The 51,453-nt window shown below is 41.1% G+C and carries 48 protein-coding genes, 2 tRNA genes, 1 other RNA gene and 2 pseudogenes (1 of these 53 running past the window's edge); 26 read left to right on the top strand and 27 right to left on the bottom strand.

The genetic code is table 11. From position 1 onward, the window contains the following. Positions 1-315: 315 nt before the first annotated feature. The 4 genes from BK820_RS02490 to BK820_RS02475 form a co-directional block, all read right to left on the bottom strand. Entirely contained in the window at positions 316-558 is a 243-nt protein-coding gene (locus tag BK820_RS02490; protein ID WP_004810720.1) for a DUF378 domain-containing protein, read from the bottom strand. A 578-nt stretch (positions 559-1,136) separates the two neighbouring features. Continuing rightward, positions 1,137-2,093, bottom strand: coding sequence for a sensor domain-containing diguanylate cyclase (locus BK820_RS02485; protein ID WP_004810724.1), 957 nt, complete (start codon positions 2,091-2,093; stop codon positions 1,137-1,139). Between the two features lie 211 nt (positions 2,094-2,304). Further along, positions 2,305-3,639: a Xaa-Pro aminopeptidase gene (gene pepP, locus BK820_RS02480; protein WP_004810726.1), complete on the bottom strand. Its 1,335-nt coding sequence runs from the start codon at positions 3,637-3,639 to the stop codon at positions 2,305-2,307. A 109-nt stretch (positions 3,640-3,748) separates the two neighbouring features. Further along, positions 3,749-4,384, bottom strand: coding sequence for a UPF0149 family protein (locus BK820_RS02475; RefSeq protein ID WP_004810727.1), 636 nt, complete (start codon positions 4,382-4,384; stop codon positions 3,749-3,751). Between the two features lie 64 nt (positions 4,385-4,448). Between BK820_RS02475 and BK820_RS02470 the strand changes: the two genes are divergently transcribed. The 3 genes from BK820_RS02470 (at position 4,449) to ssrS (ending at position 5,572) form a co-directional block, all read left to right on the top strand. Next, a complete protein-coding gene (locus tag BK820_RS02470) occupies positions 4,449-5,006 on the top strand; it encodes a hypothetical protein (protein WP_004810729.1) in 558 nt (185 codons plus the stop codon). Continuing rightward, entirely contained in the window at positions 5,003-5,290 is a 288-nt protein-coding gene (locus tag BK820_RS02465; RefSeq protein ID WP_004810731.1) for a cell division protein ZapA, read from the top strand. The genes BK820_RS02470 and BK820_RS02465 overlap by 4 nt, the downstream gene beginning before the upstream one ends. Before the next feature lie 97 nt (positions 5,291-5,387). Beyond that, positions 5,388-5,572, top strand: a non-coding RNA gene (gene ssrS / locus BK820_RS02460) — 6S RNA. An 89-nt stretch (positions 5,573-5,661) separates the two neighbouring features. On the opposite strand, the gene BK820_RS02455 is transcribed toward ssrS, so the two are convergent. Further along, positions 5,662-6,114: a hypothetical protein gene (locus BK820_RS02455; protein ID WP_004810734.1), complete on the bottom strand. Its 453-nt coding sequence runs from the start codon at positions 6,112-6,114 to the stop codon at positions 5,662-5,664. 69 nt (positions 6,115-6,183) lie between these two features. Continuing rightward, positions 6,184-7,373 (bottom strand): annotated as a pseudogene (locus BK820_RS02450) (YncE family protein). A gap of 357 nt (positions 7,374-7,730) precedes the next feature. Between BK820_RS02450 and BK820_RS02445 the strand changes: the two are divergent. Both BK820_RS02445 and lon read left to right on the top strand, forming a co-directional pair. Then, entirely contained in the window at positions 7,731-8,321 is a 591-nt protein-coding gene (locus tag BK820_RS02445; protein WP_004810740.1) for a 5-formyltetrahydrofolate cyclo-ligase, read from the top strand. 142 nt (positions 8,322-8,463) lie between these two features. Continuing rightward, positions 8,464-10,890: an endopeptidase La gene (lon, locus tag BK820_RS02440; protein WP_004810742.1), complete on the top strand. Its 2,427-nt coding sequence runs from the start codon at positions 8,464-8,466 to the stop codon at positions 10,888-10,890. Between the two features lie 60 nt (positions 10,891-10,950). Here lon and BK820_RS02435 read toward each other — a convergent pair whose 3' ends face one another. After that, on the bottom strand, positions 10,951-11,898 hold the full coding sequence (locus BK820_RS02435; protein ID WP_004810744.1) for a M28 family peptidase: 948 nt from the start codon (positions 11,896-11,898) through the stop codon (positions 10,951-10,953). A gap of 154 nt (positions 11,899-12,052) precedes the next feature. On the opposite strand from BK820_RS02435, the gene rlmH reads away from it, so the two are divergent. From rlmH to BK820_RS02420, 3 genes are all read left to right on the top strand, one after another. Next, positions 12,053-12,535, top strand: a complete 483-nt coding sequence (rlmH, locus tag BK820_RS02430) for a 23S rRNA (pseudouridine(1915)-N(3))-methyltransferase RlmH (protein ID WP_034424134.1) — start codon at positions 12,053-12,055, stop codon at positions 12,533-12,535. Positions 12,536-12,648: 113 nt separating this feature from the next. After that, positions 12,649-13,425 (top strand): dioxygenase family protein, encoded by a 777-nt coding sequence (locus BK820_RS02425; protein ID WP_004810748.1) that lies wholly within the window; start codon positions 12,649-12,651, stop codon positions 13,423-13,425. 184 nt (positions 13,426-13,609) lie between these two features. After that, positions 13,610-14,380 carry an META and DUF4377 domain-containing protein gene (locus BK820_RS02420; RefSeq protein ID WP_034424213.1) on the top strand — a complete coding sequence of 257 codons (771 nt, stop codon included), beginning with the start codon at positions 13,610-13,612 and terminating at the stop codon, positions 14,378-14,380. A gap of 72 nt (positions 14,381-14,452) precedes the next feature. Here BK820_RS02420 and gdhA read toward each other — a convergent pair whose 3' ends face one another. Next, complete coding sequence (gene gdhA / locus BK820_RS02415; RefSeq protein ID WP_004810752.1) at positions 14,453-15,796, bottom strand: NADP-specific glutamate dehydrogenase; 1,344 nt, start codon at positions 15,794-15,796, stop codon at positions 14,453-14,455. A gap of 347 nt (positions 15,797-16,143) precedes the next feature. Between gdhA and BK820_RS02410 the strand changes: the two genes are divergently transcribed. Further along, the gene (locus tag BK820_RS02410; protein WP_071319989.1) at positions 16,144-16,935 is read left to right on the top strand and encodes an RnfABCDGE type electron transport complex subunit B; all 792 of its coding nucleotides are present in this window, start codon (positions 16,144-16,146) and stop codon (positions 16,933-16,935) included. A gap of 4 nt (positions 16,936-16,939) precedes the next feature. Further along, positions 16,940-17,644, top strand: a complete 705-nt coding sequence (nth, locus tag BK820_RS02405; RefSeq protein ID WP_071319999.1) for an endonuclease III — start codon at positions 16,940-16,942, stop codon at positions 17,642-17,644. A 65-nt stretch (positions 17,645-17,709) separates the two neighbouring features. Here nth and BK820_RS02400 read toward each other — a convergent pair whose 3' ends face one another. The 4 genes from BK820_RS02400 to BK820_RS02385 all read right to left on the bottom strand — a co-directional run bounded on the left by BK820_RS02400 (position 17,710) and on the right by BK820_RS02385 (position 20,654). Next, positions 17,710-17,922: a hypothetical protein gene (locus tag BK820_RS02400; protein ID WP_071319988.1), complete on the bottom strand. Its 213-nt coding sequence runs from the start codon at positions 17,920-17,922 to the stop codon at positions 17,710-17,712. Positions 17,923-18,008: 86 nt separating this feature from the next. Continuing rightward, complete coding sequence (gene adk / locus BK820_RS02395; RefSeq protein WP_004810758.1) at positions 18,009-18,668, bottom strand: adenylate kinase; 660 nt, start codon at positions 18,666-18,668, stop codon at positions 18,009-18,011. A gap of 84 nt (positions 18,669-18,752) precedes the next feature. Next, positions 18,753-20,069, bottom strand: coding sequence for a DUF445 domain-containing protein (locus BK820_RS02390; protein ID WP_004893578.1), 1,317 nt, complete (start codon positions 20,067-20,069; stop codon positions 18,753-18,755). Between the two features lie 66 nt (positions 20,070-20,135). Then, positions 20,136-20,654, bottom strand: a complete 519-nt coding sequence (locus BK820_RS02385; protein WP_071319987.1) for a hypothetical protein — start codon at positions 20,652-20,654, stop codon at positions 20,136-20,138. Between the two features lie 240 nt (positions 20,655-20,894). On the opposite strand from BK820_RS02385, the gene mrdA reads away from it, so the two are divergent. Together mrdA and rsmD are read left to right on the top strand one after the other, a co-directional pair. Continuing rightward, positions 20,895-22,943, top strand: coding sequence for a penicillin-binding protein 2 (mrdA, locus tag BK820_RS02380; RefSeq protein ID WP_071319986.1), 2,049 nt, complete (start codon positions 20,895-20,897; stop codon positions 22,941-22,943). 3 nt (positions 22,944-22,946) lie between these two features. Next, on the top strand, positions 22,947-23,498 hold the full coding sequence (rsmD, locus tag BK820_RS02375; RefSeq protein ID WP_005221299.1) for a 16S rRNA (guanine(966)-N(2))-methyltransferase RsmD: 552 nt from the start codon (positions 22,947-22,949) through the stop codon (positions 23,496-23,498). An 85-nt stretch (positions 23,499-23,583) separates the two neighbouring features. Here the strand turns inward: rsmD and BK820_RS02370 are convergent, their stop codons facing one another. After that, a complete protein-coding gene (locus tag BK820_RS02370) occupies positions 23,584-23,787 on the bottom strand; it encodes a hypothetical protein (RefSeq protein WP_004810769.1) in 204 nt (67 codons plus the stop codon). Positions 23,788-24,032: 245 nt separating this feature from the next. On the opposite strand from BK820_RS02370, the gene BK820_RS02365 reads away from it, so the two are divergent. From BK820_RS02365 to BK820_RS02355, 3 genes are all read left to right on the top strand, one after another. Next, the gene (locus BK820_RS02365; protein WP_071319985.1) at positions 24,033-24,770 is read left to right on the top strand and encodes a sulfite exporter TauE/SafE family protein; all 738 of its coding nucleotides are present in this window, start codon (positions 24,033-24,035) and stop codon (positions 24,768-24,770) included. Between the two features lie 92 nt (positions 24,771-24,862). After that, on the top strand, positions 24,863-25,549 hold the full coding sequence (locus BK820_RS02360; protein ID WP_071319984.1) for an SDR family oxidoreductase: 687 nt from the start codon (positions 24,863-24,865) through the stop codon (positions 25,547-25,549). A 151-nt stretch (positions 25,550-25,700) separates the two neighbouring features. Next, positions 25,701-26,021 (top strand): hypothetical protein, encoded by a 321-nt coding sequence (locus tag BK820_RS02355; RefSeq protein ID WP_071319983.1) that lies wholly within the window; start codon positions 25,701-25,703, stop codon positions 26,019-26,021. Positions 26,022-26,088: 67 nt separating this feature from the next. On the opposite strand, the gene BK820_RS02350 is transcribed toward BK820_RS02355, so the two are convergent. Then, positions 26,089-26,676 (bottom strand): 1-acyl-sn-glycerol-3-phosphate acyltransferase, encoded by a 588-nt coding sequence (locus BK820_RS02350; RefSeq protein ID WP_071319982.1) that lies wholly within the window; start codon positions 26,674-26,676, stop codon positions 26,089-26,091. Between the two features lie 191 nt (positions 26,677-26,867). On the opposite strand from BK820_RS02350, the gene BK820_RS02345 reads away from it, so the two are divergent. Next, on the top strand, positions 26,868-28,223 hold the full coding sequence (locus BK820_RS02345; RefSeq protein ID WP_071319981.1) for a hypothetical protein: 1,356 nt from the start codon (positions 26,868-26,870) through the stop codon (positions 28,221-28,223). Positions 28,224-28,269: 46 nt separating this feature from the next. Here BK820_RS02345 and BK820_RS02340 read toward each other — a convergent pair whose 3' ends face one another. After that, positions 28,270-29,424, bottom strand: coding sequence for a helix-turn-helix transcriptional regulator (locus BK820_RS02340; protein ID WP_071319980.1), 1,155 nt, complete (start codon positions 29,422-29,424; stop codon positions 28,270-28,272). A 483-nt stretch (positions 29,425-29,907) separates the two neighbouring features. On the opposite strand from BK820_RS02340, the gene BK820_RS02335 reads away from it, so the two are divergent. Then, positions 29,908-31,110 (top strand): hypothetical protein, encoded by a 1,203-nt coding sequence (locus tag BK820_RS02335; RefSeq protein WP_071319979.1) that lies wholly within the window; start codon positions 29,908-29,910, stop codon positions 31,108-31,110. 41 nt (positions 31,111-31,151) lie between these two features. Here the strand turns inward: BK820_RS02335 and BK820_RS02330 are convergent, their stop codons facing one another. After that, on the bottom strand, positions 31,152-32,309 hold the full coding sequence (locus BK820_RS02330) for a LuxR C-terminal-related transcriptional regulator (protein WP_071319978.1): 1,158 nt from the start codon (positions 32,307-32,309) through the stop codon (positions 31,152-31,154). Between the two features lie 273 nt (positions 32,310-32,582). On the opposite strand from BK820_RS02330, the gene BK820_RS02325 reads away from it, so the two are divergent. Beyond that, a complete protein-coding gene (locus BK820_RS02325) occupies positions 32,583-33,065 on the top strand; it encodes a copper resistance protein NlpE (RefSeq protein WP_004810783.1) in 483 nt (160 codons plus the stop codon). A 75-nt stretch (positions 33,066-33,140) separates the two neighbouring features. On the opposite strand, the gene groL is transcribed toward BK820_RS02325, so the two are convergent. Together groL and BK820_RS02315 are read right to left on the bottom strand one after the other, a co-directional pair. Continuing rightward, complete coding sequence (gene groL, locus BK820_RS02320; RefSeq protein ID WP_004810785.1) at positions 33,141-34,775, bottom strand: chaperonin GroEL; 1,635 nt, start codon at positions 34,773-34,775, stop codon at positions 33,141-33,143. 71 nt (positions 34,776-34,846) lie between these two features. Next, positions 34,847-35,137 (bottom strand): co-chaperone GroES, encoded by a 291-nt coding sequence (locus BK820_RS02315; protein ID WP_004810787.1) that lies wholly within the window; start codon positions 35,135-35,137, stop codon positions 34,847-34,849. A 1,222-nt stretch (positions 35,138-36,359) separates the two neighbouring features. Here BK820_RS02315 and BK820_RS02310 point away from each other — a divergent pair. The 3 genes and pseudogenes from BK820_RS02310 to BK820_RS02305 all read left to right on the top strand — a co-directional run bounded on the left by BK820_RS02310 (position 36,360) and on the right by BK820_RS02305 (position 39,313). Then, the gene (locus BK820_RS02310; RefSeq protein WP_048882308.1) at positions 36,360-38,189 is read left to right on the top strand and encodes a phosphoenolpyruvate carboxykinase (GTP); all 1,830 of its coding nucleotides are present in this window, start codon (positions 36,360-36,362) and stop codon (positions 38,187-38,189) included. A 325-nt stretch (positions 38,190-38,514) separates the two neighbouring features. Continuing rightward, a pseudogene (locus tag BK820_RS15635) lies at positions 38,515-38,693 on the top strand (alpha-ketoglutarate permease); the annotation flags it as partial. A 197-nt stretch (positions 38,694-38,890) separates the two neighbouring features. After that, the gene (locus tag BK820_RS02305) at positions 38,891-39,313 is read left to right on the top strand and encodes a hypothetical protein (RefSeq protein WP_034424215.1); all 423 of its coding nucleotides are present in this window, start codon (positions 38,891-38,893) and stop codon (positions 39,311-39,313) included. Between the two features lie 48 nt (positions 39,314-39,361). Here BK820_RS02305 and BK820_RS02300 read toward each other — a convergent pair whose 3' ends face one another. Further along, positions 39,362-40,030, bottom strand: a complete 669-nt coding sequence (locus BK820_RS02300) for a class I SAM-dependent methyltransferase (protein WP_071319977.1) — start codon at positions 40,028-40,030, stop codon at positions 39,362-39,364. Positions 40,031-40,291: 261 nt separating this feature from the next. Next, complete coding sequence (gene folD, locus BK820_RS02295; protein ID WP_008301933.1) at positions 40,292-41,140, bottom strand: bifunctional methylenetetrahydrofolate dehydrogenase/methenyltetrahydrofolate cyclohydrolase FolD; 849 nt, start codon at positions 41,138-41,140, stop codon at positions 40,292-40,294. A 153-nt stretch (positions 41,141-41,293) separates the two neighbouring features. Here folD and BK820_RS02290 point away from each other — a divergent pair. Next, positions 41,294-41,367, top strand: a tRNA-Cys gene (locus tag BK820_RS02290). Positions 41,368-41,377: 10 nt separating this feature from the next. After that, positions 41,378-41,463: transfer RNA gene (locus BK820_RS02285), tRNA-Leu, on the top strand. 142 nt (positions 41,464-41,605) lie between these two features. Here BK820_RS02285 and BK820_RS02280 read toward each other — a convergent pair. Together BK820_RS02280 and BK820_RS02275 are read right to left on the bottom strand one after the other, a co-directional pair. After that, entirely contained in the window at positions 41,606-41,785 is a 180-nt protein-coding gene (locus tag BK820_RS02280; RefSeq protein ID WP_004810797.1) for a hypothetical protein, read from the bottom strand. A gap of 356 nt (positions 41,786-42,141) precedes the next feature. Continuing rightward, positions 42,142-43,134, bottom strand: coding sequence for an NAD(P)H-quinone oxidoreductase (locus tag BK820_RS02275; RefSeq protein WP_071319976.1), 993 nt, complete (start codon positions 43,132-43,134; stop codon positions 42,142-42,144). 259 nt (positions 43,135-43,393) lie between these two features. Here BK820_RS02275 and BK820_RS02270 point away from each other — a divergent pair, with 259 nt between their 5' ends. After that, positions 43,394-45,790 carry a glycerophosphodiester phosphodiesterase gene (locus BK820_RS02270; RefSeq protein ID WP_071319975.1) on the top strand — a complete coding sequence of 799 codons (2,397 nt, stop codon included), beginning with the start codon at positions 43,394-43,396 and terminating at the stop codon, positions 45,788-45,790. 46 nt (positions 45,791-45,836) lie between these two features. Here the strand turns inward: BK820_RS02270 and BK820_RS02265 are convergent, their stop codons facing one another. The 5 genes from BK820_RS02265 to cysD all read right to left on the bottom strand — a co-directional run bounded on the left by BK820_RS02265 (position 45,837) and on the right by cysD (position 49,969). Beyond that, a complete protein-coding gene (locus BK820_RS02265) occupies positions 45,837-46,094 on the bottom strand; it encodes a DUF2798 domain-containing protein (protein ID WP_004893532.1) in 258 nt (85 codons plus the stop codon). A gap of 32 nt (positions 46,095-46,126) precedes the next feature. Further along, positions 46,127-46,645 (bottom strand): PadR family transcriptional regulator, encoded by a 519-nt coding sequence (locus BK820_RS02260; protein ID WP_071319974.1) that lies wholly within the window; start codon positions 46,643-46,645, stop codon positions 46,127-46,129. A 241-nt stretch (positions 46,646-46,886) separates the two neighbouring features. After that, on the bottom strand, positions 46,887-47,153 hold the full coding sequence (locus BK820_RS02255) for a hypothetical protein (RefSeq protein WP_004893528.1): 267 nt from the start codon (positions 47,151-47,153) through the stop codon (positions 46,887-46,889). Between the two features lie 143 nt (positions 47,154-47,296). Next, positions 47,297-48,910, bottom strand: coding sequence for a sulfate adenylyltransferase subunit CysN (gene cysN, locus BK820_RS02250; RefSeq protein WP_071319973.1), 1,614 nt, complete (start codon positions 48,908-48,910; stop codon positions 47,297-47,299). Between the two features lie 144 nt (positions 48,911-49,054). After that, on the bottom strand, positions 49,055-49,969 hold the full coding sequence (gene cysD, locus BK820_RS02245) for a sulfate adenylyltransferase subunit CysD (RefSeq protein WP_004810809.1): 915 nt from the start codon (positions 49,967-49,969) through the stop codon (positions 49,055-49,057). A 321-nt stretch (positions 49,970-50,290) separates the two neighbouring features. On the opposite strand from cysD, the gene BK820_RS02240 reads away from it, so the two are divergent. Then, positions 50,291-50,833, top strand: a complete 543-nt coding sequence (locus BK820_RS02240; RefSeq protein WP_071319972.1) for a hypothetical protein — start codon at positions 50,291-50,293, stop codon at positions 50,831-50,833. Between the two features lie 582 nt (positions 50,834-51,415). Beyond that, positions 51,416-51,453, top strand: partial view of a YqiJ family protein gene (locus tag BK820_RS02235; protein WP_071319971.1) — the 5' end (the start) only. The gene runs 598 nt beyond the window's last position; 38 of the gene's 636 nt are visible here — the first part of the coding sequence; the start codon lies at positions 51,416-51,418; its stop codon lies beyond the right edge, outside the window.

Below are 51,453 nucleotides of genomic sequence, written 5' to 3'. Positions count from 1 at the left end.
TATGAAAGAGATCTAATATTTCATTAGTTTTATGAGCTATATATAAAACAGATATTAAATTAGGTAAAAAATTATTGACTAAAATATTTTTAATTTAATATCTTAAAACAAAAATTGAAAATTTCTATATAAAGACAAAAATCCACAATATAAATATTATAAAATTAAATAATTGATTATCATAAATAAATATATATCTGGTTATTATTTTTAAAATAAAAACGGAACATAAGCTCCGTTTTTATTTAGCAGTCAACTCACTCTAACTACTTATTTTCTTTAACCTAATAATAATTGAGTTTATATACTGAATTATTAATGCATTGTTCGTGTATGAGCTTCATGATGGACATCATGACGGCCTAACTTAGTTGCGGTATAGATCAGGTAAATCGCTGATAGACCAACCAAGACATAAATAATTCGAGAAAGAGCGCTCTGCTCACCAAAGATTGCTGCGACCAAGTTAAAGTCGAATGCACCAACTAAGCCCCAATTCAGGCCACCAATAATGGCTAATGCATAAGCGATCCAGTCTAAAGTTCCAAGTCTTCTCATGATTTTTCTCCAAGCTAATGTTTGACTAATTCTCATCCAAAATTATGCAAGCCATAGCAAAACGAATATGTAGTCTTGATGCTAAAAGTCCCTATTCTGTGTTGATCTATGTTGAATAAATGTCATGTTATAAGCATTAAATTTTAATTGGGTTGGTTTTCTTTGAATTGTTCATATTTTACGTAAACCAAATCAGAATTAAGCTTTGAATATTTTATTAATGATATTTAATTTATTGATTTTAATATTTTTTATTTGATTTAAAAACAACTAAAGACTATGAATTATTTCTTCTACATTCTGATTTAATATTCTATCACGAATGGAAAAATTGCTTGTTTAAAAGTATGAGTAATAAATTTCATTAGTTTAGATTTTAATTTTCCGCTCAAAATATTTTCCTATGCAGTAATCAGATATTGAATATCTAAATCCAGTAATTGATAAAAATAGATGAAAGGCAATTATTGTGCTTTTTATCTGAGCAAAGGGATACTTTGATACTGTCTCTCAACAAATATACATTAGGGAAGTTTCTTGCAGATCATCAAGCCTGGATGGTTTCGTTTCAACGAGTTTTAGCTTATAAAATCATCTGCTTCCAGTTTCGCTTTTTTCTTATGTTCATACATATTCTTATCTGCCTCTATTAAGACCTCATGCAGATCTTTAGTCAGCTGACGGACTGCATAGCCAATTGCCACATGAATATTGGCAGCTGCAAATAATTCACTTAAACGGCGATATAAAATCGCTGCGTCTTCAGCTTTGGTCTCAGGACATAAAATCGTAAATTCATCCCCACCCATACGTGCAATCACATCATTAACACGCATATGTTCTACCAGTACATCTGAAGTACGCTGAATTAACTGGTCTCCTGCTTCGTGTCCAAACTGGTCATTCACCTGCTTTAAATCATTCAGGTCGATGCTAAATATTGCAGCTGGTAAGCCATAACGTTGACAGCGTCCTTCCTCAGCTTCTAACAGCTGATCCCAGGCGCGGCGATTATACAGTCCGGTTAAACTATCGGTGAGCGCTTCTACCTCATAACGTTCACGTAAACGTCTCTGTTTATTTTCCCGCAATTCACTTTGTAAAATTGAGCTCAATAAACTGCCTAAAAGCGAAATGAGTGCCGCATCTTTTAAAATATCTTCAGAATGAGGCTTATCATCGATAGCGCAAATTGTTCCAAAAATTGATCCATCTTCATTAAATAGTGGCTCACCAATATAAGATTTGATCGACAGTTTGTTATTTATCGGTGCTTTTGAATATAGTTCGATTTCGTTGGAACATGGCGCTATTTTAGGAGTTTTTCCCTGTACCATGTGATAGCAAAATGAATCCGCCCAACCGAATACTTCGCCTGGCTTAATATCATATTTTTGATTTTCCGCCTGGAGAATAATCCAATCATCATTTTCTACACGAGTGATCATCCATAAGCCAAAACCCAAATGCTGATGAAGATATTGAAGTACTTGCTTGCTCGCTTCTTCAAAATTATGAAATTTTATACTGTGCATGGAGAACACTCAGAATGATGAGTATTTGTAAATACTGCTTAGGGAGATTAAAAAAAGAATTATATAAGAATTGAATCAAAAAATATCCAGATTATTTCTAATAAAATCATTCAGTGAAAGATTAATTCCTTATTTATTTGATTAGATTCATATTATTGTAAAAAATAAAAAAGCTGGTCAAATGACCAGCTTTTTTCAAGCTATCGTATTTTTAAGCAGCATAAGCTTTTGCCATTAAGGCTTCAATTTCTTCTACAGTTTTGACCACTTTGGCAGTTAATACCAATGGGCCATTTTGAGTCACAACTACATCGTCCTCAATACGAATTCCAATGCCACGCCATTTTGGATCAACCGTTTCATCATCAGGTGCAATATACAAGCCCGGTTCTACAGTCACGACCATACCTTCTTCATAAGAACGCCATTCACCATTTGTCTTATAAGCACCGACATCATGTACGTCCATGCCCAACCAGTGTCCAGTACCATGCATATAGAACTGGCGGAAACTTTCGGTTTCGATAATTTCCTCAATCTTGCCCTGCATAATCCCCAAGTCCAGCAAACCTTGAACCAGAATTCGCACTGCCACATTGTGTGGTTCTTTATAGGAGTTGCCGATCTGAACTGCATTGATCGCAGCAATCTGTGCATCAAGCACGATGTTATAAAGTGCTTTTTGTTCAGGACTGAATTTACCATTTACCGGGAAAGTACGGGTAATGTCGGATGCATAGAACTGATATTCACAGGCTGCATCAATCAGCACCAGATCACCGTCTTTCAGTTCTTTGTCATTTTCCACATAGTGCAGGATGCAGGCATTTTCACCGCCACCGACAATACTGTTATAAGAAGGTACACAGCCATTTTTGCCAAATACATAGTTCAGCTCTGCCTCCAGTGCATATTCCATCATACCCGGACGTACAGTCTGCATCGCTCTGGTATGTGCTTCCGCAGAAATATCTGATGCGATCTGCATCAGTTCAATTTCATTGGCATCTTTATGCAGACGCATTTCATCAACAATACGGTCTAACTGAACGATTTGAGCAGGTGCAGATTTTCCTCGACGGCTTTCACCACTGGCTTGTGCAATCCATTTCGCGACACGCGCATCAAACTCTGCACTATGGCCGACCCGGTAGAATAATTTGTCCTTGTTTTGCAATTTTTCCAGAATTTCTTCATCAAGTAAATCAATCGCATAAGCTTCATCTGCCTCATAGTCATCGACAGCACCATCCACCCCGGCACGATAACCATTCCAGATTTCCATCTCGCGGTCACGTTCACGACAGAATAGACTGTAGGTATAACCTTCTTCTTCGCTGTCAAAGGTTTCGATCACAGCCACAGCTTCTGGTTCAGCAAAGCCCGTCAAATAAAAGAAACTGCTATCGGCACGATATTTATAGTCAGCATCACGGTTACGCAGGGCCACTGGGCTGGTGGGGATAATGGCAATACTGCGTAGTCCCATTTCCCCGGCGAGGATATCACGACGTTCCTGAAATTCTGCTTGTGTCAGTTTCTTCATTGGTCCTTACTTCTTATATCAATGCTGTTCTTGAATATGATTTGATACCGGAATAAGCCAGAGAATGACTGGACTTATTCCGGTTTTTCTAAAGCTAAATAGCTATAGTTCAGCTTGGGCGATGCGGTGAGAAAATTTCAACTACAGATTGTGCCTGAGCTGGATCCATAGACTCAGTTTTTACTTTAGCTGTAAAACGTTTCAAAAGTGGCGTTTCCTCCACTTCAACTTTTTTACGACCTACAGACAAACTCACTGGAATCAGACGTACAAATTCGTACAACTCCAGATAGCTTTCCTCACCTTCAGCATCATCGTCAGAATCTTCAAATTCAACTGCTGCAACATCTTGTAAATGTTCAATCAGTTCCATTTCATCATCACGAATATGGCCTGTTGCCAGACCAAAACCAAGCACTACACCGGCACACCAGTCTGCCAATGCCTGCACACGTTCTGCCAGGCTATGCTCGTCATCTGGAAGTAATGGAAGATAATCCAGCTCATCTTCAGAAAGTGAGTGGAATACGTCTTCTGCTTCACCTGTTAGTAATTCCAATGCTTCCGCATCCAGCTCAGGGACATCTAAAGTTTCCAGAATCTGTAACCATTCTTCGCTACTCGGCGCTTGGGTCACACAAACAATACCGGTAAGCAAACCATGAAGTTCGCTTGGGCTGGAAATTTCCTCAATTGAAGAAAAATTGCGGTGCCAATCTGACCAACCTGAAATATCGTCTTGCATTCGTTTATCCAATCTCTATACTGCTTATATATTACCTTTGTTTGCAATACTGTGCGACCTCGATATGTTAGAAGAATTACAGCGTCTACAAGTGCATATTGGCGTTTTAAAAACGCGCCTTGCACACCTGGAGAACGAAAACTCCAGCCTGCGTGAAGAACAGGACTCCTCTCTGAGTCAGCATCAAGCCGAAATTATTCAAAAAAACAGCATTATTAGCCAAAAACAACAAGAAAATGACAGTTTAACTGAACAGTTAGCTGAGTCTCGCTCGCAATATCAACAGCTTAATAATGATGCAACTGCACTTGCAGACCGGTATGGCCGTCTGGAAAAAAGCTGCACCGATCTGAAAAACCGTTTTCAGGAAATTCTGGCTGAGCGTAATGAACTGCGTGCTTTGAAAGAAAAGCTGCTGAATGAACAGCAACAGGCGCGTCAGGAAATTCAGCGCCTGCATCAGGAAACTGAGCGTCTGACCCAGAAGAATGAGCATGCTAAAGCCAAGGTTGAAGCGATTATCCAGCGTCTGGCGATTCTGGGCACAGCTCAAGATCATCATGCACAGGAAATTCAGCAATTGGCCCATCCGACTGAAACGACTGAGGAAGCGTCAACATGAGCGAACAAATTGCTATTGATTTAAGAGTAATTGGCCACAGTTTCCGTCTGGCCTCCACAGCAGATCAACGCGAAGAACTTGAACGTGCAGCGCAACTATTGAATGACAAATACGATGAATTTCGCCGTAAAGCACCTCGTATGGAACCAAGCAAGCTGGTGATTATGGTAGCGCTAGAACTGATGCAGGAAGTATTGAGCATGAATAAATCACTGCAACAATATGCCCACTGCGAACGTTTGTTACAAACTATTTTAGAAGAAGTTGAAGAACTGACTGAATAAGCAGACTTTTTGTTTAAACTTCATTCGATCAATGGTCAAGTTTACAGTTCCAACACAGCATAGAGTTGCCACATAAACTTTATCGTTTATACTAAGTCTAACTCTGGGATGTTCGCCAGCGGGTCTATTCCCCTGCCGATACTTAAACTTATGGATTGCGTTCTGTATATTTAGAGTGTATGCCCACCTTCGAGTGGGAAACCCAGCAAGTATACGTCGCGTCCACCTTGAACTCATCGGGTTCAGGGTAACGACACATGCAGCGGCATCTTCGGAGTGTTTTATTTTTTAAGAATATGAGCAATTCAATTCTTGGCAGCATTATAAAAACATTTTAATTTTCAAAATCTAATCTTATTTAACACTATCTTTTATTCAATTAGCTTGATTTCACGAGCCAATTCACCCTCCATTTCAGGTAACACTTTTTGTAAAAATTGAATGGTCGCGGTTGCCTCTTGTACAGAAATCACTTTTACCTTTACTAGCTGTCGCTGTATTTCTAGAATTCTACTTACTTCTCTTAGGTCTGGTTTTCTGCCTTGGCTGAGATGATTCGAAATATCTGCCAATTGCACATAGAGATCATCACGCTTCTGTATGATTTGCTGATTCTGTTGTGCAATTTTCTGCTCATTTTCAAGCATAGGAGTTGGATCAGGTAGCTGTGATTCTTGCTGGATCAAGACAGGCTGTTCATCCAAACTCGAGTGTTCTGCTTTTGCAATACTGTCTTCATCTTTCATTAAAAGAAGCATCAGTGCTAAACCACTGAAGAAGATCATTGCAATACCGATGATCATATTTTTATTGTTATTCAGCATTTCGCGTTTATCCTAAAAATTCATATTAAAACAGCAGAGAGATTCTCTACTGTTTTAATACTTTTATTTTTATGGGGTAGACCAGTCTTTAGGTGCATAACCAATACGAACCCGTTGCGGATGATTGCCTACAGGCACGCTCATCACTTTATTGCCTGTAGCAAAATCAATCACTGTCACCACATCTGTTTCACTTTCAGAAATGACACAGTTTTTGCCATCTGGGCTTAGGGTAGCCCAATATGGTTTACCGGCTGGAATTAAAGGACCGGCTGTTAAGGTTTTACGATTCACAATAGTGGCGTAATTATCCATTGTCCCTGCAACACAGAGTTTTTCACCATCGCCACTAATTGAAAGTCCGTGGTGGCGGGAATCATTGACCCATTTGGTACGATCACTTGGAATCGTACTGCTGCCTGGCAGCTGACCGATACGGGTAATTTTGTCCTGATTTAGGTCATATTCAATCAGACCATTAAAGAAAGAAACCTGTGCATAGATTTTGCTTTCATCCTTACTCAAAACCATTGGACGAACTGAATTGGACAAATCTTTACGCCCAAATTTATCTAAAGCTGGCCGGAAATCAATTTTCTTTAAAACCTTAAAAGTATTTGCATCGGCAATAGTGATAAAACGTTTACCCTTAGTAAAGTCCTGCCATTGGGCATCCATGGATGTTTCGACATTACCGATTGCAGAATTCAGGATTTTATTTCCACCATTAAAGTAGATATTTTCATGGGGTTTATCCCCTGTGGCGAAGCGTCCTAATTCTTTGCCCGTATTAATATCCAGGACATGTACCACATTGCCCGAAGATGCAGAAACAGCCACGTGCTGTCCATCCGGTGAAACTGCCATATGGTCTGCCCGGAAGCCTTCGACTGGTGTACGCCAGTTAATTTTGCCAGTTTTAATATTAATTGATACCACATCGGCGAAACTTGGACGTGAAGCCACAACGGACTGACCGTCTGGTGTGGAATACATATCATCTACCAGCTGATCATTACCTTCCCCTGCCGTCGCCTGGATATAGGTATAAGCAATCAATTTGATTGGATTAAGATGGATCTCAAGTAAGCGCTCTTTGCGATCCGGAATCATATTAATCACTCCGACTTTACCAAAATCACCTGACGGACGGATCACCGTGACTGTACCATCCCAGTTATTACCGACAAAAAAACCTGTTGTGTATTCGGTGGTGCGGGCAAGTTAGGCAATGCAGCATAGCTTAATCCTGCCAGCATGCTACCGAGACCAAAAAATAGTTGCGTAAACCGTGTTAATGGCTTGATTTTGTTATTCATATCATTCAATCCTGAATTTTTTTATATTATTCTTAAGTTGAGTTTTAGCTCTTCAACCAGGACAAAACTTTAAGCTGTTCCAATATACAAAGGTATTTGGATTGTTGGGGAAGTTTCCGATAAATAAATTAATTCTATGTATATTAATAAAATATTTTTCAATATCCGAATGGCTGTGAAAATTCTTAGTCATCACCTGCTGTTACTCAAAATTTATCTTCTTTAGGTCTTCTTTTTTACTTTTTGCTCTTCCTGCCTTAGACTTATGCTCAGCACCATCTAAAGTTCAGATAATTTATGTATACGACCGTTCAGGAACTTCGAAAAAAAATCCGCCAAGCCCGTCGTCGTATTTCCCGATTTGAACAAAAAAAATCCGCCCAGCAGGTGCTAAATCTGCTTAGATCAAATCCTCAATTTATTCACTCACAGCATGTTGGTCTTTACTTAGATGCTTTTGGTGAAATTCGTACTCAGCAAATTATTGAATATTGTTTCTCTATCGGTAAAAAAGTCTATTTGCCAGTGATCTGTAACATGAATCAGCGATTAGAATGGGTACGGATTAACAAACACCTATACCGAAACAAGCGTTTTTTCCATCATCGTTTAGGCATGCGTGAACCTATGCAAAGTCGTGGTTTGCATGTATCAAAACTTGATTTATTAATTATGCCGTTACTGATCTGTGACTATCGAGGCACCCGGATCGGAATGGGTGGTGGGTATTATGACCGTACCTTGGCGACAGCGTATAAGAAACCCTATCGTCTTGGTTTGGCACATGATTTACAGCTTGTAGAAACATCATTACCCCGGGAAAAATGGGATCAGCCTGTAGATGCACTTTTAACTCCTACACGCTTATTACATTTTAAGCGTTTGTAAATCAATTCATTGACTAAGTTACTTTTAAATCAAATAATTAGTCAATAATTATACAATTTCATCTGAACGACCCTTGTAATTTTAAAAATACCCATCACTATAAAATACATGGCAACATCGTTGTCACTCATTAGGAGTGCCCATGTCTGAAATTATTATGAATGAAGAAAGCTTTGAGCCTCAGGTTCCAAGTGTATTACCACTTTTAGCGTTACGTGATGTAGTGGTATATCCACACATGCAAATCGCGCTATTTGTCGGTCGTGAAAAATCGATCAATGCAGTTGATGTGGCTCGTAACAGTGACAATCTGGTATTTGTGGTTGCGCAAAAAGATTCGCTTACAGAAGAAATTGATCACGACAACTTATATCAATATGGTACTGTCGCGAAGATTGTGCAGGTTGTGAATCATGAAAATGATGAAAACTGTATCAAGGTACTCATCGAAGGCCTTTATCGTGCCAAATTAACTAAAATCATTGATGACACTGATTATCTGACTGCTGAACATGAGCTTAGTCCGATCACTGTCAAGATGGACAATGACACTCAGGATACCCGTGTAGATGAACTGCGTGCGTTATTTGCCCAGTATGCAGAAGCGAAGTTACGTAATGCACGTGAACTGATTGCAGCTGCAAATAAAATTGAAGACTTGCTTCAGTTATTGTTCTTCGTGGCAACTCGTGTGCCGCTGAACATCGAAATCAAGCAAAAATTCCTTGAGCACGATGAGTTTGAAGCACATCTGACTGAACTCATGACTTATTTATTGCAACAGTCTGAAGAACAGCAGATTGAGCAAACCCTGCATGATTCAGTTAAACGCCAAATGGAAAAGAATCAGCGTGAATATTTCCTGAATGAAAAAATGAAGGTGATTCAACGCGAACTTTCTGACCTGAATGGCGGTGCAGAAGATGATGTCGCTGAGATTGAAAAACGTCTGGCTGAAGCAGACCTGCCTGAGCACGTACGTAAAAAAGCGGAAGCTGAGTTCCGCAAGCTGAAAGCCATGCAACCTGCATCAAGTGAAGCTGCGGTTGTTCGCAACTATCTTGAGGTGATTCTGGATACACCTTGGAACAAAGCGAGCAAAGTCAGTATTAACCTGAACAAGGCTCAGGAAATTCTGGATGCTGATCATTATGGTCTGGATGATGTCAAAGATCGTATTGTGGAATATTTGGCAGTTCAGTCACGTGTGAAAAAACTGCGTGGCCCGATTCTATGTCTAGTAGGTCCTCCGGGTGTAGGTAAAACCTCTCTGGGTGAATCTGTTGCCAAAGCAACTGGTCGTGAATTCGTGCGTATGGCCCTAGGTGGTGTACGTGATGAAGCTGAGATCCGTGGTCACCGTCGTACTTATATCGGTGCGATGCCAGGTAAAATTGTGCAGTCTTTAACCAAAGTTGGCGTAAAAAACCCACTGTTCTTGCTCGACGAAATCGACAAGATGGCTCAGGACTACCGTGGTGACCCTGCTTCTGCACTGCTTGAAGTACTAGATCCATCACAAAACAGTAAGTTCAACGATCATTACCTGGATCTTGATCTTGATCTGTCTGAAGTGATGTTCATCTGTACTGCGAACAGCATGAATATTCCGGAAGCTTTGCTTGACCGTATGGAAGTGATTCGTCTTCCGGGTTATACTGAAGATGAAAAAGTCAATATTGCTGAACGCTATCTTGTTCCGAAAGCAATCAAGAACAATGGTTTACGCAGCAAAGAATTGACCATTCATGAAGAGGCAATTCGCGACATCGTACAGCGTTATACCCGCGAAGCTGGTGTGCGTAGCCTGGAACGTGAAGTTTCTAAAATTGCCCGTAAGGTAGTTAAAGAAGCGGTGAGCAAGAAAGCGAAAAATCTTCAGCTTGAAGTGAATTCGAACAACTTGCCAGAGTACCTGGGTCCTCACAAATTCGATTTCGGCATGGCTGAAGAAGAACCCGAAGTGGGTCGCGTAAATGGTCTGGCTTGGACTTCAGTTGGTGGTGAGTTACTGACAATTGAAGTAGCAGCGGTTCCGGGTAAAGGTAAATTCATTACTACCGGTTCTCTCGGTGATGTGATGAAAGAATCGATTACCGCCGCGATGACCGTAGTACGTACGCGTGCAGCTGAACTGGGTATCGAAGCTTCTCGTTTTGAAGAAACTGATGTACACGTACATTTACCTGAAGGTGCGACACCGAAAGATGGTCCATCTGCTGGTCTGGCACTAACCACTGCTCTCGTGTCTGCATTCACAGGTATTACGATTCGTCCTGATATCGCGATGACCGGTGAAACCAGCTTACGTGGTCGTGCGATGCGTATCGGTGGTCTGAAGGAAAAACTGCTTGCTGCTCACCGTGGTGGGATCAAACTGGTATTCATTCCGCAAGACAATGTACGTGACCTGGCTGAAATTCCTGAAAATGTGAAAGAAGGTCTGGAAATCAAAGCCGTGAAATCAATCGATGAGATTTTACCATTGGCACTTACCTCTATGCCGAAAGCATTGGTAAAAACCCCAATTGTAAAAGCGACTGATGAAGCTAAAGCCGCACGTCACTAAGTGATCTGCTCATAAAAGACCCTGCTCCGGCAGGGTTTTTTTATTATCTCCACCTAAATTTTATGGACTTAGAACGGTTTGCATCAATCCGTCTACCACATAAGTCATTTTTTTCAGATCCAGTTTATTTAGAGTGTCCTGCTCAGTGTTGTAATAAGGATAACGGTAATGAGCCGTGTCACTGATCAGTACAGTTGGAAAATTCTGCTTGGCATAACTGAGATAGCCCGAATAATCCAGTCCCTGCATAAAAGTAGGAATAATAAAACGTTCACACTCTAAACGCTGACGTGTCTGCATAGCTTCGCAAAATCTTCCTGTAAGTCCTACTGAACTTAGATGTCCAATACTGGCAATATAATTGGCATGCCGAGGATAAAACCATTTTAGAGTTGCCGGATAGCTCTGTACCAGATTTTCATCATAGTAACCAATAGAGTCCAGTACAAAGACGCCACGTATTTTCTGCTTTTGCTTTCTCAATGACTTGGCATGGATCGCACTGCCCATATGCTCTGTGTTGAGATACGGCGGTTCTTCCAGACCATAGAAAACAAACTCGATATTATTTTTCAGTTTATTTTTTTGCAGGGCCAACAATCGTGCAGCTTCCACTACTCCTACGACGCCAGAAGCATTATTATTCGCACCGAGATGATTGGCAAAAACATCATAGTGAGCACCAATGACGATTTTATCTTTGGCTTTTACATTGAGCTGGCAAACCAGATTGCGATAGCCCTGACTATTCACAATATAGCTTTGAAATTGGCACGGGATACCAAAGCGTCGCATCTGCTCTTTCAACCAACCGGATACCCGGTTCAGTTCAGCCGTATTCTTGTGATTTCTAAATTTATCCACATTCAGGATCTGGCTAAAGTAGAGCTCGAGATTTTTGACTTGAGCGTTTCTGGCTGGATTGGCCCAGGCCCAACTCGGGAAGATTAAAGACAGACTGATCAGCAAACCCAGATAACTTTTTCTTAAAATGGCTACAATCCGCATTTGTTATTATTTCCATGACATGATCAAGCAGAAACTTGAACTCTGGATATTTATGCAGCAGTGCTTTTTCTAATTCAATTTCAATTTGTTTCTATACTCAACTTCATGTTGTTTCATCGTTATAATGAGCACTTCTGAACTACACGATGTCTGTATGAAAATCCGTATTCTGACCATTGGTCAAAAAATGCCAGCTTGGGTACTCACTGGTTTTGAAGATTATTTCAAGCGCATACAGCCATTTGTTCAAACACAAATCATTGAATTGCCGATGGCGAAACGTGGCAAGAATGATTCAGAAGCCGACATCCTGAAATATCGTAATATAGAAGGCGATAGTATCCTGAATGCATTAAAGCCCAATGAAACCCTGATCGCACTGGAAGTCGGCGGCCGTGAATTCAGTACCGAAAAACTGGCTGAAACCATGAAAGGCTGGATGCTGGACGGTAATGATGTGGCTTTAGCCATTGGTGGGCCGGATGGTCATTCTGAAGCGGTACGTAAGGCAGCTGTATGGCACTGGTCACTATCCAAACTGACCTTGCCGCATCCTCTGGTTCGTGTCATGCTGATTGAACAGTTGTACCGTGCCATGAGCATTAATCATAATCACCCTTATCACCGTGCGGGTTAAGGTGAGAATTGGCTATTGTTCTATTTCCGCAACGAATTGTTGAACAATCTCCCCTCCTTACTTCGCTTGCTTTCATGCATTATTGAAGACATCTTCCAGATGTGGCTTGAACTATGAACTTACAAACGCTTCCCGGCCTGTTTATCTCCCATGGCTCTCCAATGCTTGCCCTGAATCCTGAACAGGTAGGTCCGGCACTGGAGCGTTTAAATGTCAATTTGCCACGTCCAGAGGCAATCATTGTAATGTCTGCCCACTGGGAAAGTAATGCACTGGAAGTAAATACCGGTATTCGTCCAGAAACCTGGCATGATTTCCGTGGCTTCCCGCCTCAACTGTATCAACTACGTTATCCTGCGCCGGGTCAACCAGAACTGGCTGAACAGATTCTCGGCTTGCTGTCTGAAGCTGGCTTTAGCGCCTATGCCAATAATTCACGCCCGCGTGATCATGGCGTGTGGATGCCACTGCTACATATGTATCCGGATGCAGATATTCCGGTGGTAGAAATTTCCCTGCCCATCAACCTGACTGCACATGAAATTTATAAAATTGGTCAAACGCTGGCACCCTTGCGTGAACAGCAGGTCCTACTGATTGGTTCAGGCAGTATCACGCATAACCTGCGAGAGCTGGATCGTACTGGACTATCCAATATTGTTCCAGAATGGGCCTCGACCTTCCGCAATTATGTGGTAAGCAAACTCGCTCATAGTGACTATGAAGCAGTATTGGATTGGCCAAGTATTCCTTACCTGGAACGTAATCACCCGACCCTCGAACACTTTGCACCGATTTTCTTTGCAATGGGAACTGGTACCCGTTTCAGTCTGGTGCATAGCAGCTTTAGCATGGGTTCACTGGGTATGGATATCTATCGTTTTGATTAGGATTTAAAGGCTCTATCTGAGCCTTTTTTCTTAGGCCTAAGAAAATCTTCCTGTCTTATTTTACTCATCATGCAATTTTCATGGATACATTTTGCTACCTAAAGCTTTAGAATGTATCCATATTTTTTAAAAATGAATCGTTTAAGCTTAAGTCTGATTTATTTGCTTCATGACTATTCAATCAATGAAATTAAAATACTTAATTATTGCATTATTCCCTTTAACCCTTGCAGCTTGTCAGTCCAATGATGTCCAAAAAGTAGGAGATCTTGCCGTGTCCGTATTACAGCAACAAAATGCCGCCAATACTTTGAGTGCTTATGAATGGCATATTGATACCGGTGCAAAAGAACATATGGTACTGAGCTTCCATGATGAGAATCGTTTTAGTGTCACTACCAGCTGCAATAGCTTGGGTGGTAGCTGGAAAATCTCTGAGGGTCAGCTGGAAACTGGCACCCTAATCTCAACCATGAAAGCGTGTGATACCAATGCCATGCAACAGGAAAAGCTGGCAGGTGAAATTTTTAATGATGCCCGTATTCCATTTAGCTTAAATACCAGTGATGCTCAAAATCCGGTTTTGACTCTGACCGTAAACGGAAAGGCTTACGTCTTCACAGGGAAGATGACGCCAGAAGCCCGTTATAATGGTCAGGCTGATATCATTTTCCTGGAAATTTCCCCTGAAACCAAAGCTTGTACCGGTGTAGCACAGCAAACCTGCCTTCAGGTGCGCGAAGTCAAATACAATGAGCAGGGCTTAAAAACTCAGGTCGACAAAGATTGGAACCTGTTCTACGACCAAATCGAAGGTTTCCAGCATACGCCAAATGAGCGTCAGGTAATTCGCGTAAAACGCTTTGAAATCAAGAATCCGGCAGCAGATCAGTCTAAATATGCCTATATATTTGATATGGCCGTCGAGCGTGAAGCAGTAAAAGGCTCGCTATAAAATATTTTTATAACAGAGACAAAAAACCGAGGCGATGGCCTCGGTTTCTTTAAAGCTTAAACTAAGTCAGACTTAGAATACGCCTTGAGCAAGCATTGCATCAGCAACTTTTACGAAGCCCGCAATGTTTGCACCGTCAACATAGTTCACAGTACCGTCTTCTTTAGTACCGAATTTCACACAGTTACGGTGAATTTCTTTCATGATTGCATGAAGACGTTCATCAACTTCTTCGAAAGTCCAGCCAAGACGCAATGCATTTTGAGACATTTCAAGACCAGAAGTTGCCACACCACCTGCATTCGATGCTTTACCTGGAGCGTAAAGGATTTTCGCTTCAACGAATTTCTCTACAGCACCTAGAGTAGATGGCATGTTTGCACCTTCAGCAACACAGATTGCACCGTTTGCAAGAAGTTTAGCAGCATCATCAGCATCTAGTTCGTTTTGAGTTGCACATGGAAGCGCGATATCACACTTAATACCCCAAGGACGTTGACCTTCAAGGTATTCGAAACCGTGTTTAGACGCGAACTCAGAGATACGACCACGCTTAACGTTTTTCAGTTCCATCACTTCAGCAAGAAGTTCATCAGTGAAACCGTCTTTAACATAAACAGTTCCCGCAGAGTCAGATAGAGAAACGACCTTAGCACCTAAGAACATTGCTTTTTCAGCAGCGTACTGCGCAACGTTACCTGAACCAGAAATGGTCACGACTTTATCTTTGAAGCTATCGCCACGAGTTTTCAGCATTTCCTCAGCGAAATACACAGTACCGTAACCAGTTGCTTCAGGACGAGCCAATGAACCACCGAAAGACAAGCCTTTACCAGTGAATACGCATGAAGTGTCATTGCTGAGCTTCTTCATCATACCCGCCATATAACCTACTTCACGGCCGCCTACACCAATGTCACCCGCAGGGATATCAGTATTAGAACCAAGGTGACGGTAAAGCTCGATAATTAACGCTTGGCAGAAACGCATGATTTCGCCTTCTGACTTGCCTTTAGGATCAAAGTCAGAACCACCTTTACCACCGCCCATAGGCAAAGTAGTCAAAGCATTTTTAAACGTTTGTTCAAAGCCCAGGAATTTCAGAATTGAAAGGTTCACAGATGGGTGGAAACGCATACCACCTTTAAATGGACCAATCGCTGAGTTGTACTGTACGCGGAACGCACGGTTTACTTGAGTTTGACCTTGGTCATCTACCCAAGAAACGCGGAACTGGATCGCACGCTCTGGTTCAACTAGACGTTCTAGTAAACCGTGAGCTGCATATTGTGGGTTCTTTTGAATGAACGGCCACAAGCTTGTCATCACTTCTTCTACAGCTTGAAGAAATTCTGGTTGATGTGCATCACGTGTTTTAACGTAATCTAGGAACTCATTAAGTGTGTTGTATTTCAACGCTTAATCCTCAGCAGAAAATGGATCAAAATTGGTCAAATTTACAATCAATGTTAAATTTTGGCGCAAAATATTAAATATCTTTTGTAACCAATCCACAATAGTTTTTTTGAAAAAATATGAAAATTAATTTTATAACAGTTATTTATATTTATTATGAATTAAATTTTTGGATAGCAAAATATGAGGGGAATCAAAGTCTAAATTCTTATTTATGCATGATAATAATGCATATTGGTTACCTTAATTGTGCACAAACAAGCTGATCAAAATATGCTAAAATTTGTAATTCTGACATATTTTGTTTCACCTCCTGAAATGCTCACTGTGAGCGGCTTTGAAATATCATGAATTCCCAGATTTCCCTCATCCAATCCATTGATGCGTTATTGCCACAGACCCAATGTGGTTTGTGTGGTCATCGTGATGGCTGCTTACCCTACGCCCAGTCCATTGCCGAGGGAGAAGAAGCCAACAAATGTGTACCCGGCGGACAGCCGGTGGCAGATGCCCTTGCCCAATTGTTAAATCGTCCTAAACTTAGTGCTGAGCCAAGTGTCTGGCCCATTCAGGCTGATGGGCGTCCTCAGCGCATGAAGGCAGTGATTCGTGAAGATGAATGCATTGGCTGTACCAAATGCATTAGTGCCTGCCCGGTCGATGCCATTATTGGCTCAGGCAAACTGATGCATACGGTACTGACAGATTTGTGTACTGGCTGCGAACTGTGTATTCCACCCTGCCCGGTCGACTGTATTGATCTGGTAGAAGATACCCATCCACTCATGTCAGATGAACAGCATGTGCAGGAACAGAATGATCTGCGCCAACGTTACTATGCACATATCCAACGTGAGGAAAAACGCCGCATTGACCGTAAAGGTCCTGTGGTACGTGCTGAAATCAATACCGAATTATTTGCCGAGTTCTCTGCACAAAGTCAAAATGTACCCGTGATTGAAGTGGTGGAAAAGCCAAATGAGGATGGATTGATTCAAGACGCCAAAACTACGATTGAGCTGGCCAAACTGCGTACCCAGATCAAGAAACTTGAGAAACAGCTGTCTGTCCGCGAAGATGCGAGTAAACGTACCCAGCTTGCCGAACTAATGCAGCAATTACAGGATTTACAGGGATAAGATGATGACAAGCATGAGCGGAAAACCTGTAAAGAACATGACCAGAAAACAGATTCAGACTTTTTTTGAACGCTTACGTGAACAACGTCCGAATCCAAAAACTGAACTGAATTATTCTAATCCTTTCGAATTACTGGTCGCAGTGACACTCTCGGCACAAGCAACTGATGTCAGCGTCAACAAGGCGACTGACAAGCTATTTCCTGTTGCAAATACGCCAGAAGCGATTTATGCCCTTGGCGTGGATGGGCTGAAGGAATATATCAAAACCATCGGGCTTTATAACTCCAAGGCAGAAAACGTGATTAAAGCCTGTGAGATGCTGATCAAGAAACATAACAGCGTGGTACCGGATAATCGTGCTGATCTGGAAGCTTTACCGGGCGTAGGTCGTAAAACTGCAAATGTGGTACTGAATACTGCCTTTGGCCAACCGACAATGGCGGTCGATACCCATATTTTCCGGGTGGGTAACCGGACTGGCTTGGCTGTGGGTAAAAATGTGCTTGAGGTTGAACATCGTCTGGTTAAGGTGATTCCCAAAGAATTTATTATTGATTCGCATCATTGGTTAATTTTGCATGGGCGTTATTACTGTATTGCACGCAAACCAAAATGTCATGAATGTGTGGTCGCTGATGTCTGTAACTGGCCGGACCGTTTCGACTTTGGCGCACTCAAACCAATTGCAGTTAAAAATATTGACTGATCCCTTAAATAAAAAAGCTGAACTCTGGTTCAGCTTTTTTTGTCTCGTTCAGCAGATAAGAATGCTTATTTTTGCTTTTCCTCTAACTGCTGCTGCATTTTCTTGCGCTGCTCTAATTCAGCCTGTAATTTCGGGTGCAATTGTCGCTCTGGGGTTTTACCTCTATTTTCGATTTTTTCCTGTTTCTGCACTTTGTTTAGCATTCGGTAGCTCATGACCAGAAGGCCTGCTAGAACAACCAAGAACACCACCATGAGTAATAACAAACCAATTTTCACAGTCGTAATTCCTTTAAAGACGCAGAAATAAAAAGAGCCCTAATATGACTTAGGGCTCCCTGAATGTCAAAATTATCGTGAAATGATTATTTTGACTGATCCAGAATCGCGAACAGATCCGCTTGAACTTGTTCAATTGGACGTAGACCGTTCAATTTGTCATAAGTCGGTGCATTTTCACCTGATGCAGCACGGCCTTGATAGAAGCCAACCAGCTGTTCAGTTTCAGTATGGTAAGAACCTAAACGCTTACGAATAGTTTCTTCCTGGTCATCAGGGCGTTGAACCAGATCTTCACCAGTTTCATCATCTTTACCTTCCACTTTTGGTGGGTTGTAAACAATGTGGTAAACACGACCAGAAGCCGGGTGCTGACGGCGGCCAGAAAGACGTTGCACGATTTCTTCGTCCGGTACATCAATTTCAATCACGTGATCGATGTTGATGCCTTCGTTTTCAAGTGCTTCAGCTTGTGGAATAGTACGCGGGAAGCCATCAAAGATGCAGCCATTTACACAGTCAGGCTGTGCAATACGTTCTTTAACCAGACCGATGATCAACTCATCAGAAACCAAACCGCCATTGTCCATGACGCTTTTAGCTTTTAAACCTAATTCAGTTCCTTCACGAATTGCAGCACGGAGCATATCACCGGTTGAAATTTGTGGGATATTGTAGCGCTTACAGATCAACTGAGCTTGTGTACCTTTACCTGCTCCAGGTGGTCCGAGTAAGATAATGCGCATATATAAACATCCTCATTTTTTAACAATGTATAGGACACCAAATGTCTGGACATCCCCAAAGGTATCCAGCATTTCAGCGTCTCGTTATAAGAAAGCCACAAACAAATGGATTAAACCCGCGACAAAGCCGGTTACTCCACCCAATACAATCAGAATCCACTCATCTTCCTGAAACGCAGGTCGTAAAAGATTCTGAAACTCCTTCGGTGTTAACTCGCGTATGCGGTCTCTAAACATTTGATAGATTTTCTGTGCACGGCTCGCATTAAACGCAGGGTCGCATACAGGCACCATCGTAATTTCAATTGAGCGATCGATCAAGTCTGTCTTGAGTTTTGCATACTCTCTTGGCCCCAAGGATAGCTGTAAAGAGGTGCGAACCAATGGAGTTTCCATGATTTCGTTAATGTGACGCTTGACGATCCGGCGGGTTTTTTCTTTCTTACCACCATACATCATTTCTGTCATGATCGATTTTAACGTAATCAGATCTTCTGTCACTACACTTGCGAAGACGTCAGAGACTTCTTCCTGACGTTTCATAAAAGCACCTTGTATGTTATAGGTGCCGATACGTGGAATAACCGGTTTGATCCATGGAAACTTGCGGCTCTGCGTGCGAGCGAAGAACTGCGGGTATTTCACATAGTGTGGTTCTATTGGATTGAAGACCATCCAGATGGCGATCCAGTTGGTCAGGAAACCCCAAATTGCTGCCCAGAATGGTACGGTCCAGTGCCAAGGCACCACGAACCATACGATCATCTGGAACAGACCAAAGAACATACCAATTAAAGCACTGATATGCCAGATAAAGTTAATCTCTTTCTGTCCAACCTTTAGGAACATGCGTACCATCAGACGGCGGTCACCCTCCATTTGACTGACCACCATGTCACGCATATCCACAAGTGACTCGACGTTCATGGTCAGCTCAGTCACTAATTCGCGCAACACATCCGGCAACTGTTTGTGTGCCTGGGAATAAATACGGCGCTTGATAGAATACGGCAAGTTTTCCCACAAAACTGCATTACGGTCGATCATGACCTCATCAATCAGATGTTCAAGTTCGAAACCGACCTGTTCACCGATGATGCGTGCCATATCATCCGGGTCCATCGCCTGTAGAAATTCCTGGATCGATCCCAGTTTAGACAAGGTATTGTCTGTGATAATTCCTGAAATTCTTCCTGCTTTGCGTGGCACAATGCCCTGCCAGCCGACAGGCAATGGACCAATGTGGAATCCCCAGAACGTGATTGGATAGAACACCATTTTCAGGGCCATCCATACGTGTGCCCAGGTAACGAATGCAGTGACAGGAATGATACTGAGCACAGCCCAGAAATCTGGACGCATCAGAAAGGCTTGCCACAACTCGTTAACGTACTCAAGCATGTATAACTTCCATATTTAATTCTTTGTTCACAGAATACAATTTTCTTATCAAGTCGAATATTTTCTCTATAAACCGATACTTAAAGTATAGGAAAATTGTAGTTGAGGTTCGATTTCGGCCACAACATGTCCACTTCGGCTTTTCATTTCCTCACCAGTACCGATTCCAACACTGAAGGTACTGATTCGTTCTGAACTCAGCATGACATAGGATAAATCTACGCCCCCACCCAGACGTGCTTCATATTCTCCATCTACTTTCTTACTCTGGATATGTCCGGCATAAGCCCCGACATAATACCCATTTTTATCTTTTCCTGTGAGGTGTGCCGGGTACCGAAAGCCAACTTGTGCACCAAATGGCTTGTCATCGTCCAGAAAAACACCACCTTTGACATATGTGATTCCATACGGATTCACCCACTCAGTATTCAGATGAATCATATTCCGGGTAAATCCTGCCCCCACATTCCAGGTACTTGCCTGACTATCGCTCAGTTTTGCTTCAGATCTATACGTAGAATCATCTGCATAAGCCGTATTTGCGATGAAAGCAAATGCCAGCAAAGGGTATAATTTATTCATTCCTTTTCACCAATATCCTTGATTCATTATAGTTTTAAGGTATCGTTCTTTTTTTATTCAATTTGGACTTTAGCAGAATTATCAACACAGTTGTATACAACTGCAGACAATTTTAATGTCTGCAAAGTCAACGTTTAGCAGATGGGTAGCCCACTCGTATTTCAATATCCAAACCAGGTCAGTTGGGTTAGAATAACGCACTTTCATTCCTATCCGTGTTCAGGTCTAAGTCGATCTCGTATGAAGCAGCATTTTCCATTAAAAAATGTACAGCAAGAAAAACGCATTTATCGCAATCGTGTGTTTTTCTCGATTGGCTTGGTCATCATCTGCATGCTGCTACTAATCAGCCGCTATGCCTATTTGCAGATTGTCAGCTTCGATGAGTTCAACACTGCTTCTGACCAGAACCGTATCCGCCTGCAACCACTTGCGCCTGCACGTGGCTATATCTATGACCGTAACGGCGTCCTTTTGGCAGATAACTATCCGGTATTTACCGCAACCTTAAGTCGTGCCGATGTTGAGGATATTGATGATACGATTAGGCGCCTGATCCCGATTCTGGAACTGAACGAAGAAGATATCGAGCGATTTAATAGCCGGATTAAAACTGCAAAAAAAACAGAACGTGTTTCTATCAAACTGAATCTGACCGAAACCGATATTGCCCGCTTTAGTGAAATTAAGCACCTGTTCCCAGGGGTAAAAATTGATACCCAGATGACCCGTTACTATCCACATGGTGAACTGTTTGCACATGTGATTGGTTACGTGGGCCGTATTAACGACAAAGAATTAAAAAGTATTGATAAGGACCTTTACGCGGGTACCAACCTGATCGGGAAAATCGGGGTCGAAAAATCCTATGAAGAGCTGCTGCACGGTGTTCCAGGAAATGAATCAGTCGAAGCAGATGCACATGGTAATGTGTTGCGTCATCTCGGACGTAAGGATCCAGTACGCGGGAATGACCTGTTTTTATCTTTAGATTATGGCCTGCAAATGGTTGCTTCCGAGCAACTGGCGGGACGTCGTGGCGCTATTGTTGCCATGGATCCAGGTACAGGGGAAATTTTAGCACTGGTTTCTAGCCCAAGTTTCAACCCGAACCTGTTTGTAACCGGAATCAGCACCAAAGATTATTCTTACTTACGTGATAACCTTGATCAGCCGTTGTATAACCGGGCGGTGCAAGGAACTTATCCTCCAGGTTCGACCATTAAACCGATGTTTGGCCTGGGTGGCCTTCATTATGGCCTGGTCGATTGGGATACAGCGATTTCCGATCCCGGCTATTTTACTTTACCGGGTGATAGTCACCGTTTCCGCGACCACAAGAAAACTGGTCATGGTACTGTAAATCTGCATAAAGCCCAGGTGGTTTCCTGCGATACCTATTTCTATGTCATGTCCTATCGTATGGGTATTGAACAGATGAATGACTGGATGCGTCAGTTTGGTTTTGGTGAAAAAACGGGGGTAGATTTACCAAGTGAAAGCTCTGGTCTATACCCAAGTCCTGAATGGAAAATGCGTACCCGCAATTCTAAATGGTCACGTGGTGAAACGATTTCGGTGAGTATTGGTCAGGGTGCCTTTACAGCAACGCCATTGCAGTTAGCGATGGCAACAGCAATTACTGCCAATCATGGCAATAAAGTCGTACCGCATGTCTTGCGTGAAAGCCGTGGCGCCAAAGCATTTAAAGTCCATAATGGCACCCATGGCAAGATCGATTTTAATGGTAAAGAAGAAGATTGGTTCAAAATGCGCGATGCCATGGTTGATGTGATTCAGTCGGGTACGGGTCGCGGTATTAAAGGCGGCCTACAATATAGTATTGCCGGTAAAACTGGCACAGCACAGGTAAAAAGTATTGCCCAGGGTAAACGTTACAATGAAGCCCTGCTGACTGATCGCCAGCTTGACCATGGTCTGTTTGTCGGTTTTGCTCCTGCAGAAAAGCCTGAAATTGCCATTGCAGTAATTCTGGAGAATGGCCGCGGCGGTAGTGCAGCCACTGCACTCGCCCGCCCTATTTTTGATTACTGGTTACTGCATAAAGATAAGAATCCGGTACGCCCACTCAATCATCAATTAAGTGGGGGACTGATGACCGCCGGTATTAAACCTGGCGAGCTACCAAGTGGTGCAAGTATGCTTAGCCCTGATGCTGCGGCAACACCTAACAGCACGGATGCACCACAAACTTCCTCAAACGCAACATCGAATACATCTCGTTCGAGCTCATCTGCAAACTCTGCACCAGCTGTAGAAGGAGATTAATATATGAAAAATCAGCTACGAATTATTGGTGGTGACTGGAAACGCCGTCAGCTTGCCTTTGCCAGTATTGACGGTTTACGTCCCACCCCGGACCGTGTCCGTGAAACCCTGTTTAACTGGCTGATGTGGGATGTACAGAATGCCAAGGTGCTGGATATCTGTGCCGGTTCTGGTGCTTTGTCCTTTGAAGCACTTTCCCGCGGTGCAACCAGTGTGGTGATGATTGAACCGGATCGTACTCAGGCACAATTTCTGAGCCAGAATCTGGAGCTGCTTCAAGTCACCAAAGCACGTGCACAACTGAAAGTAACCACGGCGCAGCAGGCTTTGCAAACATTGAAAGATCAATTTGATCTGGTCTTTTTAGACCCGCCTTACAGCTTGGACTTATGGACTTCTCTGGCTGAACTTGCTGATCCGCTAATCAAGCCTGAAGGCCTGATTTATGTCGAAGCAGATCGGGATTTAAATACGTTGCAGCTTCCCTCTTCTTGGCAACTGATTAAAAATACCAAGGCTGGGACAGTACGTGCAGGCTTATATCAGAAAAAGTAAATGAATATTTGCACAATAAATATTAAAAAAGGATTCCTGTATGGAATCCTTTTTTGTGAAATGTAAGTTATAAATAGCTGATCTCTTAACGGCGATCACGCCAGTCACGGTCTTCCCGATCACGTTTCCAATCACGATGATCTCTATCTTTCCAGTCCCGGTCACCATGGTTACGGTCATAATGTCCATTACGGTCTCGATGGCCACGATAATCATCATCCCAAGGATCGACCATACAACCGGTTAAAGCCACTGCCAGCACAGATGACAGTAATATCATTTTTTTCATTTTCATCACCTCTTCCTTTCTGCACTCTGCCAGTATCAAGCGATTTCATGGAGAGTGCACGCAGCCATTGTTGGTATCCTGTACCGATTTGTTTGCTTTTATTCACCATTAAAACAATTCAACTATCTTCAAATAAATTATTTATCTGAACTTCGACTAAGCTGTGCACAAATACAGCTAAATATTAGCTTGGCTTTTTCAGCAATCTTTTGAATACTGCTGGCTTTATTTATTGACTGATCAGAATGACTTGGCTGTTATTTATTTTAGGCGCAATGATCGCAGGATTTGTACAAGGTCTTACCGGTTTTGCCTTCGCTTTAATTGCCATGTCATTTTGGGTATGGGTACTCAATCCTCAAGTTGCTGCCCCCCTCCTTGTGTTTGCTTCGATTTGGAGCCATGTCATTTCATTATCGAATGAACAAAAGCATGTTCATTTGTATAAAGCACTTTATTTACCGTATTTAATTGCCGGACTGATCGGCGTCCCGCTCGGCACCTGGTTACTGAATATCATTGAGGCACATACTTTCCGTATCTTACTGGGTATGTTCCTCGTTATCTGGTGTCCACTCATGTTGTTGAATCCTCAGATCCGACTGATTCAACATTCAGGCAAAACTGCAGATGCCAGTATCGGTTTGGTAGGTGGCATTTTAGGTGGCTTGGGAGGGTTTTGCGGTTCCGTACCTTCTGCCTGGTTAATGCTCAAACAGCTCCCCAAAGATCAGCAGCGCTATATTTTACGTCATTTTAATTTCGCCATTCAGATGTTTACCTTGGCAGCCTATCTATATCAGGGCAATTTAAATCAGAGTCACTTGCCCTATATGGCTGTACTGATTCTTGCAGTCAGTATTCCCGCTATTTTGGGTGCGCGCCTATTCCATCGCATTTCAGAACTGCACTTTAAGCAAATTGTTCTTGGACTACTTTTCAGTTCAGGATGTTTCCTGCTGCTTAAAGAGTTGATCCATTAAACTGTTCCAAAAAGGCCAAAGCCTTGTCCTACTTTGCTTTCAGCCAGTTTACTGCTAAGGTAACTTGAATGATTTTTCTGTAGAAATGAGCTATGCAAATTCGTGATCAAATTGTGCTTGTGACTGGCGGTGCACGTGGACTTGGCCTGGCAATTAGCCAGCTTCTGATTGAAAAAGGTGCACGTATAGTGGTGAACTATCTTAGTAGTAAAACGCAGGCTGAAGCTTTACAGAAGCAGTATCCCGATCAGGTATTTACCTATCAGGCAGACGTTACTCAAGTAGATCAGGTCAAAGCCCTGTTTGGTGATAATCGTCCCAAGGTAGAAGATTTGTCTTGGGAGATGATGTCGCATCAATTCAGTGGTGCTGTTCAGGCTTGCCTCAATACGACTCAGGCGGCGCTAGAAGATATGAAACAGGCACATTTTGGCCGGATTGTGAATATCGGTACCAATCTGGTTCAAAATCCGGTGGTGCCTTATCATGACTATACGACTGCTAAAGCCGCGCTACTGGCATTTACCCGTACTACTGCGCAGGATCTTGGTCAATATGGGATTAATGTGAATATGCTTTCAGGCGGGCTATTACAGACCACAGATGCCAGCAAAGCCACACCTGATTTTGTGTTTGATCTGATTGCTCAGTCAACGCCATTACGTCGTGTCATTACCCCTGAAGAATTCGCGTCGGCAATCCTGATGTTCCTGTCTCCTTATTCACGCGCTGTCACAGGTCAAAACCTGATTGTAGATGGAGGCTTAGTCAAAGGTTAATCAACCTTGATACATGATCATAGAATCGTTCAATACTGACTCCGATTGTACGATGCCTCATATTTTAACCAACTGTTCAAAAAAAACGGTTTTGAAACTCGAAATACCTTTTAAAATATCGAGACCTTTCAAAACCGTTTGACTTCTCCCTATGAAAGCCTTAGCAGTATTGAGCCTGACTCTGCTACTGACAGCTTGTATGTCACATGATGCCCAAAAAGCCGAACACATTTTAAGACTCTTCCATTGTAAGGGTATTGAACCTTCACAAATGCAGCATAATAGTGTGACTCAATATTATGAGCATTCTCTGTATAGCTCAAAAAGCAAAGCAGAGGCTTATATAGAACAGTATAAAAATGGCGAGGAATCTTTTGAAATCCCGCTCTCTGAAATCGTGAATCAGCAATATGAACTATACAAATCAGCCTGTCAAAATCTGGGGGGCATTCCAGCCAAAGAATCATTCTGATCTTTAAGGCAATATGAAATAAAATCTTAATGCTAAAAAAACAGGAGTATTCTCCTGTTTTTTCATTTTAACTCGCTTTGTAATATCGTTGATCTACACTAAATTCTTCAGGAAATTTGGCCTGGATGCCCGCATAGAAATCCATGATCTCAGCCATATCTTCCTCAAAATTTCCTGTGGGATGAATGATTTTTCCTACACCCGCCTTCTTCTGTTCATAATCCATATAAGCCAGTGCAATCGGGACGCCAGCATTTACCGCAACATAATAAAAACCGGTTTTCCATCGCTCCTGACGGGCACGTGTTCCTTCAGGTGTAACCAACATGACCAGTTCTGGATGCTGCTTAAACAGGTCTGTCATCACCTGAACCATACTTGGACGCGACTCACCTGCCTGCTTGGGACGGCGATCAATTCCAATTCCACCCATCGCACGTACAAAAGGACCCAATGGGAACTGCATGTAGCTGTCTTTAATGGTAATACGCACATTGACACCTAATGCCTTCAACGCTAGCCGTGCATATAATGCATCCCAATTACTGGTATGCGGCGCAGCAATCATGACACATTGGCTCAGGTTTTCAGGCCAGTGATTGTCTGTTTCCCAGCCCATCAATTTAAGTGCTTTTTCAGCTAAATTCTTAAACACAGTTCAATCGCAAAATAAATAAAAAATTATGTGATAGTGTACCAATATTAGAGTTTAATTCGCTTTGTAATCGATTGTAAATACATTATTTGATGCACTTTTTATACAATTAACCTCCCAATATTGGGATATTCCTTAATCATTGGCTTCCCTAGACTCAGGTGGACAATTATAAACCACCCATGGGGTCAATGATGAAAAAAACTATACTCGCAGTAATGCTTTCCACCCTTGCATTAACCGCATGTAATGATGATGACGATGACCATCACTCACCAGGAAATGGTGGCAACCCACCTGGAACACAGCAAGGTATCTTGACTGATGGCCCAATTGAAAACGTCCGCTATGAAACATCAAGTGGTGTAAAAGGCTCTACCAATGCGGAAGGTAAATTTAATTATAATACAGGTGATACAATTAGATTCTTTATCGGAAACCTTCAGCTAGGTGAACAGGATGGAGTTCCAGCTCAAGCACGGATTACTCCGACAGATCTTTATGAGAATGATCCGGACATCCCTGGAAATGAAGATGAAGAATTAGAAGAAGCATTAACAATCTTCCTGCAATCGATTGATGCAGATTATATTACACCGCCAACAGGTGCTCCCGCAGATTACAATGCTCATGATAATGGTATTCAAATTACTCAAGATGTCATTAATCGAATTAACACAGCTTTCACCCCTGCAACTACATTCGAGACAGCACTAGAGGATTCTGATAACAGTATAACAACCCTTATTCAAGACCAATTACAGCTTAGCGACGTAACTCCAGTTACTCCTGATGAAGCTGCAGCTAATATTCAAGAAGCTTTCTATAAAGATATTGCTGGCACATGGCAATTAGGCTCTGCAGATAAATCGGACAAAGTCATTCTAGTGGTTTATACCGATGGTAGTTACAAACTGGGCGAAGCTGATAATGCAGATGATGATGGAGAACCAGGTTATGAACTTGGGAATCTTCAGTGGAACTGGAAAGGTGGTGTTATCACACCTGTGATTGATGAAAATGGTGACACCAATGGATCATGGGGGCTTTCAGATTCAGAAGGTGACGAAGGTTATACCCTAACTTTTGACGGTACAAACTTAGTTCTTACTGAAACTGGTTTGGATGAAGATGATACCTCTACCCTTACACGAGTAGAAAATTCAACCAATGGCCTCGTAGGTACGTGGGAGCTGGATGATACTCATGTACTGGTATTCTTGAACGACGGCTACTACTTCCTGATTGATACTACAGGAGGAGAGGATTGTGGCCCAGAGGGTATTGAATATGGTCAATACACTACTTCGAACAACACCCTCACAGTCACCGATAACTTGTTCGATACAAATGAAAGTTGTGGTCTATATGATGGTCAAACCTCTCCATTCGTTCTTGGAGCCTATACAGTTAATGCAACTACCATGACATTAACTCCAACAGGTGAACCTGCTGTCACTTTCACTCGGGCTGATTTCCAGCGTGATCCAGAACCTGCTCCTGGTCCACAGCCACAGCCACAGCCACAGCCACAGCCAACAACGTAATATCTCTTGGTATAACTTTAAAAAGCCAGGTAATTAACCTGGCTTTTTATGCAATATGCTGAAACTGTAACGTACAGTTCATTAACTTATGTATCAGCTCAATCTGGCTATTCACTTCTAGCTTTTCATAAATCTTTTTCATATAAGTTCTAATGGTTTGAATACTGAGTTGCATCTGTTCAGCAATCTCTTCAGGTTTATAACCATTGATCAGGTACTCACATAATGCGATCTCCCGACATGTCAACTGATAATGCTGCCTTAAATAGCTTTGTGACAAGATGTGATATTGATTTCGATCCGTCAAAAATATTGCAACTTGATATCGTCTCGATTCTTCAATAGGTGTCATTGTCTGTTTCGACCAAGGTACGATCGTCAGCATGATGCAATGACCTGTTGCATCCTCTACAGCCATTACTCCACCGATTTTACTTATTCCCCCACTCCCCTGCTGTAAAGACCCTCTGATAAGTTGTTCTAATTGCAGATGATAGGCTCTATTAAGCTTCAGATGATTGTACTGATCTATTTCAATTTCCTGATTCTGCTTCAGCATCTTTTTTGCTTCAATATTGGCAAACTGTATCTCGAAATTCTCAAGTAATAATACAATCCCGACCTTTAGAGCATTCATGGCCTGATAAGCATTGTACTTATCCTGAATAACTAAACTGAACTGACGATAAATCTGTAGCGCTCGCCTTAAATGAATACTGATACGCTCCAGAAAATCCAGTTGCTCTTTACCATAAGGGATGGCCTCAGGTGCCCGGTGAATTCCCAGTACCGCCCAACTAAAATCACCGCGATCCAGCAATACACCTGCAAGATGTAAAATACCGGTAGGCTTTAAACATTTTTCATAAAAGACATGCTCTTCCGAGCCTTTCATGGAGGGATAATGCTGACAATTGATCTGTAAAGCCTCTCCCACTGCAATCTCATTCCATAGCGGCAAGTGCAGCTGCATATCAATGACTTGAATACGTTCATCCCGATAAGCTGCTAGACCTTCATAAGGAATATTATAGGTATGGACAAAGTTGTAAGCTGGGTTGAGCTGATCCATCGCAGTAAAGATGGCTGTCTTACTTTGTGTGTATTCCACTAGCTCATGCATGACCTGAGTCCATAACAGAGGATCAAGTGCTGCATCATATATCTGTGCAATAATGTTATTTTCTTTATTCAAATCCATCATTGCCCTCATTATTATTTTTAAGCCTTTGAAGGCACTGGTTATCTAATACGATCAGTATTTTTATTATCTTAGCAATTCATTTTCCTTATCACACGCATATAGTGAATTTCACTCAATCTATAATATTTTAAAATTAGATTTCAGATTAGTTCACAATCTAAACAATATATAAATTTAATAGATTTATAATAAAAAATTATAATTATTTTAAAATACATACATTTGAAAGCCATAATTTAACTCATAAAACAAAATATTAAGTATTTAATTCCTAAAGAATATATATTTACTACCTATACTTTAAAAAGATAAAATTTTAATAGGCATAAGAGAATTAAACTTTAATAGTCAAAAGATAAATAAAATTCTTATTATTTATTAAATCCTATATTTTTTCATAAATACCCTCCTCAAATGGGGATATTTCCTCTCTTAAAGTGAGTCGTATACTAACAATACAACAACACTGAGGGACACGAAATGAAAAAAACTTTACTGGCATTTACAGTTTGTGCTTTCTTAACTGCTTGTGGAGGTTCAGATAATGATTCCTCCTCTTCTCAGCCTAATTCACCATCTAGCAAAACTGGTATATTGACTGATGGTCCTATCGCGAGAGCAAGCTATACCATCAATGGGGAGACTAGGTACACTAACGCAGATGGAGAATTCGAATATCAGGAAGGAGATGAAATCACTTTTAAAATCGGTGACATTGAAATTGGAACTGTACTGGGTGCAGAACGTATAACACCATTAGAATTGACAAATAATCCGGATATTCGAACTAATCTTCTCATCTTCTTACAGTCACTGGATATAGACGGCAATCATGATAATGGAATTGAACTTCCAGAAAACCTTTCTTCTCTCTCCTCTACAGAAATTGACTTTACTCTACCTACTGATGAATTTATCGAGATTCTAGAAAGTGAATTAAGCGCGGTTCCAGGATTAGAAAATTCAGTAGTCGTTACTCCTGAGCAAGCGAAAGAGAATTTTAAAAAGTCACTATTAAAAGACATAGCCGGAATCTGGTACGTTCAGAGTAATGGTACCGATGAATCAGAAATCGCACTCGTTATTGAAGAAGATGGTCGTTATACCATGGGAGAAGCAGTTCTAAATGAACCTGAAAATGAAGGTAACGGCATTGAAGTAGGGAGCATCAATCTAGATCCTGTAACAGGTAAATTTACTGTAGAGACTTCTCTTGATACAAATGATGATTGGGGGCTACATGACCCATATCAGCCACGTACAATGTCACTGCAATTTAATGGTAAACAGCTCAGAATTGAAGAAGCAGATAATGCAGCAGAAGGCGCAACTTTTAGCAGAGTATCCAATAATACTTCTGGAATCATTGGCGTATGGGAAGCTGCTGCAGGACCTATCTTTGTATTTAATGCCAATAATACTTATTTTATGCTGGATCCAGTTGGTGATGAACTGGCAGAAACCGAATATGACAAATGTGGTGATCCAGGTATAGAGTTTGGTAATTATACGATAGAAAATAATATACTCCATATCGATAATATTATCGTCGATACCAATGGTTGTGCAGGTCTGTCTGATAATGGTGCGACAGAACAAGGTCTATCTCTTACTTTCCAAGATGGTTCATTCTCTTTCACAATTCCAGATGAAGGCACATTTACTCTGAAGAAAATTAATTAATCTTCTAAAATGACTTAATCCAGTATTAATATTGGATTAAGTCACTCAATATGTTCAAAATTTAAGGTTAAACTCATTAATAAACGCAATAATTCAACCTGAGAAGTACATTTAGTTTTAGAAAAAATAGTTTTTAAATACGTTCTTAATGAGTTCATTGTAATATTACAAAACTGGGTAATCCCCTCTAAATCACAACCATTTAAAAACAGTTCACATATTTCAATTTCACGAGGTGATAAGCTATACACTTCTTTCATGACTTTGTTTGAAAGTACATATTTAGAATTTAATTGACTGATAAAAATGGAAACAGCCTTATTAATCTTTATAAATTCAAAATCTGGTACGTAATTTAAAGGAACAACAGTTAGCATTAAAGGATGCTCCACAGTATTTTTAATACAAAGTACTCCTCCTTTTTCATGGCTTATCGGAACTCCAGAATTTTTATTTAAGACACTTAAAACAAGTTGCTCTAATAGAGATTGATACTGAGCCAGCGTCTTAATACGTTGTTTTTGATCGACCCACATCAAAGTGGTTTGATTTAAAATATTTTGAGCATACTGATTACTAAAACGTAATTCCATTTTTTCATCCAGCAAAATGACGCCTACTTTTAACTTTTCCAAAATTTGAAAATTTTTACTATTTTCATTTTTCAACTCAATCACTTGTCTGTAAATCTGTAAAGAGCGGCTCAAATGTTTGGCAAATCTTTCCAGATTTTTTCTGTCTTGCTCACTGTAACGTTCTAATTGATCTGAACGGTGAACTGCAAACATTGCCCACTTATAAGCACCATGCTCCAATAAAACCCCATTCAAATAGCGTATATTAGAGGGTTTTAAACATAGCCTATAAAACTTTTGTGCATCAGTATTTTGCATAGACTCATAGGGCAAACTGTCTAAGGCATAACAACGGCCTACCCCTAAGGTTTTCATTTTTTCCCCATGTAATTTCATATCAATTACATCTAGATGTTCTTTATGATAATTTTCCAGTCCTTCTGCAGGGATATTATGGGTAATCACAAAATTTTGTTCAGGATTTAACTGGTCAAGATAGGAATAGATCGCAGTTGTGCTCTGCGTAAATCTGACAATCTCTTCTAATACTCGCCCCCAAAGCTTAGGCTGTAATGCCGCATCATATATTAATTCAATAATCTCATTTTCTTTATCACTTAACATTACCCCTCTCCTTTGATCAATGATCAATATGAAGTCAATTAAGCAGAAGACATCTTTCTTTTTTGTCTCTCAGATTTACTCCTGCTTTATTCTTATTTTTTAAGTTCTCATGTTTCATTTCATGAACATTTATAAAAGTTCAATTAAATTATAAGTCTCTAGTTTCCCCTTAATTTATTTCACTTAATCAATACATCATTTACAAAGTTGTACTACCCTTATGATTTTTAAATTTTTATGTTGAGTATTAGCAAATGCAAAACGGGCATAAAAATGAAAAAGTCTCTCCTTATCGTCGCAATGACCACAATCACGCTAGGTTTAAGTGCCTGTTCTAAAACCCAAGAACCCTCTAGCAATGAAAATATGGATTCAGAAAATTCTGCTCAGATGAATACGCCAGCGACATCACGCAGCTTACCTGCAGGCGATACTGCAGAAACTTCTCTTGACTGGGCGGGCGAATACGAAGGAACTTTCCCATGTGCGGATTGTGAAGCCATTAAAGTGGAGCTGGAACTTCATCCTGACAAAACCTATGAGTTGAAAGAAGAGTATGTTTCCGATACCAAAAGCACAGAAACCAAAACCAAAGGAAGTTTTAGCTTTGACCCTAAAATGACTTCAATTATTACGCTGGATGAAAAAGGTGAAAATCGTAAATTCTTTGTCGGTGAAAATTTCTTAGAAGCTCGAGATATTCAAACTGGCGAGAAAATTAACAGTAATCTGAATTACAGATTAATCAAACATTAATATTTTTCAGCTAACCTGAATGAAAAAAATCCCCGCAAATGCGGGGATTTTTTAGATCAATGACCGGTTGATGAATTACATCATGCCGCCCATACCACCCATGCCGCCCATATCAGGCATAGCAGGTTTGTCTTCTGGGATATCAGTGATCATACATTCAGTTGTTAACATTAATGCAGCAACAGAAGCAGCATGCTCAAGCGCAGAACGTGTTACTTTTGCTGGATCTAGAATACCCATTTCCAGCATGTCACCGTATTCGCCTGTCGCAGCGTTGTAACCAAAGTTACCTTGGCCATTTTTCACTGCATTGATCACAACTGAAGGCTCATCACCAGCATTAGATACGATTTGACGAAGTGGCGCTTCAATTGCACGACGAAGAATGCTGATACCTACGTTCTGGTCATCATTTGCACCCTTCACACCGTCAAGTGCAGCTGCAGCACGTACCAGTGCAACACCACCACCCGCAACAACACCTTCTTCAACCGCTGCGCGAGTTGCGTGAAGTGCATCGTCTACACGGTCTTTCTTCTCTTTCATTTCAACTTCAGTTGCAGCACCGATTTTGATAACAGCAACACCGCCAGCCAATTTAGCTACGCGTTCTTGAAGTTTTTCTTTGTCGTATTCAGAAGTAGATTCTTCGATTTGTGCACGGATCTGTTGAACACGGTCAGAGATCTGAGCTGCATTACCAGCGCCATCCACAATTACTGTGTTTTCTTTAGAAACTGTTACTTTGTGCGCAGTACCCAGGTGTTCAAGAGTCGTTTGGTCTAACTGCATACCGATTTCTTCAGAAATCACAGTACCACCAGTCAGGATCGCGATGTCTTGCAGCATTGCTTTACGACGGTCACCAAAGCCAGGTGCTTTAACAGCACATACTTTAATGATACCGCGCATGTTGTTAACAACCAGAGTTGCAAGCGCTTCGCCTTCAACATCTTCAGCAATGATCAGAAGTGGTTTGCCAGTTTTCGCAACTGCTTCCAGTACAGTGATCAATTCACGGATGTTACTGATTTTCTTGTCAACCAATAGGATGTATGGGTTTTCAAGTTCAGCAGTTAGCGTGTCTTGTTTGTTTGCGAAGTATGGAGAGATATAACCACGGTCAAACTGCATACCCTCTACAACGTCAAGTGCATCTTCGAAGCCTGAACCCTCTTCAACAGTGATCACACCCTCTTTACCTACTTTTTCCATTGCTTGCGCAATCAGTTTACCAACAGTAGTGTCAGAGTTAGCAGAGATCGAACCTACTTGCTCAATTGCTTTAGAATCAGAAGCAGGCTGAGCAGTCGCCTTGATTTCAGCAACTAAAGTTTTCACTGCGATATCGATACCACGTTTCAGATCCATTGGGTTCATACCCGCAGTTACTGACTTGATACCTTCATTTAAGATTGCTTGAGCAAGAACAGTCGCAGTTGTTGTACCGTCACCAGCAATGTCATTGGTTTTTGAAGATACTTCGCGAACAAGTTGAGCACCCATGTTCTCGAACTTGTCTTTTAAAGTAATTTCTTTCGCCACAGTTACACCATCTTTAGTGATATGTGGTGCACCGAAAGAACGGTCGATGACAACGTTACGGCCTTTAGGACCAAGGGTAACTTTTACAGCATCTGCAAGGATGTTCACACCAGCGATCATTTTCGCACGAGCTGAATCACCAAATTTTACGTCTTTAGCTGACATATTTGACTCCGAGTATTTTTAATAGCTTTACAAAATCTGATATGGAATATGTAAGACTGTTTTAGCGAAGATTAACCTTCAAGAACCGCTAAAATGTCAGATTCTTTCATGATAAGTAGTTCTTCCCCGTCTACTTTTACAGTTGTACCTGCATAAGTGCCGAACAATACTTTGTCGCCAACTTTAACGTCTAACGCGCGTACGCCATTGTCAGTTATTTGACCATTACCAACTGCAATAATTTCCCCTTGCGCTGGTTTTTCTGCTGCAGAACCTGGAAGTAAAATACCGCCAGCTGTTTTAGTTTCTTCTTCAACACGACGAATAACAACGCGGTCATGTAATGGACGAATGTTGCTCATTTTTAACTCCATCAGACTAAGTCTTTTTGATTACTGATGACGACTTAGTTATTCCCTGGTCGTCATCAAAACTTTTAGATGTCACTTTTATGGAGATGGAATAAATCGCTTCAAGGGTAAAACTGAAAAAAAATTCATTTTTTTTTATTTTTTTATCATGTGCATATACTTTTGCTGCTTTTTTCTTCAAGGCCAGTCTGAAATTAGAGTATAGCCTTCAGTTTTCAGAATTTTTCATCTTTCCATAAGCTTCTTTAAGAACGTGGTGAAGCAAAATAGAGCTTATATTTGAACAGTCAGTAGATACAGCGCTACTCCTCTTTCCTATCTGATAAATAATTTAAAATAAACGATGCAAACACCTTGAATTCATCTTCTATACAAAAATCTTTTTTGGCATGAACCTGGTATATAGATAGTTTTTTCCAGATAATGAATACTATTTATAAAGTGCTTCAGCCTTGTACAGGATGATCATTTCTATGCCCACATTCGTTGAAGATACTTACCTGGAGAATACTGTTATTGGCTTCATAGAGCTAAGCCATAAAAGATCAAGGTTGACTTTTTAATACCTACTAATCGTAAGTTACCAACCAATTAAAAACTAATCTTAAAGTGGTTTTTCTTAGGCGCTTTAAGAAAGCAGAAACTATAAATTTTATTTTTAAAATCAAAAATTTAAAACCACAAGAAGCTATATAGCAGAGTTCAATTATGATCTTAAATAGGAATAACCCCAACATTCTATAACTACAGCCTTTTATGTGATAGAAATTAGATATATATCGTTTATAATGGTTCGGAAAATCATCAGCATTGATTATTTTTCTGGCAAACTGTCTAAATGCTAAACAGATGTCATTAAGTACTATGCAAAATTCAAATTACCCTCATTTATTTAATCAATGATAAGAGTCATTCCTAGAAAAATAATAAGTAAATGTTTTTTATAATTATATTTATTAAAAATATTAACCATAATTAAAATAAATACAAGATTGCTTTGCAATCTTATTTTATATACTACTGTTTTTTAAATACTTATTTAAAATATTGCATTATGTGACAATTTAACTCTAACCCTGCTTTGGTCTTATTTTTTTTGTCATTTTATGCTTTAATACAGCCACTTTTTTTTCATATTTCATCTGGGCGATGTTTTCATCACCCAGACTATACTTTGTACATAGTTTTGTACACTTTTGAGATAGGCCTCACCATGACCCAAGTGAACGCACCAGAATTCGTTCGTCACCCTAAGCTTATTGCTTGGGTGGAAGAGATTGCTAAATTAACAAAACCAGCAAAAATTGAATGGTGTGACGGTAGCGCAGAAGAGTATCAACGTTATATCGACTTGATGATCGCTAACGGCACAATGCAAGCGCTTAACCAGGAAACTCATCCAGGTTCTTACCTTGCAAATTCTGATCCTTCTGACGTTGCTCGTGTTGAAGGTCGTACTTATATCTGTTCAGAAAACAAAGAAGACGCTGGCGCGACAAACAACTGGGAAGCTCCAGCTGAAATGCGTGCCCGCCTAAATGGCTTATTTGACGGTTCAATGAAAGGTCGTACTTTGTACGTTGTTCCTTTCTCTATGGGTCCTTTAGGTTCTCATATTGCACACATCGGTATCGAACTGACTGATTCTCCTTATGTTGCTGTTAGCATGTCTAAAATGGCGCGTATGGGTAAAGCGGTTTATGACGTTTTAGGTACTGACGGCGAATTCGTTCCATGTGTACACACTGTTGGTGCACCATTGGAAGAAGGTCAAAAAGACGTTGCTTGGCCATGTAACCCAGACAAATGGATCGTACATTATCCAGAAACGCGTGAAATCTGGTCTTACGGTTCTGGTTACGGCGGTAACGCATTGCTAGGTAAAAAATGTCTAGCTTTACGTATTGCATCTTACATGGGTCGTCAACAAGGTTGGTTAGCTGAACACATGCTGATCCTTGGCGTGACGAATCCACAAGGCGAAAAACATTACATCGCAGCGGCATTCCCTTCTGCGTGTGGTAAAACAAACTTCGCGATGCTGATTCCACCAGCGGGCTACGAAGGCTGGAAGATTGAAACTGTAGGTGACGATATTGCCTGGATCAAACCAGGTGAAGACGGTCGTCTATATGCAATTAACCCTGAAGCTGGTTTCTTCGGTGTAGCGCCTGGTACAAATACCAAAACTAACCCGAACTGTATGGCAACACTTCATAAAGACGTAATCTATACAAACGTTGCTGTGACTGACAACGGCGAAGTATGGTGGGAAGGTCTGACTAAAGAAGCGCCTGCAAACCTGACTAACTGGAAAGGTCAACCACACACTGGCGAAGAAAAAGCAGCTCACCCGAATGCTCGCTTCACCGTTGCTGCGGGTCAATGCCCTTCTATCGACGCTGACTGGGAAAATCCAGCAGGCGTTCCAATTTCTGCGTTCATTTTCGGTGGTCGCCGTGCGGACACAGTGCCTCTAATCTCAGAAGCATTTGACTGGGTAGACGGTGTTTATAAAGCTGCAACTATGGGCTCTGAAACTACTGCTGCTGCTGTTGGTCAACAAGGTGTTGTCCGTCGTGATCCATTCGCAATGCTTCCATTTGCTGGCTACAACATGGCTGACTACTTCACTCACTGGTTAGAAATGGGTGAGAAAGTTGGCGAGAAAGCTGCTGCTGCTGGTAACAAGCTTCCAGGTATCTACAACGTGAACTGGTTCCGTCGTGATGCTGAAGGCAACTTCGTATGGCCTGGTTTCGGTCAAAACATGCGTGTTCTTGAGTGGATCATCGATCGTTGTGAAGGCCGTGCAACTGCTGTTGACACTCCAATTGGCCGTGTTCCAACTTATGAACAGTTGAACTGGACTGGCACTGACTTCTCTAAAGAGCAGTTTAACCTTGTAACTTCTCAAGATAAAGATCAATGGATCAAAGAACTTGAAAGCCATACTGAATTGTTCGAAAAACTAGGTGACCGTATGCCAGAAGCGTTGAAAAAACGTCAAGCTGAATTACTGGAAGCTGTTAAATCTGCATAATTGCTGGTTTAATTTAAAAAAGGTCGCATAAGCGGCCTTTTTTATTAATAGTTATTCATTAAATTTAAGTACTTTCATTTTTCCAATTTTTGCAGTTATTAGATTTCTCTAATACCTCTTAAATTATTCAACAACATTTAATCAATAAAAATTATCTTAAAAAATCAAAAATTTAATATAAAAATAAATAACTTAATGCTTTGAATTATCAATAACTATCTCTCTTGTTTTATTAAAATTAAAGTTTTATAAAAAATTAAAAACTATATCAGCATAAGACACTGTAATTATTTAACTTTACTTCGATAGAACATGTGTCAACTCTATTCTCGGTGGTTTCACAGGAAACCTGGTCGAATGCACGACTGGTATGTTTATGCAGCCTTTACTTTATATTTTGCTTCGAAATTTTTCCCTAAAGGTGATGACACCGTAAAGCTGTTGCTGTTTTACCTTAGTTTTTTTAATGCGCCGATTGGCGAATGTATTATGGGAATTTATGCATATTGCTGACTTATATCTTCATGAAGGACACTAAAAAATACAGCATGATTACTGATGACTAATTAATGCTTGAGCTGTTTAAGCTTTCTGAGTAGAAACATTCAGAAAGCTTTTTTATTGGATTTTTAAGTTTACTGCCATTTTGTCTTTTCAATGCTATGGCATACTTGCTGTATAAAAAATGGGAAATCATCATGATGAAAAAAACAGTTTTTCTACTAGGTTTGGGTTTCGGCACTTTGGTGCTTACTGCCTGCCAAAGCACACCTCAACCTTATAACGGTCAATCTGGTTACGAAGTCATTGAGCAAGGTGCAAATACTGCAACATTGCGCTATACACTTTCTGGTCGTACCAGTCAGGATGAAGGAAAATTGCAGGCTGCTTGCAGACAGGCACTTGGTACTTCTAAAAACTGGAATGTAAGCGTACTCAGCAGCAACGAAATTAGTAATACTGCATTACCAGATGAACAGTATGGTCGCCAGCTCGGCAATAGTCGCACTCAAATCAGCTTAAGCAACACGCCTGACCTGTACAATACTGAAAATCCAGGCGCACGTGATGCCCTGAATGCTCGCCCAAGCACATTACGCGTGATTCAATTCACCTGCTCATAATCTCTAAGATATGAAAAAAGGGCTTAATGCCCTTTTTTATTTTTCGCTTCAAAGTGTCTTATAGAAACTGACGTTTCTGAATTCTGGAGATTCATCCAGATCCGGCCAAGTCGTAGCACTACGCTCATCCAGTTTTTCGTATTGGGGATGACTAAAGTTTTTTACCCGACTATCTGCAACCCACACCTCAGGCGCAAATTTTAAAAACTCATCCAGAAAGAAACGGTTGCATTGGTCATAAAGTACGTCGGCGGCTAACAGGATATCCACCTGTTCTGCCTTATACAGATCATTCAAGTATTCAAGCTCAACACCATTCAACTCAGCATTGGCATGACATGCATCTAAACTCACTTGATCGATGTCACAGCAAATCACACGCTTAGCACCTGCCATTTTTGCTGCAATTGCAACGACACCTGAACCTGCACCAAAATCCAACACGACTTTATCTTTTACATGATGTGGTTCTGCCAGCAGCCACTGCGCCATCGCAAGACCAGATGCCCAGCAAAAGATCCAATACGGCGTATCATTCCAGATACGACGGATGACTTCATCATCCAGCTTATCAGTTGGAAATACTGGCGGAATTAGCCAAAGTGAAATAGGTGTATCCGGCAATTGCTGTGCATGCAGTTCACAATGTGGAATCACATCATGCAAGGCTTGTAGAAGATGCTCAGGAGCTTTAGGAAATTGGAAAGTACAGCTCATATAAAAGCCTTGGTGCAAAAAATCTTTTATTGGAATTTATAAATTAACCAGAATACATGACTATGTCATTCGCAGCTGTCCGAGGCCACCTAAAATTTGATTCGCTCTGTTTCTGCGACTTATTCATCGCTGAAGGAATAAGACGAGTTCTGCGAATGACAAATGGTTTTGGTTACTTTTGCCGAAACAAAAGTAACGATCGAGCTTCTTAAATCTGTAGTCACAATGGTAAGACTCCACCGCAACTACTTTTAATCTCAATTAACCTAAAGCTTTCTCAGCAGCTTCAACCGTTTGACGAATCAAAGTGGTAATGGTCATAGGGCCTACTCCACCTGGAACTGGCGTGTAAGCAGAAGCGATTTCTTCGATACCAACTAACTGGATATCACCTACACCACCACCATCACGTGGATGGAAGCCAGCATCAACCACTACTGCACCTGGTTTGATCCAGTCTTTTTGAATCAGTTCAGCTTTACCTACCGCACCAACAATGATATCCGCTTGTTTCACAAATGCTGGCAGGTTTTGAGTACGTGAATGGCAAATCGTCACAGTGGCATTCGCTTCAAGCAGCATCGCTGCCATTGGTTTGCCCAGAATTGCAGAACGGCCGACAACAACAGCATGTTTACCTGCAATTTCAATGTTGTTTTCTTTCAGAATGGTCATGATGCCAGCAGGTGTTGCAGAACCATATGCCGCTTCACCCATCGCCATACGGCCATAACCCAGGCAAGTTACGCCATCAACGTCTTTTTCAAGAGAGATTGCGTCGAAACAAGCACGCTCATCAATTTGCGCAGGCACTGGGTGTTGTAACAAAATACCGTGAACATCTGGATTGGCATTGAGTTTTTCAATTTCTGCAAGAAGTTGTTCAGTTGTGGTTTCTTTTGGAAGCTCAACTTTCAATGAATCCATACCGACACGACGGCAAGCATTGCCTTTCATACGAACATAAGTTGCAGATGCACCATCGTCACCTACCAAAATAGTCGCAAGAATTGGAGTACGACCTGATTTTGCTTTCAGCGCTTCCACGCGAGTTAACAAGTCAGCTTCAATTTGCTTCGCCAATGCACGACCGTCTAGAACTAATGCCACGGCACTTCTCCCAAGTGTTGATATGAATCAATTTTGCACATTCTACATGATAATTCTTAATATTTTCCGCCATATGCTGCTTTTATGCGCATATGAATGAATACACTATTGTTTTTTTTTCAGAGCTTGATAATATACGCATCAATAAGACGCGGCGGGGTGGCAGAGTGGTCATGCAGCGGACTGCAACTCCGTGGACGCCGGTTCGATTCCGACCTCCGCCTCCATCTTGTTAAAGCCCGAGTGGTGAAATCGGTAGACACAGGGGATTTAAAATCCCCCGCCCACAAAGCGTGCCAGTTCGAGTCTGGCCTCGGGCACCATTCTTCTACTACTGAAGATGGTGCAAATAAAGAATCCAGCGAAAGCTGGTTTTTTTATGCCTGAAATTTAGTGAAATCTATTTACAGCCGAAATCAATAAAATAGATTTGCCTTCTGCGAAGGTAAGATAGCTTGAATCGGCTTAACGACGTTTGCGTTTAGGCTTAGACAATTTGGTCATATAACTTTCAAGATTTAATAATGCCAAATAGAAAATTTTAGCCTGCTGTGTCGTAACCCGGTTAAATAATCTGGCTTGAATCACTTGTGTTAGTGCTCGAGTTTGATGGATCCGTTTAAATGGTCCTTTTGCAATCATCATCGCTATTACTCTCTTGGATAAAGGAGAACAAGGTGACTATTGGATAAACAGTCTCTATAAGGATTGCAAAAACCTGACCATTTTTTACTTAAAGTTCAAAAACATAACTACCGTTCGTCGGAATTAATAAAACAGCTCTCAAATAAAAATTCTAAATATTTGTTATTTATATATTTTTATAAAAAAGACTTTGGGAAAATTTTCACATAAATAAGTATGTTTTCTTTCAAGTTTAAATGCTATAAATTTCAGCTGTTATTGTATTGCTAAAAACTGACATACCTTGTCATTTTTTGCACAAAAAAAGGGAGGGAAGCCATTAGCCCCCTCCTTTAAGTATTTTAATAATATGTGAACTAGATCACTTCTACCACAATTTTTCCGATATGTTCGCCTGTATCCATAGCTGCATGTGCATCCTGAATCTCATTAAATTTGAAAGTCTTATAAATCATTGGCAAACATTCACCTTTTGCCCATAAAGGTGCTACATGCGTTTTCAGACCTTGTGCAATTTCAGCTTTTTCCGCTGTGTTACGCGCACGCATGGTTGAACCGGTAATCGTCAGGCGCTTCATCATAATCTGACCCAGCTTCACTTCCTTAGCCTTAGCTCCCCCCAAGAATGCGATATACACCAGACGACCATCACGGCGTAATAGATTCAGGTTTTTCTCCAGATAGGGCGCACCAACCATATCCAGAATCACATCTACACCAGCATTGTCTGTCGCTTCATTAATTACCTGCTCAAAGTCCTGAGTTTTGTAATTAATTCCTGTGGTCAGATGTGAAATCGCCTGGATTTTTTCGTCACTACCTGCTGTGGCAAAGGTTTTAATACCCAGTGATTTACATAGCATGAGTGCCGTAGTCCCAATCCCACTGGTTCCACCATGCACCAGCACCGTTTCTCCTGCCTTGGCTTTACCCATCTGGAATACATTTGCCCACACCGTAAAGAAGGTTTCAGGAATAGCAGCGGCCTGAACAAAGCTTACGTTTTCAAGAATATTCAAAGTTTGGCTTTCAGGTACGACGCAATATTCTGCATAGCCCCCACCATTGGTCAGGCCACACACCTTGTCACCGACTTTAAACTGATTTACGTCACTTCCAACTGCAACCACTTCACCGGCTACTTCCAGACCTGGAACAGGCGTCACCCCTTTTGGCATCGGGTACAAGCCCTGACGCTGCAAAATATCCGGACGGTTAATTCCAAAGGCATGAACCTTGACCAGCACCTCATCGGCCTTCGGTTCAGGAATGACAACCGTTTCATAAGCGAGTTTATCCACTCCACCCGGTTCTGTAATGATGACGTGTTGCATAGTTTTTTGTGACATAGATCATTCCGCATGTATTAACTGTTTCCTAACCCTATTTGAACATAGATAATTCCAGCTTTAAAGCCAAGTCGGACTTATGTCGAAGACCTGGCCATCATTAAGAAAAATGCATTGCATTGAGATCTCACCTTATTCTTTAAAAAAAGAAATTTTAATCTGTAAGAATTATTTTCATTTATGACAAATCCATATAAATGTCATGTTCTGCTTTTAATTTCTCAAATTCAAATATAAATGACTTGAGAATATTAAAAGTATGAAACCTGCTCATCTCTACCTGTCTATTTTGCTGTCCTTGGGCCTCACCGCATGTTCTGATGATGACGACAAGAATTCAGGCTCCTCACAGCCACCGGTAACCCAGCCAGATCAGCCGGCTCCTGAGCCCAATATTCCTGATGAAGAAGTTCCCATTCCAGAGGTTCTACTGGATGAGAATTTTAATAAATGGGCGGCTCTTCCTGGCGACTGGATACAACCTAAAAATAACGCGGGCCAGGTATATCTTGAAAATGGCGACTTGTATATCGATGGTCGTGCTCATAGCACACAAATGACAACCCTGCATCTGCCAGAGAAATTCCAGCAATTACGCAATTACCGTATCGATATGGAATTTTCATTTGAAGAAGCACTCAATGAAGCCCGCTGGGGCAGTATCATCTACCGAGGCGCAGATCAGTTCGCTGATCCGTCTTTTACCCCCTATTATCAGTTTGCCATGCGGGTTGCTACTACGAGTGCTAGCGGTCTGGAACTATCTTTACGCATGCCGACCAATAGTTGGAATGTGCTACAGAAATCTGCTCATAGCGAAGATATTGGCCTTCAGAAAACTCATAAGGCCAGCGTTGTAGTGTATGGAAATCGTGTACGGCATTATCTGGATGATCAACTGGTATTGGATAGCACCTTGCCTTATAACCTGGCTCAAGGCAGCATTGGTTTATCTAGTGCCGGCTTATTGATGAAAGTAAGCCACCTCAAAGTCACTGAACAACTCGATGCCTTGCCTGAATCCAATAAAGTCACTGATATTATTGACCAGCAGCTCCCGGTTTCAATGGCACCGACTTTAGCTCAGGCTGCACCGCTTAATGGCCCGGTCTCGACCGCGGCTACCCATGTTGCTTATCAACTTGATGCAGATCTTAATTTACTAAGCAACAATCAGAAAGTAAGCCACCTGACTGATTATCTTAAAGATACCCAGCGTCGAACTTTACCTTTACTCACTATCCAAAATTCGGCAACCGTTCAGGCACTGAAAGGATTGACAGAAGATTATGATCTGGCTGATATCACCCTCATTTCCGATAATGTAGATTTACTGCGTCAGGCCCGTATTGATTTACCGATGCTCCGAACAGCTCTGGATTATTCCAAGCAGACCGGGCTGGGTTATAACAGCAAAGATATCGTGACCATCGCCCACAATACCAATGTATCGCTATCCAAAATCGTCATCTTGCCACCACAATTACTAACACGTGAAGCAGTTAGTCATCTACAACGTTTATTGATTACACCTTGGGCCAAGAGTGACAGTGCACAGGTCTTAGACGCAGCAAAAATTCTAGCTACAGGTGTTAATGGAATTTATAGTAACCATCCTGACCTATATAAAGAAATTATGCAGCGCATGGCACCCAACACCCTGTTGCGTAAGCCGCTGATTACCGGACATCGCGGTATCCCGGCGCAAGACGATGAAAACACACTGGAGGGCACCCTCAAAGCGATCACTGTAGGAGCTGATGCAGTAGAATATGACGTGTATCTGACTAAAGATGATCATGTCATTCTCATGCATGATACCTCTGTGTTACGCACGACTGGTGTCAACCGCAACATTGAGGATATGACACTGGCAGAAGTACGTGAGCTCAGAACACTGAACTATAACCGTCAGATTCCTACCATGGATGAAGTGCTGGCTGAGGTGAAAAAGTACCCACATGTCACCAACTTTATTGAAATTAAAAGCTACAAGCCCGAGATCGTACCGAAGATCAAAGCACTGCTAGATAAACATGATGCCTATGATCAAGCTATTGTGATCAGTTTTAATGGCGACCAGATTTTACAAATGAAGAATGTGCTTCCAGGTGTATCAACCGGTTTCCTTACCAGTACTCCAGCCGCACAAAGCGATTTGGTCAATACACGGCGAATTCTGGATGCGACTCAACAGTATTCATCCACTTTCAATCCTTCTTTTAGCGGTTTGAGTGCGAATTTAATGCGTACTGCCTCCCAGCGCGGAGTCACTTTCTGGCCGTGGACGTTCCGTTTAAACAAAGATGATTTTAATCGCATGTATGTCCAAGGAACGCATGGTCTCACCACAGATTATGCACATGATGCATCTAATTTTGTGGTAAAACTGAATACGCCAAAACAGCTCAATGCTACAGCAGGTCAAGCTCTGGAAATTCCGGGTGAGATTCAGACACAAGTTGGCAGTAAATCCTCTTATATCTTTAAAAATATGCTGGTTCTGCCTGGCTCGGCTAAATATACGCAAAATGGTCAGAGTGTAACATTTGCAGAGAAAGGCACAGCTTATGTTATGCCGCGTTATGACTATACAATCGCTCCAAACTATACATACACCCTGTATGCAGAACCTGTAACTGTCACTATCCAATAATAGTTTTATAAGCAAAACACCCAATTCACGAATTGGGTGTTTTCATTTAAAGATTTCCTTTAGGCACATCCACGAATTTCATTAGGGTACGACGTACTAAGGGCAGCATCACCAAAATTAATGGAAATGCCATCAGCCATGACATGCTCCAGGCATGTAGCCATAATGAAATAAACTGATCACTCCAGCCCTTATTGAGTAGCATGTTAAAGCAGGAAATTGCACCACTCATAATGCCGGAAAGGATCAAAGGCATGAGCCAATTCAAATGTTTGACATGAAATTTGGGAACTATTTTTTTCATCATTTTACCTGATTTTTAAATCGTGAATCGGATTACAGACGTGTGATATTTATGGCTGCTTGATCAATCTGTTCTGCAATTTCATGTATTTGGATTTCATTAAGTTCGCTATGTTGAATCTTTAAACGCAGTGAGGTTTTTAAATTTTCCATCGCATGCTTAATATCGACATATTGTTCATTCAATTGAATTTGTTTGCGCGTATTAAAACGGTCTAGTACCTTTTGTAAGGTTTGCTGATGTTCTTTGAGATGTGCCTGACCTTTGTCAGTAATGTGATACTGCTTGCGCTCATCAGCACTCATAGTCATTTGCGTATATTGCTGTTCTTCAAGATAACTAATGGTTGGACAGATTGTGCCGGTGCTCGGCTTATAGTTCCCACCCACTAAAGCAGCCACTTCTTTAATAATGTCGTAGCTAAATTTGGGTGCTTGGGCAATAAAATGCAGCACCAGCAATTTCATTTCACCTGCTTCAAACAGACGTTTGCGAGTTTTTGGAGAGTTCTCTTGTTCTTCTGTTAGGACAGAATTAGGAATTATAGACATAGCAAAGATATATCTTAAAATTAATTAAGATATATCTTACCATACTTAAGCAAAGCGATAAAAGTCAGATTTAAAGATAAAGAAATTCGACAAAAAATGTTTTTTGAAGAACATCAATATACAGGCTCATTCCTAGTTAAGATCAATATTGAAAAATTAATGGAAAACCCACAATGTGTATTGTTACCGCCTTATATGAATGCTTAAATGTGGATGATTGATAATCTCACACATTAGAATTTTAACGTTTATATTCCCTTACCATCCGGTCACTTATATCCTCCGGATAACAAAGTGGCGCATATCCACCCGCTCGGTTATAAGCACTACGCTTACCACAACGACTACCATTACTCGCTGTATTATAAGGACATGGGCAATTACCCGGATAACTCTCAATTGATTCTTTAATAATCTTCTGCTTGATTGCTTCAACGCTTTGGCTACTCTGTTTGGCTTCAACTCCAAAAGTCATACACAAGCCAGCCAGCAATAATAATTTTTTCATAAATCCCCCATCTAGGGAGAATTGTATTTAGTAACTAATAAATTGAAAGATCACATTTTGACTAATCGAATGATTTTCATGCAAACAAATTTAGGCAATAAAAAACCCGCCTTACAGCGGGTTTCTCTAAAACCAGTCCAGTCTTATAGACGAACCAGTTCCACAATTTTCTCAGCAAGTTCTTCAGCAGATTCCTGAGCAAAAGTCACATCTGTACCTTCAGTTACCTCAGTCACCACAACCACACCAGTTTCACGAACCAGCGCAACTTGATCAGCTGAAAGACCGACTTTTGCAATCGCAACCACACCTTGCTGAATTAACAGGCTTTCAAGTGCTTGAGCATTTTCAAGCGCTTTAGCAGATACAGATACCGCAGCTGGTTTTTGACCCAAACGTGCAGCACGATCTTCAGCAGTCACAGGATTGGTATGTGCAGTCCATTCGATTGCATCTTCAATCATGCCCGCACCAACAGTGACGTTGCTTAAACGGTCAATGAAGATAAACGAACCAGTATGACGGCTTTCACGGTAACGGTCGAATACCACTGGCGCATCAAACTCGATTTGAACATCAGCAATTGCGTTCAGATCCAGCTGCTCTACCTGAGTTTTCTCAAGTGTATTGACGTTTACACGGTAGTTAATCTCTGCAACTTTTGCAGGAACCGTTTGCGTACCTAGCTTAACGTTATACAACTTACCTTTAACCAATGGCTGGTCATTCATCCATACCACAGAAGCACGAACCGAACGTGAAGCTAAAGGCTGATCACCCGCTTTCACCAGCATGTTGCCGCGAGAGATATCAATCTCATCGTTCAAGGTTAAAGTCACTGCCTGACCTGCAAATGCACGTTGCAACTTGCCGTCAAAAGTCACAATTTCCTTAACAGTAGATTTCTTGCCTGATGGTAAAGCGACAATCTCATCGCCTACAGCCACTTCACCCAGCGCTACAGTACCGCAGAAACCACGGAAGTCGAGGTTAGGACGGTTAACATACTGAACCGGGAAACGGAATTCTTCTTTATCTACACTGTGGGTAATTTCAACAGTTTCCAGAGTACCCATCAGGGTCTGGCCTGTATACCACGGCGTATTTTCAGACTTGTTCACCACGTTATCGCCATTCAGGGCAGAAATCGGTGTGAAAATAATATTCGCTGGCGTACGGTCACCTAACTGGTTCACGAAGTCAGTATAGTCTGCCTTGATCTCGTTGAAACGAGCTTCAGAGAACTCCACCAGGTCCATTTTGTTGATCGCAACAATAATGTTCTTAATACCCAGCAGGCTGGCAATAAAGCTATGACGGCGAGTCTGAGTCTGTACGCCATAACGTGCGTCAATCAGGATAATTGCAAGATCTGCAGTAGACGCACCTGTCGCCATGTTACGGGTATATTGCTCATGTCCCGGAGTATCCGCGATGATGAACTTACGTTTTTCAGTAGAGAAATAACGGTAAGCGACATCAATGGTAATCCCCTGCTCACGTTCCGCTTGCAGACCATCTACCAGCAAAGCCAAGTCAGGTGCATCGCCAGTCGTACCGACTTTTTTAGAATCACGTGTTACAGCTTGCAACTGATCCTCATAAATCAGTTTTGAATCGTAAAGCAAACGACCGATTAAAGTAGATTTACCATCATCAACGTTACCGCAAGTCAAGAAACGCAGTAAGTCTTTATTTTCATGTTGTTTTAAATAGCTCAGGATATCCTGGCTGATTAATTCAGATTGATGAGACATCGCTCAAACTCCACAAATGCTTAAGAAATCAGTTTAATCTTGAATTCCTCTAAGTCTCCCTTTGGTAAAGGGAGACTTAGCTCCATTCCGTTGGGAGTTCCCCCTCTTTATTAAAGAAGGGGTTAGGGGAAGATTTGAAGATGCTTAGAAGTAGCCTTCCTGCTTCTTCTTCTCCATTGAACCTGCCTCATCATGGTCAATCATACGGCCTTGACGCTCAGAGCTGGTTGCAAGCAACATTTCCTGGATAATTTCCGGCAAGGTGTTGGCAGTGGATTCAACTGCACCCGTTAATGGGTAACAACCTAAAGTACGGAAACGTACCGATTTCATTTGTGGAACTTCACCTTCTTTTAAAGGCATACGCTCATCGTCCACCATAATCAGTGTGCCGCTGCGCTCAACAACCGGGCGTTCAGCAGCAAGATATAGTGGGACCAATGGAATACTTTCAAGATAGATATATTGCCAGATATCAAGCTCAGTCCAGTTTGATAATGGGAATACACGAATACTTTCGCCTTTGTTCACTTTACCGTTGTAAAGGTTCCAAAGTTCTGGACGCTGGTTTTTAGGATCCCAACGGTGTTTCGAGTCACGGAATGAGTATACTCGCTCCTTGGCACGAGATTTTTCTTCGTCACGGCGTGCACCACCGAAGGCGGCATCGAAACCATATTTATCAAGTGCCTGTTTTAGCCCTTGAGTCTTCATGATGTCGGTGTATTTTGAACTACCGTGATCGAATGGGTTAATACCCGCATCACGGCCTTCTTTGTTCTGATGCACGATCAGATCAAAACCATGCGTTTTTGCCATGTTGTCACGGAAGGCAATCATGTCTTTGAATTTCCAGCCCGTGTCTACATGAAGTAGCGGGAATGGAAGTTTTGCAGGGTAAAACGCTTTTAATGCTAGATGCAGCATTACCGCGGAATCTTTACCAATCGAATAAAGCATGACTGGGTTTTCAAACTCGGCAGCAACTTCGCGAATGATGTGAATACTCTCAGCTTCAAGCTGTTTAAGATGAGTAAGTCTTTCCTCATTTAATGACATGGACAACCTGCGTATTACACGTGTACTTATTACACTTTATAAAATTTATATTCATTATAGTGATTAAGTTTTCATAACGTTTTCTTGTTTTGTGCTATCCATATATCAAAACATCATATAAAACTTCACTGATATCTATTATTAGTTTTATTCAATCTAGTGATTTTTAATGCTTTGAATTTCAGTATTTTCTTCTATTTAGCCTTTTAAACCCACTATTTTTTAGCAATAACTTCATAGATAAATCATCTAAACTACCTGTTCCCAACGTTAGCAAAACCACCTAGAGTAATCCTAGTACCTATAGATCTAAATTTAGACATGCCATTTACTCAATATACCTTAGAAACTTTAAAGACCCGTCTTGAACAGGCCAAACTGGCTGGCTATATCTATCAGCATCAACAACACATGCTGATCTTACAAGGCCCCTTTTCTGATGATGGCAATGCTTTAAACGTCTATATACAGCATGAACTGACTGCGGATCAGATTGGTCTACAGTTCGGAGTTCGCCTGCAAGACAATAATGCTGAATATGTTATTGGACTGACGCATAGTAACCAGGATCCGAAATATGAAATTGGTGCAGGCAATCTGAAAGGTGACCAGAAGGCCTTCAACCTTTTGTATGCTTTTTATAACTACCCTAAAGCATTTTATCTGGTTGCCCTGCCTTTAGCCGCGAATAGCCACACCCTTGAACAGGCACTTGAAGATCAGCTGTTTAGCAAGCCTGAATTGGATTTCCTGAATACGGCGGTAAAAACTAATCCAATGGGTGAACAGGTACAATGGATGAAAGCGTATATTCTTCAGCAAGCTTTAGATATGAAAGTACGTATTCAGACGTCATTGTTGTAATTCTACTTAGGCTAATTGAGTTAAATATAGAGTCGATATACATGCGATCAACTCGATTCAATTTAGCCTTCTTTAGGCAATCCCTATGTCAAAATATTTATATAAATCAAATATTTTAAGATCAGTAGGACAGACATATACTTTTAAAAAGAAGGATGAATATTAAAAATGTTTAATATTGTGCTTTCTCGCATTCATTACTACATACCTCCTATCCGATACTAGAAAGTACTTATTAAGATATCCTTCGATCAAATAAAGTCATTGTCACTGACCTAAATGCCTGTTTCATTCGAATTTCAGCTTCAACAAAACTGTGACCATGTTAATTTTTTATCCATTTATTCATAAATTTATTAAGATATTGTCATATTTTTGAAGCTATTGTTTTCTAAAATATTAATTTGATAACTCATACAAGAATTCAATCTAATTTCCAAATATTTAAATTTTTCAAGTTTCATATCCGCTACTTTTGTGTGTATTTAGATTGCAAAATGTATAATCAATGTTATCTTTTTATAAGTAAGAATTATTGTTACTCATTTTGCCAAACATAATTATAGATAGAGACCCGAAGGAATGTGGGAGCTTTTTACCGAACCGTCGAATGTTGTTTT

This window comes from Acinetobacter sp. LCT-H3 (assembly GCF_001866125.1).
GTDB classification, from domain to species: Bacteria; Pseudomonadota; Gammaproteobacteria; order Pseudomonadales; family Moraxellaceae; genus Acinetobacter; species Acinetobacter schindleri.
This window is presented reverse-complemented; position numbering and strand designations above follow the sequence as displayed.

Coding starts and splice junctions, on each gene's coding strand:
- BK820_RS02310 (WP_048882308.1), top strand. CDS start 36,360: ATGACCCAAGTGAACGCACCAGAATTCGTTCGTCACCCTAAGCTTATT.
- nth (WP_071319999.1), top strand. CDS start 16,940: ATGACAAGCATGAGCGGAAAACCTGTAAAGAACATGACCAGAAAACAG.
- BK820_RS02305 (WP_034424215.1), top strand. CDS start 38,891: ATGAAAAAAACAGTTTTTCTACTAGGTTTGGGTTTCGGCACTTTGGTG.
- mrdA (WP_071319986.1), top strand. CDS start 20,895: ATGAAGCAGCATTTTCCATTAAAAAATGTACAGCAAGAAAAACGCATT.
- BK820_RS02445 (WP_004810740.1), top strand. CDS start 7,731: ATGTATACGACCGTTCAGGAACTTCGAAAAAAAATCCGCCAAGCCCGT.
- BK820_RS02390 (WP_004893578.1), bottom strand. CDS start 20,069: ATGCTTGAGTACGTTAACGAGTTGTGGCAAGCCTTTCTGATGCGTCCA.
- pepP (WP_004810726.1), bottom strand. CDS start 3,639: ATGAAGAAACTGACACAAGCAGAATTTCAGGAACGTCGTGATATCCTC.
- groL (WP_004810785.1), bottom strand. CDS start 34,775: ATGTCAGCTAAAGACGTAAAATTTGGTGATTCAGCTCGTGCGAAAATG.
- BK820_RS02335 (WP_071319979.1), top strand. CDS start 29,908: ATGAAAAAAACTTTACTGGCATTTACAGTTTGTGCTTTCTTAACTGCT.
- BK820_RS02280 (WP_004810797.1), bottom strand. CDS start 41,785: ATGATGATTGCAAAAGGACCATTTAAACGGATCCATCAAACTCGAGCA.
- BK820_RS02275 (WP_071319976.1), bottom strand. CDS start 43,134: ATGTCACAAAAAACTATGCAACACGTCATCATTACAGAACCGGGTGGA.
- BK820_RS02385 (WP_071319987.1), bottom strand. CDS start 20,654: ATGAATAAATTATACCCTTTGCTGGCATTTGCTTTCATCGCAAATACG.
- BK820_RS02410 (WP_071319989.1), top strand. CDS start 16,144: ATGAATTCCCAGATTTCCCTCATCCAATCCATTGATGCGTTATTGCCA.
- rsmD (WP_005221299.1), top strand. CDS start 22,947: ATGAAAAATCAGCTACGAATTATTGGTGGTGACTGGAAACGCCGTCAG.
- BK820_RS02435 (WP_004810744.1), bottom strand. CDS start 11,898: ATGCGGATTGTAGCCATTTTAAGAAAAAGTTATCTGGGTTTGCTGATC.
- BK820_RS02420 (WP_034424213.1), top strand. CDS start 13,610: ATGAAATTAAAATACTTAATTATTGCATTATTCCCTTTAACCCTTGCA.
- BK820_RS02365 (WP_071319985.1), top strand. CDS start 24,033: ATGACTTGGCTGTTATTTATTTTAGGCGCAATGATCGCAGGATTTGTA.
- BK820_RS02265 (WP_004893532.1), bottom strand. CDS start 46,094: ATGAAAAAAATAGTTCCCAAATTTCATGTCAAACATTTGAATTGGCTC.
- BK820_RS02465 (WP_004810731.1), top strand. CDS start 5,003: ATGAGCGAACAAATTGCTATTGATTTAAGAGTAATTGGCCACAGTTTC.
- BK820_RS02330 (WP_071319978.1), bottom strand. CDS start 32,309: ATGTTAAGTGATAAAGAAAATGAGATTATTGAATTAATATATGATGCG.
- BK820_RS02300 (WP_071319977.1), bottom strand. CDS start 40,030: ATGAGCTGTACTTTCCAATTTCCTAAAGCTCCTGAGCATCTTCTACAA.
- BK820_RS02455 (WP_004810734.1), bottom strand. CDS start 6,114: ATGCTGAATAACAATAAAAATATGATCATCGGTATTGCAATGATCTTC.
- rlmH (WP_034424134.1), top strand. CDS start 12,053: ATGAAAATCCGTATTCTGACCATTGGTCAAAAAATGCCAGCTTGGGTA.
- BK820_RS02340 (WP_071319980.1), bottom strand. CDS start 29,424: ATGGATTTGAATAAAGAAAATAACATTATTGCACAGATATATGATGCA.
- BK820_RS02475 (WP_004810727.1), bottom strand. CDS start 4,384: ATGCAAGACGATATTTCAGGTTGGTCAGATTGGCACCGCAATTTTTCT.
- cysD (WP_004810809.1), bottom strand. CDS start 49,969: ATGTCATTAAATGAGGAAAGACTTACTCATCTTAAACAGCTTGAAGCT.
- BK820_RS02260 (WP_071319974.1), bottom strand. CDS start 46,645: ATGTCTATAATTCCTAATTCTGTCCTAACAGAAGAACAAGAGAACTCT.
- BK820_RS02270 (WP_071319975.1), top strand. CDS start 43,394: ATGAAACCTGCTCATCTCTACCTGTCTATTTTGCTGTCCTTGGGCCTC.
- BK820_RS02360 (WP_071319984.1), top strand. CDS start 24,863: ATGCAAATTCGTGATCAAATTGTGCTTGTGACTGGCGGTGCACGTGGA.
- cysN (WP_071319973.1), bottom strand. CDS start 48,910: ATGTCTCATCAATCTGAATTAATCAGCCAGGATATCCTGAGCTATTTA.
- BK820_RS02355 (WP_071319983.1), top strand. CDS start 25,701: ATGAAAGCCTTAGCAGTATTGAGCCTGACTCTGCTACTGACAGCTTGT.
- BK820_RS02470 (WP_004810729.1), top strand. CDS start 4,449: ATGTTAGAAGAATTACAGCGTCTACAAGTGCATATTGGCGTTTTAAAA.
- BK820_RS02370 (WP_004810769.1), bottom strand. CDS start 23,787: ATGAAAAAAATGATATTACTGTCATCTGTGCTGGCAGTGGCTTTAACC.
- BK820_RS02315 (WP_004810787.1), bottom strand. CDS start 35,137: ATGAGCAACATTCGTCCATTACATGACCGCGTTGTTATTCGTCGTGTT.
- BK820_RS02255 (WP_004893528.1), bottom strand. CDS start 47,153: ATGAAAAAATTATTATTGCTGGCTGGCTTGTGTATGACTTTTGGAGTT.
- BK820_RS02325 (WP_004810783.1), top strand. CDS start 32,583: ATGAAAAAGTCTCTCCTTATCGTCGCAATGACCACAATCACGCTAGGT.
- BK820_RS02425 (WP_004810748.1), top strand. CDS start 12,649: ATGAACTTACAAACGCTTCCCGGCCTGTTTATCTCCCATGGCTCTCCA.
- adk (WP_004810758.1), bottom strand. CDS start 18,668: ATGCGCATTATCTTACTCGGACCACCTGGAGCAGGTAAAGGTACACAA.
- BK820_RS02485 (WP_004810724.1), bottom strand. CDS start 2,093: ATGCACAGTATAAAATTTCATAATTTTGAAGAAGCGAGCAAGCAAGTA.
- BK820_RS02490 (WP_004810720.1), bottom strand. CDS start 558: ATGAGAAGACTTGGAACTTTAGACTGGATCGCTTATGCATTAGCCATT.
- BK820_RS02240 (WP_071319972.1), top strand. CDS start 50,291: ATGCCATTTACTCAATATACCTTAGAAACTTTAAAGACCCGTCTTGAA.
- lon (WP_004810742.1), top strand. CDS start 8,464: ATGTCTGAAATTATTATGAATGAAGAAAGCTTTGAGCCTCAGGTTCCA.
- BK820_RS02345 (WP_071319981.1), top strand. CDS start 26,868: ATGATGAAAAAAACTATACTCGCAGTAATGCTTTCCACCCTTGCATTA.